The sequence below is a fragment of the Micromonospora aurantiaca ATCC 27029 genome (assembly GCF_000145235.1).
Lineage (GTDB): Bacteria > Actinomycetota > Actinomycetes > Mycobacteriales > Micromonosporaceae > Micromonospora > Micromonospora aurantiaca.
In genome coordinates, this window is sequence record NC_014391.1 from 5,821,323 (window position 1) to 5,878,993 (window position 57,671).

48 protein-coding genes and 2 pseudogenes (2 of these 50 cut by a window edge) are annotated in these 57,671 nt (G+C 72.9%); 23 read left to right on the plus strand and 27 right to left on the minus strand.

The window, feature by feature from the left end; translation table 11 throughout:
* On the plus strand, nt 1–1,158 hold the 3' portion of the coding sequence (locus MICAU_RS25825) for an MMPL family transporter (RefSeq protein WP_013288295.1). 1,023 nt of this gene lie to the left of the window's left edge; only the last 1,158 of its 2,181 coding nucleotides appear in the window; the start codon falls outside the window, past its left edge; the stop codon is at nt 1,156–1,158.
* A 34-nt stretch (nt 1,159–1,192) separates the two neighbouring features.
* Here MICAU_RS25825 and MICAU_RS25830 read toward each other — a convergent pair whose 3' ends face one another.
* A complete protein-coding gene (locus MICAU_RS25830) occupies nt 1,193–2,449 on the minus strand; it encodes an erythromycin esterase family protein (protein WP_013288296.1) in 1,257 nt (418 codons plus the stop codon).
* 122 nt (nt 2,450–2,571) lie between these two features.
* Between MICAU_RS25830 and MICAU_RS25835 the strand changes: the two genes are divergently transcribed.
* Nucleotides 2,572–2,769 (plus strand): DUF2795 domain-containing protein, encoded by a 198-nt coding sequence (locus MICAU_RS25835; RefSeq protein WP_013288297.1) that lies wholly within the window; start codon nt 2,572–2,574, stop codon nt 2,767–2,769.
* Nucleotides 2,770–2,828: 59 nt separating this feature from the next.
* Here the strand turns inward: MICAU_RS25835 and MICAU_RS25840 are convergent, their stop codons facing one another.
* Entirely contained in the window at nt 2,829–3,725 is an 897-nt protein-coding gene (locus MICAU_RS25840; RefSeq protein WP_013288298.1) for a Gfo/Idh/MocA family protein, read from the minus strand.
* Nucleotides 3,726–3,856: 131 nt separating this feature from the next.
* On the opposite strand from MICAU_RS25840, the gene MICAU_RS25845 reads away from it, so the two are divergent.
* Complete coding sequence (locus MICAU_RS25845; protein WP_013288299.1) at nt 3,857–4,273, plus strand: hypothetical protein; 417 nt, start codon at nt 3,857–3,859, stop codon at nt 4,271–4,273.
* Nucleotides 4,266–4,741, plus strand: a pseudogene (locus MICAU_RS25850) (hypothetical protein). Before MICAU_RS25845 ends, MICAU_RS25850 begins: the two are co-directional and overlap by 8 nt.
* Here MICAU_RS25850 and fabG read toward each other — a convergent pair.
* Nucleotides 4,714–5,472, minus strand: coding sequence for a 3-oxoacyl-ACP reductase FabG (gene fabG, locus MICAU_RS25855; RefSeq protein WP_013288301.1), 759 nt, complete (start codon nt 5,470–5,472; stop codon nt 4,714–4,716). The pseudogene MICAU_RS25850 and the gene fabG overlap by 28 nt on opposite strands.
* Before the next feature lie 61 nt (nt 5,473–5,533).
* Nucleotides 5,534–7,186 (minus strand): alpha-amylase family protein, encoded by a 1,653-nt coding sequence (locus MICAU_RS25860; RefSeq protein WP_013288302.1) that lies wholly within the window; start codon nt 7,184–7,186, stop codon nt 5,534–5,536.
* A gap of 53 nt (nt 7,187–7,239) precedes the next feature.
* Here MICAU_RS25860 and MICAU_RS25865 point away from each other — a divergent pair, with 53 nt between their 5' ends.
* Nucleotides 7,240–7,833, plus strand: coding sequence for a DUF1349 domain-containing protein (locus MICAU_RS25865; RefSeq protein WP_013288303.1), 594 nt, complete (start codon nt 7,240–7,242; stop codon nt 7,831–7,833).
* A gap of 70 nt (nt 7,834–7,903) precedes the next feature.
* Nucleotides 7,904–8,566 (plus strand): DedA family protein, encoded by a 663-nt coding sequence (locus tag MICAU_RS25870; RefSeq protein WP_013288304.1) that lies wholly within the window; start codon nt 7,904–7,906, stop codon nt 8,564–8,566.
* A gap of 12 nt (nt 8,567–8,578) precedes the next feature.
* On the opposite strand, the gene MICAU_RS25875 is transcribed toward MICAU_RS25870, so the two are convergent.
* The 4 genes from MICAU_RS25875 to MICAU_RS25890 form a co-directional block, all read right to left on the minus strand.
* Entirely contained in the window at nt 8,579–10,144 is a 1,566-nt protein-coding gene (locus tag MICAU_RS25875; RefSeq protein WP_013288305.1) for a cellulose binding domain-containing protein, read from the minus strand.
* Between the two features lie 142 nt (nt 10,145–10,286).
* The gene (locus MICAU_RS25880; RefSeq protein WP_013288306.1) at nt 10,287–11,711 is read right to left on the minus strand and encodes a carbohydrate-binding protein; all 1,425 of its coding nucleotides are present in this window, start codon (nt 11,709–11,711) and stop codon (nt 10,287–10,289) included.
* A gap of 78 nt (nt 11,712–11,789) precedes the next feature.
* Entirely contained in the window at nt 11,790–12,536 is a 747-nt protein-coding gene (locus tag MICAU_RS25885; RefSeq protein ID WP_013288307.1) for a YidC/Oxa1 family membrane protein insertase, read from the minus strand.
* Between the two features lie 138 nt (nt 12,537–12,674).
* Nucleotides 12,675–12,950: a DUF6412 domain-containing protein gene (locus MICAU_RS25890; protein WP_013288308.1), complete on the minus strand. Its 276-nt coding sequence runs from the start codon at nt 12,948–12,950 to the stop codon at nt 12,675–12,677.
* A 186-nt stretch (nt 12,951–13,136) separates the two neighbouring features.
* Here MICAU_RS25890 and MICAU_RS25895 point away from each other — a divergent pair, with 186 nt between their 5' ends.
* Together MICAU_RS25895 and MICAU_RS25900 are read left to right on the plus strand one after the other, a co-directional pair.
* A complete protein-coding gene (locus MICAU_RS25895; protein WP_013288309.1) occupies nt 13,137–14,285 on the plus strand; it encodes a carboxylate-amine ligase in 1,149 nt (382 codons plus the stop codon).
* A gap of 41 nt (nt 14,286–14,326) precedes the next feature.
* Nucleotides 14,327–15,700, plus strand: a complete 1,374-nt coding sequence (locus MICAU_RS25900; RefSeq protein WP_013288310.1) for an FAD-dependent oxidoreductase — start codon at nt 14,327–14,329, stop codon at nt 15,698–15,700.
* Between the two features lie 275 nt (nt 15,701–15,975).
* Here MICAU_RS25900 and MICAU_RS32555 read toward each other — a convergent pair whose 3' ends face one another.
* Entirely contained in the window at nt 15,976–16,833 is an 858-nt protein-coding gene (locus MICAU_RS32555) for a TolB family protein (RefSeq protein WP_013288311.1), read from the minus strand.
* 137 nt (nt 16,834–16,970) lie between these two features.
* Between MICAU_RS32555 and MICAU_RS25905 the strand changes: the two genes are divergently transcribed.
* Complete coding sequence (locus MICAU_RS25905; RefSeq protein WP_013285047.1) at nt 16,971–18,353, plus strand: IS1380 family transposase; 1,383 nt, start codon at nt 16,971–16,973, stop codon at nt 18,351–18,353.
* A gap of 238 nt (nt 18,354–18,591) precedes the next feature.
* Here MICAU_RS25905 and MICAU_RS32110 read toward each other — a convergent pair.
* Nucleotides 18,592–19,211 (minus strand): annotated as a pseudogene (locus tag MICAU_RS32110) (transposase).
* 157 nt (nt 19,212–19,368) lie between these two features.
* Between MICAU_RS32110 and MICAU_RS25910 the strand changes: the two are divergent.
* Together MICAU_RS25910 and MICAU_RS25915 are read left to right on the plus strand one after the other, a co-directional pair.
* Nucleotides 19,369–20,790, plus strand: a complete 1,422-nt coding sequence (locus MICAU_RS25910) for a WGR domain-containing protein (protein WP_013288312.1) — start codon at nt 19,369–19,371, stop codon at nt 20,788–20,790.
* Nucleotides 20,791–20,853: 63 nt separating this feature from the next.
* Nucleotides 20,854–21,726, plus strand: a complete 873-nt coding sequence (locus MICAU_RS25915; RefSeq protein WP_013288313.1) for an aminoglycoside phosphotransferase family protein — start codon at nt 20,854–20,856, stop codon at nt 21,724–21,726.
* Between the two features lies 1 nt (nt 21,727).
* Here the strand turns inward: MICAU_RS25915 and MICAU_RS25920 are convergent, their stop codons facing one another.
* Nucleotides 21,728–22,537, minus strand: coding sequence for an Fpg/Nei family DNA glycosylase (locus MICAU_RS25920; protein WP_013288314.1), 810 nt, complete (start codon nt 22,535–22,537; stop codon nt 21,728–21,730).
* A 277-nt stretch (nt 22,538–22,814) separates the two neighbouring features.
* On the opposite strand from MICAU_RS25920, the gene MICAU_RS25925 reads away from it, so the two are divergent.
* The 5 genes from MICAU_RS25925 to rocD all read left to right on the plus strand — a co-directional run bounded on the left by MICAU_RS25925 (nt 22,815) and on the right by rocD (nt 28,329).
* Nucleotides 22,815–23,564, plus strand: coding sequence for a cellulose binding domain-containing protein (locus MICAU_RS25925; RefSeq protein ID WP_013288315.1), 750 nt, complete (start codon nt 22,815–22,817; stop codon nt 23,562–23,564).
* A gap of 5 nt (nt 23,565–23,569) precedes the next feature.
* Nucleotides 23,570–25,027 (plus strand): RICIN domain-containing protein, encoded by a 1,458-nt coding sequence (locus tag MICAU_RS25930; protein WP_013288316.1) that lies wholly within the window; start codon nt 23,570–23,572, stop codon nt 25,025–25,027.
* A gap of 113 nt (nt 25,028–25,140) precedes the next feature.
* Nucleotides 25,141–26,013, plus strand: coding sequence for a thrombospondin (locus MICAU_RS25935; RefSeq protein WP_013288317.1), 873 nt, complete (start codon nt 25,141–25,143; stop codon nt 26,011–26,013).
* 286 nt (nt 26,014–26,299) lie between these two features.
* Nucleotides 26,300–27,115, plus strand: coding sequence for a dimethylargininase (ddaH, locus tag MICAU_RS25940; protein WP_030271835.1), 816 nt, complete (start codon nt 26,300–26,302; stop codon nt 27,113–27,115).
* Nucleotides 27,115–28,329, plus strand: a complete 1,215-nt coding sequence (gene rocD / locus MICAU_RS25945) for an ornithine--oxo-acid transaminase (protein WP_030271837.1) — start codon at nt 27,115–27,117, stop codon at nt 28,327–28,329. Before ddaH ends, rocD begins: the two co-directional genes overlap by 1 nt.
* A gap of 74 nt (nt 28,330–28,403) precedes the next feature.
* On the opposite strand, the gene MICAU_RS25950 is transcribed toward rocD, so the two are convergent.
* Nucleotides 28,404–29,552: an FHA domain-containing protein gene (locus MICAU_RS25950; RefSeq protein WP_030271839.1), complete on the minus strand. Its 1,149-nt coding sequence runs from the start codon at nt 29,550–29,552 to the stop codon at nt 28,404–28,406.
* Nucleotides 29,553–29,749: 197 nt separating this feature from the next.
* Complete coding sequence (locus tag MICAU_RS25955; protein WP_013288321.1) at nt 29,750–30,802, minus strand: fatty acid desaturase family protein; 1,053 nt, start codon at nt 30,800–30,802, stop codon at nt 29,750–29,752.
* Nucleotides 30,803–31,087: 285 nt separating this feature from the next.
* On the opposite strand from MICAU_RS25955, the gene MICAU_RS25960 reads away from it, so the two are divergent.
* Nucleotides 31,088–31,867, plus strand: coding sequence for an SDR family NAD(P)-dependent oxidoreductase (locus MICAU_RS25960; RefSeq protein ID WP_013288322.1), 780 nt, complete (start codon nt 31,088–31,090; stop codon nt 31,865–31,867).
* Between the two features lie 57 nt (nt 31,868–31,924).
* On the opposite strand, the gene MICAU_RS25965 is transcribed toward MICAU_RS25960, so the two are convergent.
* The 4 genes from MICAU_RS25965 to MICAU_RS25980 are packed head-to-tail and all read right to left on the minus strand — an operon-like array spanning nt 31,925 to nt 37,613.
* Complete coding sequence (locus tag MICAU_RS25965; protein WP_013288323.1) at nt 31,925–35,332, minus strand: SCO7613 C-terminal domain-containing membrane protein; 3,408 nt, start codon at nt 35,330–35,332, stop codon at nt 31,925–31,927.
* 47 nt (nt 35,333–35,379) lie between these two features.
* Complete coding sequence (gene cutA / locus MICAU_RS25970) at nt 35,380–35,700, minus strand: divalent-cation tolerance protein CutA (RefSeq protein WP_013288324.1); 321 nt, start codon at nt 35,698–35,700, stop codon at nt 35,380–35,382.
* Nucleotides 35,701–35,756: 56 nt separating this feature from the next.
* The gene (locus MICAU_RS25975) at nt 35,757–36,779 is read right to left on the minus strand and encodes a 1-acyl-sn-glycerol-3-phosphate acyltransferase (RefSeq protein WP_013288325.1); all 1,023 of its coding nucleotides are present in this window, start codon (nt 36,777–36,779) and stop codon (nt 35,757–35,759) included.
* Nucleotides 36,780–37,613: a patatin-like phospholipase family protein gene (locus tag MICAU_RS25980; RefSeq protein ID WP_013288326.1), complete on the minus strand. Its 834-nt coding sequence runs from the start codon at nt 37,611–37,613 to the stop codon at nt 36,780–36,782. It lies immediately after the preceding gene.
* A 179-nt stretch (nt 37,614–37,792) separates the two neighbouring features.
* Between MICAU_RS25980 and MICAU_RS25985 the strand changes: the two genes are divergently transcribed.
* Nucleotides 37,793–39,286, plus strand: coding sequence for a serine/threonine-protein kinase (locus tag MICAU_RS25985; protein WP_013288327.1), 1,494 nt, complete (start codon nt 37,793–37,795; stop codon nt 39,284–39,286).
* A 4-nt stretch (nt 39,287–39,290) separates the two neighbouring features.
* On the opposite strand, the gene MICAU_RS25990 is transcribed toward MICAU_RS25985, so the two are convergent.
* From MICAU_RS25990 to MICAU_RS26030, 9 genes are all read right to left on the minus strand, one after another.
* Nucleotides 39,291–40,403: a glycosyltransferase family 4 protein gene (locus MICAU_RS25990; RefSeq protein ID WP_369830089.1), complete on the minus strand. Its 1,113-nt coding sequence runs from the start codon at nt 40,401–40,403 to the stop codon at nt 39,291–39,293.
* Nucleotides 40,404–40,485: 82 nt separating this feature from the next.
* The gene (locus tag MICAU_RS25995; protein WP_013288329.1) at nt 40,486–41,157 is read right to left on the minus strand and encodes a BON domain-containing protein; all 672 of its coding nucleotides are present in this window, start codon (nt 41,155–41,157) and stop codon (nt 40,486–40,488) included.
* A 135-nt stretch (nt 41,158–41,292) separates the two neighbouring features.
* Entirely contained in the window at nt 41,293–42,807 is a 1,515-nt protein-coding gene (locus MICAU_RS26000) for a S1C family serine protease (protein ID WP_013288330.1), read from the minus strand.
* 62 nt (nt 42,808–42,869) lie between these two features.
* Entirely contained in the window at nt 42,870–44,426 is a 1,557-nt protein-coding gene (locus tag MICAU_RS26005; protein WP_013288331.1) for a sensor histidine kinase, read from the minus strand.
* Nucleotides 44,423–45,124: a response regulator transcription factor gene (locus MICAU_RS26010; RefSeq protein ID WP_030271847.1), complete on the minus strand. Its 702-nt coding sequence runs from the start codon at nt 45,122–45,124 to the stop codon at nt 44,423–44,425. Before MICAU_RS26010 ends, MICAU_RS26005 begins: the two co-directional genes overlap by 4 nt.
* Nucleotides 45,125–45,188: 64 nt before the next feature.
* Complete coding sequence (locus tag MICAU_RS26015) at nt 45,189–45,809, minus strand: PadR family transcriptional regulator (RefSeq protein ID WP_013288333.1); 621 nt, start codon at nt 45,807–45,809, stop codon at nt 45,189–45,191.
* Entirely contained in the window at nt 45,806–46,636 is an 831-nt protein-coding gene (locus MICAU_RS26020; protein ID WP_013288334.1) for a DUF4097 family beta strand repeat-containing protein, read from the minus strand. Before MICAU_RS26020 ends, MICAU_RS26015 begins: the two co-directional genes overlap by 4 nt.
* A 125-nt stretch (nt 46,637–46,761) precedes the next feature.
* A complete protein-coding gene (locus MICAU_RS26025) occupies nt 46,762–47,655 on the minus strand; it encodes a lysophospholipid acyltransferase family protein (RefSeq protein WP_013288335.1) in 894 nt (297 codons plus the stop codon).
* Nucleotides 47,652–48,428 (minus strand): GNAT family N-acetyltransferase, encoded by a 777-nt coding sequence (locus MICAU_RS26030; RefSeq protein WP_013288336.1) that lies wholly within the window; start codon nt 48,426–48,428, stop codon nt 47,652–47,654. The genes MICAU_RS26025 and MICAU_RS26030 overlap by 4 nt, the downstream gene beginning before the upstream one ends.
* 173 nt (nt 48,429–48,601) lie before the next feature.
* Between MICAU_RS26030 and MICAU_RS26035 the strand changes: the two genes are divergently transcribed.
* The 5 genes from MICAU_RS26035 to MICAU_RS26055 all read left to right on the plus strand — a co-directional run bounded on the left by MICAU_RS26035 (nt 48,602) and on the right by MICAU_RS26055 (nt 55,410).
* Nucleotides 48,602–49,258, plus strand: coding sequence for a hypothetical protein (locus MICAU_RS26035; protein WP_013288337.1), 657 nt, complete (start codon nt 48,602–48,604; stop codon nt 49,256–49,258).
* A 138-nt stretch (nt 49,259–49,396) separates the two neighbouring features.
* Entirely contained in the window at nt 49,397–50,338 is a 942-nt protein-coding gene (locus MICAU_RS26040; RefSeq protein ID WP_013288338.1) for an ABC transporter ATP-binding protein, read from the plus strand.
* Nucleotides 50,335–51,162, plus strand: a complete 828-nt coding sequence (locus MICAU_RS26045; protein ID WP_013288339.1) for a DUF2705 family protein — start codon at nt 50,335–50,337, stop codon at nt 51,160–51,162. The genes MICAU_RS26040 and MICAU_RS26045 overlap by 4 nt, the downstream gene beginning before the upstream one ends.
* Before the next feature lie 258 nt (nt 51,163–51,420).
* Nucleotides 51,421–55,164, plus strand: coding sequence for a multifunctional oxoglutarate decarboxylase/oxoglutarate dehydrogenase thiamine pyrophosphate-binding subunit/dihydrolipoyllysine-residue succinyltransferase subunit (locus MICAU_RS26050; RefSeq protein WP_013288340.1), 3,744 nt, complete (start codon nt 51,421–51,423; stop codon nt 55,162–55,164).
* Nucleotides 55,165–55,230: 66 nt separating this feature from the next.
* Nucleotides 55,231–55,410, plus strand: coding sequence for a DUF6104 family protein (locus MICAU_RS26055; protein WP_013288341.1), 180 nt, complete (start codon nt 55,231–55,233; stop codon nt 55,408–55,410).
* A 36-nt stretch (nt 55,411–55,446) separates the two neighbouring features.
* Here the strand turns inward: MICAU_RS26055 and MICAU_RS26060 are convergent, their stop codons facing one another.
* Nucleotides 55,447–57,671, minus strand: the 3' portion of a protein-coding gene (locus MICAU_RS26060) for a bifunctional polysaccharide deacetylase/glycosyltransferase family 2 protein (protein ID WP_013288342.1). Its footprint extends 106 nt past the window's final position; only the last 2,225 of its 2,331 coding nucleotides appear in the window; the start codon falls outside the window, past its right edge; it ends in the stop codon at nt 55,447–55,449.

A 57,671-nucleotide genomic window follows, 5' to 3' on the forward strand; every position in this document is an offset into this window, starting at 1 on the left:
GTCGAGGACCCGACCACCGGCTCGGAGGACCGCTCCGGCTTCGGATTCCGCTGGGCGCGGTGGGTGACCAGACTGCGCATCCCGGTGATCCTGGTCGGCCTGCTCGGCCTCGGCCTGCTCGCGATCCCGGCCCAGGACATGCGCCTGGCGCTGCCGGACGCCTCCGCCGCCGCCGAGGGCACCCCGGCCCGGGTCAGCAGCGATCTGATCCGCGAGGGCTTCGGCCCCGGCTTCACCGGCCGGCTCGCGGTCGTGGTGACCGCCGACTCGCCGCAGGCCACCCAGGCCGCCATCCCGCAGGTGACCGCGCTGGTCCAGAAGACCGACGGGGTGCTGGCCGTGGCCCCGCCGCAGGTCGACCCGTCGGGGCGTACCGCGCTGATCGGGGTGATCCCGAAGACCGGGCCGACCGAGGAGGCCACCGAGACGGTGGTGCACGACATCCGCAAGCAGGTGTCGGGCATCCAGAACGCCGACGTGCTGCTCACCGGCGTCACCGCTGTCGGCATCGACGTGTCGGAGAAGCTCTCCGACGCGCTGCCGGTCTACCTGCTGCTGGTGGTGGGCCTGTCGATCCTGCTGCTGATGCTGGTGTTCCGGTCGATCCTGGTGCCGGTCAAGGCGGCGCTGGGCTTCCTGCTCACCGTGGCGGCCACGTTCGGCATCACCGTGGCGGTGTTCCAGCAGGGCCACCTGGCCGACCTGGTCGGCCTGGACACCCCGGCCCCGCTGGTCAGCTTCCTGCCGATCCTGCTCATCGGCATCCTGTTCGGCCTGGCCATGGACTACGAGGTCTTCCTGGTCTCCCGGATGCGCGAGGACTTCGTGCACGGCGACACCGCCCAGCAGGCCACCATCAACGGCATGGGGCACGGCGCCCGGGTGGTCACCGCCGCCGCGCTCATCATGATCTCGGTGTTCGGCGGCTTCGTCTTCCTGGAGGACCCGATCATCAAGTCGATGGGCTTCGCGCTCGCGATCGGTGTCGCCATCGACGCGTTCGTGGTCCGGATGACGATCGTGCCGGCGGTGATGTCGCTGCTGAACAACGCCGCATGGTGGCTGCCGCGCTGGCTGAACAAGATCCTGCCCAACGTGGACGTCGAGGGTGAGGGCCTGCGCGCCCACCTCGCCGAGAAGCAGCACGCGAACGTGTGATCCGCACGGGTGGGGCCCCGCGGGGCCCCACCCGTCACACACCCGCCGGATACGTCTCCATCTCACCGGGCGTGACGCACGTCGGCAGCGGGTGCAGCGCTGTGGCCTCGTCGCACCAGATGAACGCGTCGTAGCGTTCACCCAGCCGGGTCGGCACGTAGTTGCCCCAGGACTCGAAGCTCGGGTCGTACACCACCCCGATGGCCCGGTGGTCCGCCTCGCCGGTCACCCATTCCGGCTGGTCGTCGCCGCCGAAGACCAGCACCGCCCGGTCCGGCATCAGCTCGTGCAGCCGATGCTCCACCGAGCCCTCCCGCGCCGGTGGGACCACCATCGTCTCGGCCGGTGAGCCCCAGCGCGGCGCGGCCACCACGCTGCCGCGCCAGCTGCCGAAGCCGATCAGCGCCACCGCGTCCCGGCCGTGCCGTTCCCGGCCGAGCTGCCCGATGTTGACCATGCCGTCCGCCGCCATGTCGGTGGCCCGGGCATCGCCGACGTGCGTGTTGTGCGCCCACACGATGCCCCGCGAGCCCGGCCCGTATCGGTCGAGCAGCCGGTCGAGCGTGTCGGCCATGTGGACGTCGCGGACGTTCCACGACTCGGGGCCGCCGCCGACCATGGCCCGGTAGTACCGCTCCGCGCCGGCCACCACCTCCGCGTTCTGCCAGGCCGAGAAGCGGTCCGGGCCGTCCGTGGCGGCCTGTTCCCGGGTACGCGCCAACAGCCGGACCACCTCCTCCTCGCACCGGGCGGAGACGAACCGGCTGGCCATCCCGTACTCCTCGGCCCGTTTGCCGTACGGCTCGAAGCAGCGGTACGCCTCCTGGGCCGCCTCCAGCGAGGCCGGATCCTCCTCACCGAGGTAGTCGAAGATGGCCTGCATCGACTCCCAGAGGGAATACACGTCCAGCCCGTGGAAGCCGGCCCGCTCCCCCTCGGGGCGTTCCAGGTTCCACGCCCGCAGCCAGCGGCAGAAGCGGGCCACCTCGGCGTTCGCCCACATCCAGGTGGGCCAGCGTTCGAACCGTTCCAGCGCGGCGAGCGGATCGGCCGGCCCGTCCGGCGCGCCCACCACCGACCGGTGCACCCGGTCGCAGTCCGGCCAGTCCCCCTCCACCGCCACGAAGTCGAACCCCTGTTCGGCGATGAGCCGCCGGGTCAACTGCTCCCGCAGCCGGTAGTAGTCGTAGCTGCCGTGCGTCGCCTCGCCGATCATCACCACCCGGGCGTCCCGCACGCGGTCCAGCAAGGGGTCGAAGTCGCTCGGCGCGCCGAGCCGCTGTACCAGCATGTCAGCGGCTACCCGGGGCCCGCCGGGACAAACCGCCGCCGCTGGGTCCGGCGGGCGTACGGCGGACCCGGGCCGTACCCGCCGGCGGGCATGGTGCCGGGCTCAGTGGGTAGCCGGGCGGCATGACCGTCACCGGTGCGCAGTTGCGGGAGTTCCTGGCCGGGCTCGACTACCCGGTCTCGCGGGAGGACCTGGTCCGCTGGGGCCAGGAGAACGGCGCCGACACCGAGGCGCTGCAGGCGCTGCGGTCCCTGCCGGCCGAGGAGTTCCACACCCCCACCGAGCTGGGCGAGGCGCTGGTCACGCTGGCCGACGCCTGACCGGTGGGTGTTAAGCGGGGGCCCCTCCTCTACCGGAGGCGTTAAGAAGGGGCCCTTCCTTACATCTCGACGGTGCGGCCCTGGGCGCGGGCGGTCTGCGCGGCGTCCAGCACCGCCACCACCTCGCGGCCGAACCGCACGTCGCAGCGGTGGTCGCGGGTGCCGGCGTCGACCTCCTCCAGCAACTGGTCGAGCGCGGCGCCGAACGCCTGGAGCGCGCTGCCGTCGCCGGGCGGGACGGTCTCGGTGCCGTTCTCGCCGAAGAAGACGAAATCCCGGGTGACCGCCTCGGACGGCGCGTCCAGGGTGAGCGAGAGCGAACTGGTCGCGCCGCCGTCGTGGGTGAGCAGCAGGTGCACCAGGCCGCTCGGGCCGTCCATCGCGGCGACCCGGGTGACCCGGCCGAGCACCGGCAGGATCAGCGACAACGCGTGCGGGCCGATGTCCCAGAGCGCGCCGCGCTCCCGCCGCCAGGTCGAGTCGCCGTACGGGTTCCCGGGCTGGAAGATCGACGCGAACATGGTGGCGCGGGCGTGCTGCCAGCCGCCGGCCGCCGCGGTCGAGGCGAGGAAACCGGTGACGTTCGGGTGGAAGCGCTGGGTGAAGAAGACCACCGACGCCACCCCGGACGCCTGCGCCGCGTCGACCACCCGGTCGGCGTCGGCGAGGTCGAGCGCCAGCGGCTTGTCCAGCAGCAGGTGCCGCCCGGCGGTGGCCGCCCGCACGGCGATGTCGGCCTGCACGTCCGGCGGGAGCGCCACGGCGACCGCGTCGCAGGCGTCGATGAGCGCGTCGACGTCGGTGAAGGCCGGTACGCCGTGCCGGGTGGCCAGTTCCTCCGCCTTCGCCGGGTTGCGCCCCCAGACGCCGGCGAGCCGTGCCCGCGGGTGCGCCTCGATGGCCGCGGCGTGCGTCTCCGCCGCCCAGTAACCCGTGCCGAACAACCCGAACCGCACCCCGGCCCCCTGCCGTCGACGTCCGCCACCGGCGTACGCCGGGACCGTGATCCACGCTAGTCCCCCGGCCCGTCCGGCGCGCCCCGACCCGGCGGGCGAGCCGCTACTACACCGGTTAGTAGGCTGTGCCGGTGAACGACACCGTGTCGACGACCAGCGCGGCGGCCGCCTCCGCCTCCCCGGTGGACGGGCCGCTCGCCACGGTCGCGATCGTGATCTCGCTGGCGCTCGCCGTCTGGGCCCTGGTGGCGGCGGTACGCCACCGGCCGCCGGACCGGATCCAGTTCGTCGGCCTGGCCGTGCTGGAGGTGGCGCTGCTCGCGCTCACCGTGACGGCAATCGTCGCGCTCGGCGGCGGGGAGCGGCCGGGTGAGCCGGGCGCGTTCTTCGGCTACCTGGCGACGCTCGTCTGCCTGCCGCCGCTGGCCTGGGTGCTGGCCCGGATGGAGCCGACCCGCTGGGGCTCGGGCATCGTCTGCGCGATCTGCCTGGTCACGCCCGTGGTGGCGGTACGGCTCCAGCAGACCTGGGAGGTCCTCGGTGGCTGACACCACGACCGCGCACGAGCAGCGCGCCACCAACCGCGGCCCGGGACGGCTGCTGATCGCCGTCTACATCGTCTTCGCCATCGCCGCGACCTCGCGGGCCGGCTTGCAGATCGCCACGAAGTTCGACGAGGCGCCGGTGGCGTACCTGCTCTCCGCGCTCGCCGCGCTGATCTACATCGTGGCGGCGGTCGGGCTGGCCCGCGCCGGGCACACCGGCCGCCGGGTCGCGCTCGCCTGCTGCACAGTCGAACTGGTCGGGGTGCTCGGCGTGGGCGTGCTGAGCATCGCCGACAAGGAGCTGTTCCCGGACGAGACGGTGTGGTCCGACTTCGGCAGCGGCTACGGCTACGTGCCGCTGGTGCTGCCGGTGCTCGGCCTGTTCTGGCTCTGGCGCACCCGGCGCGACCCCGCCTGAGCGGGCCCGCGCCGGGTGGGGCCGGTCAGTCCTTCGGGCCGCCGGCGACGTAGATGACCTGGCCGGAGACGAAGGACGCGCCCTCGCTGGCCAGGAACGAGATGGTGTGCGCGACGTCCTCCGGACGGCCGGGACGGCGTACCGGGATCTCGGCGGCGGCGTGCTTCTGGAGATCGTCGAAGTCGACCTTCATCCGCGCCGCGGTCGCCGCGGTCATGTCGGTGACGATGAAGCCCGGCGCGACCGCGTTGACGGTCACCCCGAACGGGCCCAGCTCGATCGCCAGCGTCTTGGTGAAGCCTTGGAGGCCGGCCTTGGCGGCCGAGTAGTTGGCCTGGCCCCGGTTGCCGAGCGCGGAGGTGCTGGACAGGTTGACGATCCGGCCCCACTTCGCCTCGACCATGTGCTTCTGCGCGGCCTGGCTGAACAGGAACGCCCCGCGCAGGTGCACGCCCATGACCGTGTCCCAGTCGCCCTCGGTCATCTTGAACAGCAGGTTGTCGCGCAGCACACCGGCGTTGTTGACGAGCACTGTCGGCGCGCCCAGTTCGGCGGCGATCCGTTCCACGGCGGCCTCGACCTGGGCCCGGTCGGACACGTCGGCGCCGACGCCGAGAGCCCGGCCGCCGGCCGAGCCGATGGCGTCCACCGTCTCCTTGGTGGCGGACTCGTCGATGTCGACCACGGCGACGGCCATGCCGTCGGCCGCCAGCCGGCGGGCGGTCGCCGCCCCGATGCCGCGCGCGGCTCCGGTGACGATGGCGACGCGGGGCTCCTCCGACATGCTTACCTCCCGGTAACTTGTGGCTCGATCGAAGGAGCTTAACCCGCCGGTACGCCGCCCCCTACCGCTCGTGGCCCCGGCAGAGCCGGATCCACCGGTAGCCGTACCCGCCGAGCTTGAGCCGGTCGAGCTTGCCCACGTCCTCGTAGTTGCGGTCGCTGAGCACGTCGATCGGCAGATCCGCCTCCGGCGCCAGCGTGCTCAGGTCGACCTCGACGTCTTCGGTGCCGAGGTTGTGCAGGAAGACCATGGTCCCGGTACGACCGTCGGCGCGGTGCGCGAGCACGCCCGGCGGCATCGGCACGTCGATGTGGGTGGTGCTGCCCGAGCCGGTCTCCGGCGCCTCGCGCAGCGTCCGGATCATCCGCTCGAACCAGCCGAGCAGCGACCGCGGATCCTTGCGCTGGGCGGTGACGTTGACCTTCTGGTAGCCGTACTCACCCTTGTCGATCACCGGGCGGACCAGCTTCTCCGGCTCGGCGGCGGAGAAGCCGGCGTTGTCCGCGTACGACCACTGCATCGGGGTACGGATCGCGTCGCGCCCGTCCAGCGACAGGTTCTCCCCCATGCCGATCTCCTCGCCGTAGCGCAGCACCGGCGTGCCGCGCAGCGAGAACTGGAGCGAGTACGCCAGCTCCATGTGCCGGCGGTCGTTGCCGAGCATGGGCGCGAGACGACGGCGGATGCCCCGGCCGTAGAGCTGCATGTTCTCGTCCGGCCCGAACTTCGCCAGCACGTCGTTGCGCTGGTCGGCGGTGAGCCGGGACAGGTCGATCTCGTCGTGGTTGCGCAGGAACGTCGCCCACTGGCCGCCGGTGGGCAGCTTCGGGGTGTCGCGCAACGCCTCGATGATCACCTCCGGGTCCTCCCGGGCCAGGGCGAGCATCAGCCGGCCGTTGAGCATGAAGTCGAAGAGCATGTGGATCCGGTTGCCCGAGCCGCTGCCGTCGCCGAAGTAGACGGGCAGCTCGTCCGGCTCGACGTTCGCCTCGGCCAGCAGGACCGCGTCGCCGCGCCGCCACTGCACGTGCTGGCGCAGGTCGGTGAGGAAGTCGAAGTCCTTCGGCGAGTTCGGGTTGCCCGGCTCGGTGCGCTCGATGATGAACGGCACCGCGTCCATACGGAAGCCGGAGACGCCGAGTTGGAGCCAGAACGAGGTGATCTTCTTGATCTCCGCGCGGACCTTCGGGTTCTCGATGTTCAGGTCCGGCTGGAACTTGTAGAAGCGGCGGTAGTACCACGCCTTGGCGGTCCGGTCGTAGGTCCACGTCTCGTGCTGCTCGCCGGGGAAGACCATGCCCTGGTGGCGGTCGTCCGGCTCGTGGTCGGCCCAGACGTACCAGTCCCGGTACGGCGAGTCGGGCGAGGACCGGGCGGACTGGAACCACGGGTGCTGGTCCGAGGTGTGGTTGACCACCAGGTCGATGATCACCCGGATGCCCCTGTTGCTCGCCTGGTGCAGCAGCTCGGCGAAGTCGCCGAGCGTCCCCAGGCGCGGGTCGACGTTGTAGAAGTCGGTGGCGTCGTACCCGTCGTCCTCGTTCGGCGAGGGGTGGATCGGGTTCAGCCACAGGCAGGTCACGCCGAGCCGGGCCAGGTAGTCCAGCCGGCCGATCAGCCCCTGGAAGTCACCCACCCCGTCGCCGTCGGAGTCCGCGTACGTGTCGACGTCGAGGCAGTAGACGACCGCCTCCTGATACCACCTGTCACCCATGCGAGGACTACTTCTCCGAACGCGCGCGACGGCAAACCCGGTACGGTGCTCCGATGAGCGAGGAGGCGTACGACTGGTCCGCCGGCACCTGGCTGAACCCGCCGGAGCGGGCCGAGCCGGTCGACGGCGGCCTGCTGGTCGAGCCGCATGGCGGCAGCGACTTCTGGCGGCGCACCAGCTACGGCTTCGTGCACGACGACGGCTCGGCACTGCTCGCGCCGTTCCCCGCGGGCAGCGCCGTGGAGGTGTCGTTCGTCCTCGACTACTCGGCCCGGTTCGACCAGGCCGGCGTGCTGGTCCGGGTGGACGAGCGGCGGTGGACCAAGGCCGGGGTCGAGGTGAGCGACGGTTCGCCGCAGGTGGGCGCCGTGGTCACCGACGAATTCTCCGACTGGTCGGTGGCGCCGGTGCCGCCGTGGTCGGGCCGGGAGGTGACGGTCCGGGTGAGCCGGGCCGGCGACGCGCTCACCGTGCGGGCCCGGTGCGAGGACGAGCCGTGGCGGCTGGTCCGCGTCGCCCCGCTCGATCCGGCGGCGCAGGCGTCGGCCGGGCCGTACTGCTGCTCGCCCAGCCGGGGCGGCCTGCTGGTCCGCTTCACCGGCTGGCGGCGGGGTCCGGCGGACGCCGCGCTGCACCCGGAGGGCTGAGTCACAGGTGTGACAGCCGCCGGTCCGGGTAACACCTTCGGATCTCCGGCTCTCGCGTGGAAGGACCCCCATGGCCCTGGCCCAGGACGTCGACCCGAACCAGTTCACCGGGCTGACCGGCTGGGTGGCGAGCGTGATCGACTCGCTCGGCGCGGTCGGCGTGGCACTGCTGGTGGCGCTGGAGAGCATCATCCCGCCGATCCCGAGCGAGATCGTGCTGGCGATGGCCGGTTACCTGTCCGCCGAGGGCCGGTTCAACGTGGTGTTCATCGTGGTCGCCGCGACGGTCGGCTCGCTGCTCGGCGCGCTGGTGCTCTACTGGCTCGGCGCGGCGCTCGGCGAGGAGCGGCTCAAGCGCTGGCTGGACCACATCCCGCTGGTCGACCTGCAGGATCTGGAGAAGGCCGACCGCTGGTTCGAGCGGCACGGCCGGTGGGCGGTGCTGATCGGCCGGGTGGTGCCGGTGGTCCGCAGCCTGGTCTCCATCCCGGCCGGCGCGAACCGGATGCCGCTCGGTGAGTTCATCCTGCTCACCACGCTCGGCAGCGGGGTGTGGAACGCCCTGATCGTCGGCGCCGGGTTCACCCTGGGCTCGCGGTGGGAGGACGTCGACAAGTACAGCCAGTGGTTCAACTACGCGATCTTCGCCGTCTTCGGTTTCATGATCGTGAGCTGGGCGGTGAAGAAGGTGCGCCGGCGGCGCGCCCGGCAGTCGGTGACCACCGGGCGCTGACCGCCGCGCGGGTCAGAAGCCCGCGGTGATGCCGGTGAACTCCCAGGTGTTCTGCGCGATGCCGGAGCAGTTGGCGACCACGCCGCCGCCGGGGCAGGGCCGGTCCCGGTTGACCGACCAGAACGTGAACCGGGCCAGGCCGCGCGCCTTCGCCCAGTCGCGGATCTGCGTCCAGGTGGCCGGCGAGGTCAGCTCCTGCTGGTCGGAGAGGCCGTTCATGCCGGACAGGCCCATGTGCGCGTACGCGGTGGCGTCCGACCAGCCGAACGCGTTGCGCAGCGCGGTCTTCAGGCCCTCGGCCGCGTTCACGGTGTTCTGGTACATGTTCGCGCCGCCGCCGAAGTCGAACGGCATGATGGTGAACACGTCGATCCCGGCGCCCTTGGCCGCGGCCTGGTTGATCAGCCGGGTGCCGTAGTACGACGGCCCGGTGGTCGAGGTGCCGAACGTGATGATCGTCTTGATGCCCGGGTTGTTCTGCTTGACGATCTTCAGGGCGTCCAGGATGCGGTCCTGCACCACCTCGTTCTCGAACTCGTCGCTGTTCTCGATGTCGATGTCGATCGCCTTCAGCCCGTACGCGTTGATGACCTGCTGGTACGCGCCGGCCAGGGCAGCGGCGGACGAGCAGTTCGGGCCGAGCTTGTTGCCGCTCCAGCCGCCGAAGGACGGGATGACGTCGCCGCCGGCCGCCTTGATCGCGGCGATGGTGGCGGCATGCGTGCCGCCGGTCAGCGGGCCGCTGCCGTCCCAGGCCGGGGTGCAGCCGCCGCCGGAGAGCACGAACGCGATGGTGAACCACTTGATGCCGGTCGCGCCCATCACGGTGGCGGGCGCGGGCGGGTCACCCCAGCCGGGGTAGAGATACGGCGCGGCGGCCATCGCGCCTCCGCCGCCACCGGTGCACCCGCTGGTGGTGGCCGCGACCGCCGCCGACTTCGCCGACTCGCCGGTGCCGTTGTACGCGGTCACGGTGTAGCTGTGCCCGCTGCACGCGGCCAGCCCGGAGACGGTGGCCGAGGTGCCGGTGACTGTGGCCTTGACCGTGCCGCCCTCGTACACCCGGTAGCCGGTGACGGTGCCGGAGACCGCGTTCCAGGCGAGCGAGACGGCGGACGCGGTGGTGCCGGTGACCCGCAGCTCGCCCGGGGTGGCCGGTGCGCCCGGGTTGCCGGGGTTGCCGCCGCCGGTGCAGGAGGCGCCGTTGACTGTGCAGTTCACCGGGTCGCCGGTGCCGCTGACGACGAAGCCGAAGCTGGTGCTGGTGCCCGGGGCGAGCGCGCCGTTCCAGGACTGGTTGACGGCTGTGACGTGCTGGCCGGAGGTGGTCAGCCGGGCGTCCCAGAACGAGCCGAGCGTGCTGCCGGACGGCAGGTCGAACTGGACGTTCCACGAGGAGATCGCGGCGGAGCTGTCGTTGGTGACTGTGAACCGGGCCTCGTACCCGCTGCTCCAGCTGGAGGTGCGGACGAACGCGGCGGTGGCGGCGGAGGCGGGTGGCGCGGCGAGCAGGGCACCGGCGACCACGGCGGTGGTCAGCGCGGCGGCGAGCGTCGCCAGGCGGGGGCGGAGTCTCACGGCGTCCTCCAGGGGACGGGCGGGGGTGGAGAGGGATTCACAACCGTCGACGTGCGCCTATTATTAAGAGTGTTAACTGTTTCTGTCCAGCACCGGTGCGGCCCGAACCCCGGAGGGGGTCCGGGCCGCGTCCCGGCCGCACTCAGCGGCGGAAGGTGAACCAGTTGACGTTGACGAAGTCGGACGGCTGGCCGCTGCTGAACGTCAGGTAGACCGTGTGCCGCCCGGTCACCGCGCCGACGTTGCCGGGCACCGAGCGCCAGGTCTGCCAGCCGCCGGTGTTGCCTACTGCGAAACTGCCGATCGGCGGCGCGGTCGGGCTGTCCACCCGGACCTCCACCAGCCCGCTCACGCCGGACGCCGCGCCGGAGGCGACCCGGGCCACGAAGTCGCGCGGCGGCGTCGAGCCGAAGTCGACGTTGTCGTAGCGGGCCCAGTCGCCGTTGGCGAGCCAGCCGATGTCCTGGCCGCCCTCGGCGCACGTCTCCACCTGCACGCCGTTCTGCGCGTTGAACGACTCGGCCTGGATCGTCGCGTACGCGTCGCGCACCCCGCCCGGCGGCGGCGTGGTCGGCGTCGGCGACGGGTTGCTCCCGCCGCCGCGGGTGTAGACGGCCACGTAGTCGACGAGCATCGACCGGCCGGGCACCGTCGCCGCGGTGGGCGTCGCGGAGCCGGCCACGCCGTCCGGGAAGCCGCCGCCCATCGCCACGTTGAGCAGCAGGAAGTAACCGGCGTGGTTGGTCATCTGACTCCAGTACGGCTCACCGATCTGGTTCTGCCCGACGGTGTGGAAGAGCTGGCCGTCGACGTACCAGCGCAGTTGCTGCGGGCTGGTCGAGGCGTCCCACTCGAACCGGTAGGTGTGGAACGCCGACTGGCAGGTGCTACCCGGGCAGGCCCGGGAGGCGCCGATGCCGTTGAACTCCCCGCACGGGCCGCCCGGCGCGACGCCGCAGTGCAGCACGCCCCAGACCGAGTTGATCCCGTTGACGTTCTCCATCACGTCGAACTCACCGATGCCCGGCCAGTTCTGGTAGTTGCCCCGGTACGGCGAGCCGAGCGCCCAGAACGCCGGCCAGTACCCGGACGCCGCCGCGCCCGTCACGTTCGGCATCTGGATCCGGCCCTCCAGGGCCAGCACACCACCCGACGGCGGCTTGAAGTTCGCCCGTACCGTCTCGATCCGGGCCGAGGTCCAGCGGCCGGCCGAGTCCCGCAACGGCGTGATGCGCAGGTTGCCCGAGCCGTCGTGGGCCAGGTTCGCGGTGCTGGACGTGTAGGTCTGGATCTCGCCGGTGCCCCAGTTGGCCGGGCCGCCCGGGTAGCCGGTGCCGGTGTCGATGATCCAGTTGGCGGACGAGGGCAGCGTGCCGGCGGAGCCGGTGAAGTCGTCGCTCCACACCAGGTTCCATCCGGACGGTGTCGGGGGCACCGCGGCCTGGGCGGTCATCGAGACGCCCGCGAGCGCTGTGGTGAGCGCGAGGACACCGGCGGCCAGGGCGAGCCGGCGGCGTGTTCGGGGCACGGTGGCGGAGGCGGCCGGAGCCGCCGGGATCGAATTCATTCGGGGTGCCTCTCTGCGGGGACGGGTCCGGGAGAGCGCTCTCTGAGAGCGATTTCTACGCGCCCGCCCCCGCACTTGTCAACGCTTGTCGATGGCCGCCGCCGGCTGCGGCCGGCGCAGCACCACCTGCTCCAGCGCCGTCCACGCCGTGGTGGTGACCAGATAGAGCACCGCTGCCAGCGGCACCACGAGCGCCACCAGCACCGTGCCGTACGGCAGCAGCGGCAGCACCCGCCCGAGCACCGCCGCGCCCGGACCCTCGGCCGGCGTCCCGGCCACGGTGCCGGTGGCGGCCGCCGCCCGGCGCATCCGCCGCGACGACCACCAGGCCAGCGCCAGCAGCGCGGCCAGCAGCACGCCGAACACCAGCGGCACCGGGCCGGCCAGGCCGTCGCCGAGATGCCACCCCAGCGGTACGCCGGCGAGCCGCTCCCCCAGCAGCTCCGGCGCGCCGTCACCGGTGGCGAACAGGCGGTACATGACCAGGAAGAACGGTGCCTGCAACAGAGCCGGCAGGCAGCCCGCCACCGGGCTGGCACCGGCGTTGCGGTAGAGCGCGAACAGCTCGCTCTGGAGGCGGGCCGGATCGTCGGCGTACCGGCGCTGGAGTTCCCGTACCTCGGGGGCGAGCGCGGTGCGACGCCGCTCCCCGCGGACCTGGGCCACTGTCAGCGGGGAGATCAGCAGCCGGACGGCGACTGTGAACAGGACGATGGCGGCCGCAGTCGCGGCGCCGCCGGTGAGCGGGGCGAGCACGTCGGCGAGCCAGGTGACGACTGTGGCCGCGGCCGAGGCCGCGGAGTGCAACGGTGCGAAGGCGAGCATGGGTGGACCCCTCGATGGCGATTCCGGGTGTCCCGGGCGGCGACGTGCCGCACGGCGGGACGGATGACGACGGAATCGGCCGCGGAAGCCGGGATGGAGGGATCTACCGGCCCGCCGACGCGGGCCGGAAGAAGGTGGCTACGCGGCCGAGGGGTGCAGGCCGGGAGCGCGGGGGCGCGGACGCCCCGGTGCGTCCGGGTCGACCTGCCGGGGCACCCCGCGGCGGCGGGCGCGGGCACGCAGCGCGGCGGCGAACCGGGTGCCGGGCGGCGTGGGCAGCGCGCGGACCCGCAGCGCGAGCAGCGTGGCGAGCAGCAGCGCGGCGACGACCGCCGCACCGGCGATCAGCCCGGCCGGCCGGTCGGCGAACAGGGCGAGCGCGTACGCCCACGCTCCCGTCAGCACCGCCAGCATCCCCGTCACACGGCCACCCTAGCCCGCCGTGTCACGCCCCGCGGGCCCGTGCACGCCCACCGGCGGCACGACCCGTTCGGGCGAACCGGCGCCGACACGCCCAGCGGCACGTTTCCCCAAACGGACACGGTGGGTAACAGGTCCTCGACCACGCGGCACGGTGCCGCGAGCGGTCCGGAGGAGACGGTGGTGACGATGAGTGGCTCAGTGGCGGAGCGGGAGCGGAGCGCCGCATCGGGCGGAACCGACCTGCTGACAGTCGGCGTCGAGGAGGAGTTCCTGCTCGCCGACCCGCACACCGGGACCGCCGTACCCGCCGTCGACCTGGTCATGGAGCAGGTGCCGGCCGAGCTGCGCGGTCAGGTGGAACGCGAGTTCCAGACCAGCCAGATCGAGATCGGCAGCCCGCCCGGGCTGGACCTGTCCTCGATCCGGCACTCGCTGTCGATGCTGCGCGCCGAGCTGGCCGACGCGGCCGAGCGGGCCGGCGTACGGCTGCTCGCGATCGGCACCGGGCCGGTCGACGGGCCGGTGCCGCCGGTGGTGGACAAGCCGCGCTTCGACCGGATGATCGAGCGGTTCCGGCTGCTGGTGCCCGGTCCCGGCAACAACGGCATGCACATCCACGTCGGCATCCCCGATCCGGACACCGGTGTGCAGGTGCTCAACCATGTCCGGCCCTGGCTGCCGATCCTGCAGGCGGTCACCGCGAACTCCCCGTTCTCCCGGGGCGAGGACACCGGGTACGCGAGCTGGCGCTCGGTGGAGTGGGAACGCTGGCCGTCGGTCGCGCCCACCCCGTACCTGGAGTCGCACGAGCACTACGAGCGGCTGATCCGGCAGCTCATCGCCAGCGGTGTGATGCTGGACGAGGGGATGCTCTACTGGTACGCCCGGCTGTCCGCGAAGTACCCCACGGTGGAGATCCGCATCGGCGACGTCTGCCCGTCGGTGGACGACGCGGTGCTGGTGGCGGCGCTGGTCCGCGCGCTCGTCGCCACCGCGCTCACCGACATCGCCGCCGGCCGCCCGGCCGTCAACACCGACCACCACCTGCTGGTGGCGGCGCACTGGCGGGCCGCCCACGACGGGCTGGAGGGCGAGGGCGTCGACCTCACCGACGGTGAGCTGCGCCCGGCCTGGGAGCTGGTGGACCGGCTCGTCGACCGGCTGCGCCCCGAACTGGAACGGCACGGCGACCTGGACCGGGTGACCGATCTGCTGGGCGGGCTGCGCCGGCACGGCAGCGGCGCGGCACGACAGCGGGCGGTGTTCGCGCGTACCGGCAGCCTCGTCGACGTGGTCGCGGACGTGGCGCGGCAGACCCGTGGCTGAGCGGCCACGCGGCCGTGGCCCGGCGTGACAGGATGGGCGACGTGGCCGAGCGCATGATCGTCATCGGCGGCGACGCCGCCGGGATGTCGGCGGCGTCGCAGGCGCGTCGCCGCCGCGACCGGTCCGAGCTGGAGATCGTCGCGTTCGAACGCGGGCACTTCACCTCCTACTCGGCCTGCGGCATCCCCTACTGGGTCAGCGGCCTGGTCGAGGAGCGGGACGAGTTGATCGCCCGCGACCCGAAGACCTTCCGCGACGACTTCGGCATCGAGGTCCGTACCCGGCACGAGGTCACCGCCATCGACCTGGACCGCCGCGAGATCCTCGCGCGTGACCTGGACGGCGGCGGCGAGGTCCGCGCCGGTTTCGACACCCTGGTGTACGCCACCGGCGCGTCCCCGGTGCAGCCGGACTGGGCACGCGACGACGTGTCAGGGGTGTTCGGCGTGCAGACGCTCGACGACGGCGCGGCGCTGATCGGCTGGCTCGAACGCGAGCCCCGGCCCCGGCGCGCGGTGGTCGTCGGCGGCGGCTACGTCGGCGTCGAGATGGCCGAGGCGCTCGTGCAGCGCGGGCTCTCCGTCCAGCTCGTGGAGCAGGCCGACCAGCCGATGTCGACAGTCGACCCGGACATGGGCGAGCTGGTGGCCGACGCGATGCGCGCGACCGGCATCGGCGTCCGCACCGGCCTCCAGGTCACCGGTCTCCAGGAGCGGGACGGCCGGATCTCCGCGGTGGTCACGAACGAGGGGCCGATCCCGGCCGACGTCGTGGTGCTGGGTCTCGGCGTACGCCCCAACACCGCGCTCGCCGAGGCCGCCGGCCTGCCGATCGGCCCCTCCGGGGCGGTCCGCACCGACCGCCGGATGCGGGTGCCGGGCGTACCCGGCGTGTGGGCGGCGGGCGACTGCGTCGAGTCGCTGCACCGGGTCAGCGGCATGCCGGTGCACATTCCGCTCGGCACGCACGCCAACAAGCAGGGCCGGATCGCGGGCATCAACATCGGCGGCGGGTACGCCACCTTCCCCGGCGTCATCGGCACCGCCGTCACCAAGGTCTGCGAGCTGGAGGTGGGCCGCACCGGGCTGCGCGAGCGGGACGCGCGGGAGGCCGGCTTCGAGTTCGTCACAGTGCTGGCCCAGTCGACGAACCGGGCCGGCTACTACCCGGGCTCGCGGCCGATGACGGTCAAGCTGATCGCCGAGCGGCCCAGCGGGCGGTTGCTCGGGGCCCAGATCGTCGGCTGGTCCGAGGCTGCCAAACGGATCGACGCGCTCGCGGTGGCACTGTGGAACGGCATGACAGTGGACGAGATGACAGCGCTCGACCTGGGGTACGCGCCGCCGTACGCCCCGGTGTGGGATCCGGTGCTGATCGCCGCCCGCAAGGCCGTCGACGCCCTGGCCGCCGTGTAAGGAAGGGCCCCCTATTAACGCCTCCGGTAGAGGAAGGGCCCCTTCTTACAAGCGGAGCCACCGGTGCTGACGCTTTCGGGCACGCCGAGGAGATCACGGCCCAAGAAGAAGGACCGCTGGTGGGGTTCAAGTCGCGGTAGGTGCAGTTGAGTGCCGATAGATGCCGTTCGGTGCACCTGTCTGCTCCCACCCTCGGCCGACGGTAAGCATCCGACGCGGGCTCAACGAGACGGCGTCGAGTGTTCCAGCATCAGATCAAGCCGGGATGGCCTGCCTCAGGAGGAGAGGTCCTGAACGACGATGCGCCCATTTCCATCCACGAACGCCACCTTTCTGCCATCCGGCGAGACACTTGGCGATCTTGCATGATCCGCCTGGCGGATCCGCCGGGATTGACCACTCTGCAGATCGACCTCGAGAACATCGGCCGGCCCGTTGAAAGACACTGTGACGATCGCTTTACTCCCTCCCGGCGCCACGGCCAAATCAGGGAATCCATGTAGTTCCGGCCCAACCTGCTTCACCTCTCCCCGCTCCCTGGAGGCGGCCATCAGCCGCCAGACGCGCCGCTCCTCTGCCCTCAACCGATCAGGTGGAGGGTCGTTGGTGGCAGCGAAAACAACCCGTCCGCCACGAACGACAACGGGCGCCTTGGCCGACTTTCCCATCCGGCAGGAATATTCCGCCCAGTCGATCAAGTCGCCGGCGACGGCATCTCCGAACGGTTGAATCTCCCAACAGTCGTCCTTGCCGCTACTGACATAACCGCTTCGACCGTCAGCGTTCAGAGCAACATCAGACGCCGAGGGTACGTCCAGGAGGTCATTGAATGAACCAGTTGCCTCCGAGTAGGAAACCAACCTCTGGAACCCATCGCACGCCATCCCGATACCCAGCGAGTCCGGTTCGACAGCGAACAGGAAATCAAGCGGGCCACAAGGGACGGGCATGTCCGACTGGGATGCCAACTTGCGCTCGCGTCCCGCGTCACGCACCCACAACTCGCTAACTTCGGAGTCGTCCTCACGGAGGTAGTAGAGCCTGTCCTGCGAGACCCATGCCACGCTGGTGACCAGCGGCCCCCCTAACGCCGACAGCGTGCAACCACTCACAGCCACGAGGATCACAGCCACTACTAGCCTGGGTGATTCACCGTGATCGCCAAGATGCGCTGTTCGTCGGCGTGTAGATGAGCGGAAGTGCCTGCCCTGCAAGGGAAACTTGTGATTGCGACATCTACAGGTTTCTCTCTGGGGGAGGCACTTCCGAGGTGCAGCTTACGGCGTGGTCGCGGGATCTGCGGGTTACCGCGGGTGGTTCGGGTGTGGTGTCGCACGTCGGTGCGGCGTTGCTGCGGTTGCTGGCGGATCGGGCCGGGTTGACCGTGGCGTTGTCGGCGGGGCTGGCCCGGGCCGGCTGGTGGCCGGTGCATGATCGGGGTCGGGTGCTGGTCGACCTCGCGGTGATGATCGCTGACGGTGGGGAAGCGATCGCGGACATCGACGTGCTGCGCCACCAGCAGGAGGTGTTCGGGTCGGTGGCCTCGGACACCACGGTGTGGCGGGCCCTGGACGAGATCGGCGTGGTGCAGCTGCGGCGCATCGCCAAGGCCCGGGCGAAGGTACGCGCCCGGATGTGGCAACTGTTCGGCGGCCCACCGGCGGCACGGGCGGCGGGCCGGGACATCGGCACCGGCGTGGTGGTCCTCGATGTGGATTCCACGATCGTGATCGCGCACAGCGACAAGGAAGGCGCCGCGGCCACCTACAAGCACACCTACGGCTTCCACCCGATCCTGGTCACCTGCGACAACACCGCCGAGCTGCTCGCCATCACGCTGCGGCCGGGCAACGCCGGCGCGAACACGGCCGCCGATCACCTCGACGTGCTCGCCCAAGCCGTCGCGCAGGTCCCCGCGAAACACCGCCGGCACCTGCTCATCCGCGGTGACTCCGCCGCAGCCACCCACGCCGTCCTTGACTGGCTCCACGAGCAGGACAGCAAACGCGGCCGGCGGGTCGAGTACTCCCTCGGCTGGTCGATCGGCGAACCCGAACGCACCGCCATCACCGCCCTACCCGCCTCGGCGTGGTCGCCGGCGATCAACGCTGATGGCGGTGTGCGTGATGGCGCCGCCGTCGCCGAACTGACCGGCCTGCTGCCCCTGCCAGGCTGGCCGGCCGGGATGCGGGTCATCGTCCGGCGGGAGCGCCCCCACCCCGGCGCCCAACTGACCCTGTTCGAGGACCGCGATGGCTGGCGCTACACCGCCTTCGCCACCAACACCCCGGTAGGTGTCTTGCAGTGGTTGGAGGCCCGTCACCGGGCCCACGCCCGCGTCGAGGACCGGATCCGCTGCGCCAAGGACACCGGCCTGGGGCGGCTACCCTCCCGCGAGTTCGCCATCAACCAGGCCTGGTGCATTGCCGCAGCGATCGCCGTCGACCTCATCGCGTGGCTGCAGCTCATCGGCCTCGACGGCGACCTGGCCAAGGCCGAACCGAAACGGCTGCGCTACCGGATCCTGCACACCGCCGCCCGCCTCGTGCACGGCCAACGCCGCCGCACGCTGCGCATCCCGTCCAGGTGGCCCTGGGCCGAACAGATCACCGCCGCGTTCAACCGGATCGCGGCCATCCCCGACCCCGGCTGACCAACACAGCCGCTGCCCCAACAACCCGGAGGACCCCAGGAGACCACGCCCACCGCCGCGACAGACGGCCCACCACCATGCCCGGAACCACACAATATCGATCAACAGCGATCAGGAGCGCCGGGCCGAAGGAGCCGGCGTCAGGCGCGAATCATCGAGGCTAGACCAGGAAAGATCTTCCTCATCAGCTCACTTCTCAGGTGGAACTAGCCGCAGGCTGCCGTCGCGTTGCCCGAGTTTAGGGCTCATGCTCTTGGAACTCCCAACATTCGAGTTGGTGCCAGCAGGTCAGAGCGCAGGCGAGGCGGAGGAGGGCTTCGTGGATGTCGTCTCGGATTTCCCAGCGGATGCGCAGGCGGCGAAACCCGCGGGCGCGGATCTGGTGGCGGCGGCTGTCGTAGTCGTAGCGCCGGTCGGCGTAGAGCCGGTCGGGGGCGGCGTCGGGGTGGTCCTGGCCGGCCGCCGGTGGCCGGGCTGGCGTCGAGTGGCGCGGTGGTCTGGGTGGAGTCGTGCCTGTTCCCGCCGGTCAGTGTGACCGCGCGGGGGATGCCGCCGCCGTCGGTGGTGACGTGGGGTTTCGAGCCAGGTTTGCGACGGTCGGGCGGCCCCGGACCGGTTTGGGCCGCCCCGAGCGCCCGGATGCGGGAGCCGTCGATCACCGCCCTGAACATGTCCGACTGCGCAAACCTGCGCCAGCAGGTCATGCCCGACCAGAACCCCGACTCCGAGGCAGGAACTCCCACGCGATCGCCGTATAGGGCACGAACAAGATCCCGCCCAAGACATTCCGGCCGTCCGACGCTTACCCCCCGGATCCCGGCTGCGGAGTGGTGGGCGGGGTGGCAGCAGCGGTGCGATCTCGACTCACGACTCGTCCGAGACGATCCACGTTGGCCGCTCACCCCCTCCTCACCAACATCATTTTGTTGGAACCCCTTAACAACGATCTTGTCGGTGCCGGGGGTTAGCGTGTGCGCGTTGCCGGTTCGGCACTTCCCCTCGGAGGTATACCCCCATGTCCCAGGAGACGACCTACCTCGAACTGTCCGAAGTGGATGGCGGAGCGCACAAGTTCTACGAGGTGGTGGTCGACGACACCGCGATGACAGTGCGCTACGGGCGGATCGGCGACCAGGGCCAGGTGAAGACGAGCACCTACCCGGACAACACCCGCGCCCGCGCCGCCGCCGCGAAGAAGATCGGCGAGAAGGTCCGCAAGGGGTACGCCCCGGCGGTGCCCGGCGTACGCCAGAAGCGGACGGTGTCGCGCCGGCAGATCGTCAGCACCCGCTCGACCGCCCGCACCGCCCCGGTCCTCTGGCGGTACGTCTCGGGCGCGCCCGCCTTCGGCATCTTCGTCGACGACCGGCACTGCATGGTCGGCAACGAGCACGGCGTGATCACCACACTCGACCACGACGCCCGGCTGGTCAACCAGGTCCGGCTGCCCGACGGGGTGAAGTGCATCGTCGCCGACGACGCCTGGGTCTACGCCGGCTGCGACGACGGCAACGTCTACGACCTGTCCGGCAAGGTGCCGCGCGCGGCGTACGCGATCGCGCCCGAGATCGACATCTACTGGCTGGACATCCACGACGGCGTGCTGGGCGTGTCCGACCGCGACGGCGGCATCTCCGCGATCGACCACGAGGACGAGTTCCTCTGGCGCCGGCCGGGGCGGGGCCGGTCGGCGTGGATGGTGCGCTGCGACGCCGACGCGCTCTACCACGGCCACTCGCAGGGGGTCACCGGTTACGACTGGCGCACCGGGCGCGAGCTGTGGCACACCGGCACCGGCGCGGTCCTTTTCGGCTGGCAGGAGCGGGACGCCGTCTTCGCCGGCACGGGCACCCGCGAGGTGGTGCGCCTGCGCAAGGACGGCCGGGCCGAGCAGGTCTACCGCTGCGACTCGGCGGTCTTCTCCTGCGCCACCGCCGAGGGCGGCCGGTACGTGTTCGCCGGTGACAGCGCCTCCTCGATCTACTGCTTCGACCAGGCCGGCAACCGGCTGTGGAAGCTCGGCACCGGCTGCGGCTCGGCGTACTCGATGCAGTACCACGACAACCGGCTCTACGTGGTCACCACGAGCGGCTACCTGGCCTGCATCGACGCGAGCGAGGCGGCGATCCGGGCGGCCGAGGCGGGCAGCGTGCCCGACGTGGTCGATGTCAAGGCGCCGGCGCGGATGCCCGAGACGGCCGCCTGGACGTCGGTCGAGGTGACCACCGACGACCGCGACGGCGTGCTGGTGCAGTGCGTCGAGCAGGGCGGCCGGCTGCGGGTGCACGTTCTCGCCGACGGTTACCGGCGGGACTGGTCGGTGCAGTTCCCCAAGGGCATCCGCGAGCCGGGCGCGCGTTACCTGGTCACCGAGGTCCGCGAGTCCGGCCGGGGCGGCTTCTACCGCGCATACGGGGACATCCGCCGGCTGCGCTGACCGCAGACCGGCGAGATCCGGCCCGGGACAGCGGATCGTCGCCGTACCGGTCAGGATGTCTGGATGCGGTGCGACATTCCTGACGGGCTGCGCTGGGTCGAGCAGACCGAGGCCGGCCGGGCGTGGCTCGCGGAGCTGCCCGGCCGGCTGGCCCACTGCGTCGCGCGGTGGGAGCTGACGGTCGGCCCGCCGTTCGCGTACGCGTTCGCCTCGCTGGCGCTGCCCGCGACACTCCCCGACGGCACCCGGGCGGTGCTGAAGCTCCAGTACCCGGACGACGACAGCGTCCACGAGGCAACGGCGCTGGCGCACTGGGACGGGCGCGGCGCGATCCGGCTGCTCGCCCACGACGCCGATCGGCGCGCACTGCTGGTCGAGCGGTGCGACCCCGGCACGCCGCTGCACTCGCTGGCCGCCGACGCGGCGCTCGACGTCGCGGTCGGCCTGCTACCGGGGCTCGCGGTGCCGGCCGGTGAACCGTTCACGCCGCTGGCCGAGGAGGCGGCCGGCTGGGCGGAGCGGATGCCTGGTAACTGGCGACGGGCCGGCTGCCCGTACGAGCGGCGCCTGCTCGACACCGCGCTCGGGCTGCTCGCCGAGCTGGCGCCGAGCCAGGGTGAGCAGGTGCTCGTCAACCAGGACCTGCATGCCGGCAACATCCTGGCCGCCGGGCGCGAACCGTGGCTGGTGATCGACCCGAAGCCGCTGGTCGGCGAGCGGGAGTTCACGGTGGTGCCACTCGTGCGCGGCGCGGAGCTGGGTCACTCCCCGGCGGCGGTCCGGCACCGGCTCGACCGGCTCAGCGCCGAGCTGGGCCTCGACCGGGAGCGGGTACGCGGCTGGGCGATCGGCCAGACGGTGGCCTGGAGCATCGGCGGCGACCAGGTCTTCCCCGGAAACGTCGAGGCGGCCCGCTGGCTGCTCGACGAGATGTGACTCAGCCCGCCTGGCAGGTGGGGCACCAGTAGAGGTTGCGTCCCGCGAGCGCGCCCCGGCTGACCGGGGTGCCGCAGACGTGGCAGGGCGCGCCGGGGCGGCGGTAGACGTACACCTCGCCGCCGTGCCTGTCGACGCGCGGCGCACGGCCGGTCACCTCCGGCAGGTCGGCGTCGCGCACGGTGTCGATGCGGCCCCGCTCGACCGCGCGGGTCATCAGCATCACCAGGTCCGCCCAGAGCTCGGCCCAGCCGGCCGGCGTCAGCTCCCGGCCGGGCAGCAGCGGCGGCAGGCCGGCCCGGAACAGCGCCTCGGTCACGAAGATCAGGCCGGTGCCGGCCACCACCGACTGGTCGAGCAGCAGCGCGGCCAGCGGGGTGGGACTGCGGCGGATCCGGGCGTACGCCCGGTCCGGGTCGGCGTCGGCGCGCAGCGGGTCCGGCCCGAGCCGGTCGCGCAGCGCCGCCACCTCGGGCGGGGTCAGCAGCTCGCAGGCGGTCGGGCCGCGCAGCTCCAGCCAGTGCCGGTCGCTGTGCAGGCGCAGCCGCAGCTGCCCGACCGGGGCCGGCGGCTCCCCCGGCCCGTCGGCGAACTTCCCGTACAGACCCAGGTGTACGTGCAGCGTCAACTCGCCCGCGTAGTGGTGCAGCAGGTGCTTGCCGTACGCCTCGGTGCCGTCCAGGACGGTGCCGCTCAGGCGGGCCGCGCCCTCGGCGAAGCGCCCCTGCGGGCTGTCGGCGTGCACCTTGTCGCCCGCGAACAGCTCGGCGTGCCGGGCGGCGAGGCGGTGGATGGTGTGTCCCTCTGGCACAACGACCAAGCGTAGCCAGCGGATCGGGCCGCCGGCGACGTCGGGTCCTGAGACGACATTGAATCGATGTTCGTCGACTGAAAGACTGGCGGCGGCAGCGCTCGGGAGCCAGTGCGAGCCGCTCGATCTCGCCGGAGGGACAAGCGCGGGGTGATGCGCCACCCCGGTGCCGGGCAGTCGTCTCCGGCGCTCCGCCGTGTCGTCACGGCGGCGACATCGCGGTCCACCACCACTCCGGCGCCGACCGCCCCCGGCGCCCCCAGCTCGGGAGAGACAGATGCTCCGTACGCTCGGCGCGGCACTGGCCGCCGCCCTCGCCCTCACCGGCCTGGCCGCCTCGGCCGGCGCCGACCGGTCGCCCGCCACCACGACGACGACGCTCGCCACGGCGGCGACGCCGACCCCGACGCCCACGTTCGCGTGCCCGCCGGCGTTGCCGGTCAGCGGCCAGGTGACCGGGGCCACCACGACCAGCATCACCATCACCTACTGGATGGTGCTCAGCCCGCCCTGCGGATACGACCCGCCGCTGGTCGTCAGCCTCTACGCCAGCCGCGAGGACGCCACCGGGTGGCGCGACCCGGTGGCCGAGGCCGTCACCGGGCCGGAACGATCCGGGACGGTGACCATCGGCGGCCTGGCCCCTGGTACCGAGTACTGGTTCCGGTTCGGCGACACCAAGGGCACGCGGGATCCGTACGTGATCGGCGGACCGGCGCGCACGCTGTCACTCTGCTCCGCGACGGCCACGATCGACAGCAGGTGGGGCGGTGGCTTCGTCGCCACTGTGACGGTGCGCAACGACGGCACCGAGCCGGTCCCGGGCTGGCTCGTCTCGTGGCGGTGGTCCGGTGACGAGCGCATCCAGTCGGTCTGGGGCGGGGTGGCCGAGGGCTCCGGCCAGGACGCCGAGGTCCGCAACGCCTCCTGGAACGGGACGCTGGCGCCGGGTGCTTCGACGACGTTCGGCCTGCTCGTGGCGACGAGCGCGACGCCCGCCGCCATCATGCCGGTCTGCGGGCGGTGACCGGCATGCGGTGGACGGCACGGCACGGCGGCACCGGCCGTTTCCTCGCGGCGGGGCTGGCGCTCGCAGTGGCCGTCGCGGCGACGGTGGTGGGACCGGCAGCGGGTGCGCTGGCGGCCCCGGTGACAGTCACCAACGGCACCCAGTTCACCGACACCACCGGCGCCGTGGTGCACGCCCACGGCGGCGGTGTCCTCAAGGTCGGCGACTACTACTACTGGTTCGGCGAGAACCGCAACCCGGACAACACGTTCCGGGCGGTCTCCGTCTACCGCTCCACGGACCTGCGCACCTGGGAGTTCCGCAACAACGTGCTCACCCAGTCGTCGGCCGCGGAGCTGCGGGTCGCCAACATCGAGCGGCCGAAGGTCGTCTACAACGCGGGCACCGGCCGGTTCGTGATGTGGATGCACAAGGAGAACGGCTCCGACTACAGCGAGGCGCGGGCCGCTGTCGCCTCCTCGGCAACCGTGGACGGGAACTACACGTACCACGGCAGCTTCCGGCCGCTCGGGCAGCACATGTCCCGTGACATCACGCTCTACAACGACAACGGCACCGCGTACATGATCTCGGCGGCCGACGACAACTACGACCTGAACATCTACCGGCTCACCTCGGACTACCTCAACGTGGCCGCCCTGGTGGGCAACTTCTGGGACGGCGCGCACCGTGAGGCGCCGGCGATGTTCAAGCGGGGCTCCACGTACTTCCTGCTGACCTCGGGGGCGACGGGATGGAGCCCGAACCAGGCCCGGTACGCCACCGCGCCGAGCATCTCGGGACCGTGGAGCGGATGGACCGACGTCGGCAACGGCACCACCTTCAACTCCCAGCCGGCCTTCGTGCTGCCGATCCAGGGCACGTCCGGCACCAGCTACCTCTATCTGGGTGACAGGTGGGCCGGCGCCTGGGGCGGGCCGGCCAACGACTCCCAGTACGTGTGGCTGCCGATCGCCTTCCCGACCGCCACCAGCATGAGCCTGACCTGGTATCCGTCAGTCACCGTCGACACGGCGGCGGGCACCGTCACCGGCAACTCGCCCACGTACTACCGCGTCACCGCCCGGCACAGCGGCCGGGTGCTCGACGTGATCAACGGCTCCACGGCGAACAACGCCGAGGTCAAGCAGTGGGGCTGGAACGGCGGCGGCAACCAGAGGTGGGAGTTCCAGGACGCCGGTGGCGGCTGGTTCCGCCTCGTCAACGCGGCGAGCGGCAAGTGCCTCGACGTCGCTAACGCGTCCACCGCCGACGGCGCCAACATCATCCAGTACACCTGCGGCAGCGGCGCCAACCAGCAGTGGCAGTGGGCCGCGCTCGGCGGCTGGTTCCAGTTGCGGGCCCGGCACAGCGGCAAGTGCCTGGACGTGGTCAACGCCGGCACCGGCGACGGCGCGGACGTCCAGCAGTACGCCTGCGGTGCGGGCACCAACCAGCAGTGGTCACGCACGGTGTCGTGACCGGACGGCACGCCTGAGCGTGCGGAGCGAACCCAGGGGTGTCGATTTCGGCACACCTGGGTACTTCCTGCTTGTCATGCGCGGCCTCCGCGCCTGGATCAGGAGGTGCCATCGTGAAGATCTTGTCCCGCCGGAACTCTCCGGCGACCAGTACCGATACCAACGGCGACGGCGTGGTCGACGAGCGCGACCGGACCGCCGAGCAGCCGGCCGACCGGCCCGTGGTCACCGACCGCGACGAGGAGCGGACCACGTACCGCAGCGCCGCCACCGCGACCGACGACGAGCGCGCCCGGGACGCGGCGACCGACCGGGACGCGCGCGACCTCGGCGCGACGACGACCGACGGCCGGACGGCGGCCACGACGACCGACGCCCGGATCGCGGCCGACGACGAGCGGGACGCGGAGGCCCGGCGACGGGCGGCGGACCGGGGCGCGGCGGCGCGCGCGGTCACCGGCCGCCGGGTCGACGCCGACACGCGGACCGCTGCGGTGACCGACGCCCGGACCGTCGGCGCGGCGCCCGCCGCCGAGCGCACCGTGGACCTGGACCGCGACGGCCGTCCGGACCGCACCGACCTCGACCGGGACGGCCGCCCCGACGGTACGGACACCGACCGCGACGGCCGGGTGGACCGGCCGGAGCCGTACACCACCAAGCGTCCCCGGGCCAGCCTGCTCGCCACGCTCGGCCTGATCGTCTCGGTCGTCGGGGCGCTGTTCGTGCTCTCCGGCACGCTCGCCGGGTACGGCATCGGCGTCGGCGCGGTCGGCGCCGTGCTGGCGGTGCTGGGCCTGATCGCCACCCGTCGCCGGCACGTGGCGGGCAAGACCGACGCGCTGATCGGCATCGCTGTCGGCCTGGCCGCCGTGGTGCTCGGCATCGTGGCGATGACCGGCCAGTTCGACTGGCCGACCACCGACGGCGACTGGGTGGGCCGCTTCCGCGAGTGGCTCGACTCACAGTTTGGCAACTGGTTCTGACGGGCACTGTCCCGATCGCCGGCAGGGCCGGCCAGCCCGATCAGTTCCGGTGGTTCACCGGCCGGGCAACACCTCTTTCGGGGGCGGCGGTTCGCCGCCCCCGAAGTGTGTCCGGGGTCGGCGCAACGATCACTCGCTGCTGACCGATTCAACGCAACGATTCGCTGCTCAACGCAACTTCCCGCGGTGGATGTCGTCTACCCGGGCCGCATAACGTTGGACCACGGCGCCAGCCCGTGGGCCGACGGTGGCCGGGCGCGCCCGACTCTGGGAGCACGACATGACGATGGACGCCATCCGCCAGCGCTTTCTGATGTGCCGGCCGACGTACTTCGCCGTCGACTACGCGATCAACCCGTGGATGGACCCCACCGCCCCGGTCGACGCCGACCTGGCGATCCGGCAGTGGGAGCAGCTTCGGCGCACGTACCTGGACCTGGGCCACGAGGTCGACCTGATCGAGCCGGTCGCCGGCCTGCCGGACATGGTCTTCGCCGCGAACGGCGGCACCGTGATCGACGGCAAGGCCATGGCGGTGCAGTTCCGCGACCCGCAGCGCGCCGACGAGGCGCCCGCGTACCGGGCCTGGTTCGAGGGCGCCGGCTTCGAGATGTACGACCCGAAGCACGTCAACGAGGGCGAGGGCGACGTCCTGCTGGCCGGTGACCACCTGCTCGCCGGCACCGGGTTCCGCACCGCGCACGCCTCGCACGCGCAGCTCCAGGAGGTCTTCGGCTATCCGGTGATCACCATGCAGCTCGTGGACCCCCGGTTCTACCACCTGGACACCGCGCTGACAGTGCTCGACGAGCGCACCGTGGCGTACCTGCCGGAGGCGTTCTCCCCCGGCAGCCGGGCGGTGCTGCGCCGGTTGTTCCCGGACGCGATCCACGCCACCATGGCCGACGCCGAGGTGCTGGGCCTGAACGCGGTCAGCGACGGCCGGCACGTGGTGCTGCCCGCGCAGGCCACCGACCTGGCCGCGAAGCTGCGCGACCGGGGCTACGAGACCATCGGGATCGACCTGTCCGAGCTGCGCAAGGCCGGCGGCGGACCGAAGTGCTGCACGTTGCGACTCCGTCAGGGAAAGGCGAGCAAGTGATCATCGACGACATGCTGCGGACTCCGTCCGCGGTCCGGGACGCGGAGCGTCACACGGCGCACAACTACCACCCGCTGCCCGTGGTGATCTCGTCGGCCGAGGGCGCCTGGCTGACCGACGTGGACGGCCGCCGCTACCTGGACTGCCTGGCGGGATACTCGGCGCTGAACTTCGGCCACCGGCACCCGAAGCTGATCGAGGCCGCGCACGCGCAGCTCGACCGGCTCACGCTGACCAGCCGCGCGTTCATCCACGACCAGTTCGCCGACTTCTGCCGCGAGCTGGCCGCGCTGTGCGGCAAGGACCTCGTGCTGCCGATGAACACCGGCGCCGAGGCGGTGGAGACCGGCATCAAGGTGGCCCGCAAGTGGGGCTACCAGGTCAAGGGCGTCACGCCGGGCCAGGCCAACATCGTGGTGGCGGAGGGCAACTTCCACGGCCGTACCACCACCATCGTCAGCTTCTCCACCGACGAGGACGCGCGCGCCGACTTCGGGCCGTACACCCCGGGTTTCACAGTGGTGCCCTACGGCGACCTGGACGCGCTGACCGCGGCGATCGACGAGAACACGGTGGCCGTGCTGCTGGAGCCGATCCAGGGTGAGCAGGGCGTCGTGGTGCCGCCGGAGGGCTACCTGCCGGGTGTGCGCCGGGTCTGCACCGAACGCAACGTGCTGTTCGTCGCCGACGAGATCCAGTCGGGTCTGGGGCGTACCGGCGCGACGTTCGCCTGCGAGCACGAGGGCGTCGAGCCGGACATGTACCTGCTGGGCAAGGCGCTCGGCGGCGGCATCGTGCCGGTGTCGGCGGTGGCGGCGAACCGCGACGTGCTGGGTGTGCTCCAGCCGGGCCAGCACGGCTCGACGTTCGGCGGCAACCCGCTGGCCTGCGCGGTCGCGACCGAGGTGGTCCGGCTGCTCGCCACCGGCGAGTTCCAGCGCCGCTCGGCCGAGCTGGGCGAGCGGCTGCACGCCGGGCTGCGCGGCCTGATCGGCAAGGGCCTGGTGGCGGTACGCGGGCGCGGGCTGTGGGCCGGGCTGGACATCGACCCGGAGCTGATGACCGGCCGGCAGGCGTGCGAGCGGCTGATGGAGCGGGGCGTGCTGGCCAAGGACACGCACGGCTCGACCATCCGGCTCGCCCCGCCGCTGGTGATCACCGCCGACGAGATCGACCACGCGGTGGCGCAGCTCGCCGCAGTCCTGGCCGGCTGAGGCCGTACGCGGCCGACTCCGTACGCGAGAAGGCGCCGGGACCGCGACGGTCCCGGCGCCTTCGCACGTGCCCGTCAGGGACGCGGCAGCCGCATCGCCATGGTCGGCGCCTCGGCCATCACCGAGTTCGGGGTGTACTTCGCGTCGCTGCTCATGTCGTCCGCGCGGCCCACCTGCACGCCCGGGTACAGCTCGATCAGGTCGCTCTCGGCGAGCACCCGGGACTGCTGCGGCGCCAGCGCGATCCGCTCGTGCTCGGCCATCGAACCACCGGGGCGTACCCCGGAGCCGTTGGTGCTGGTGTCGGTGACCACCACCTCGCCCACCCGCAGCTCCAGCCGGATGTGGCTGCGGCTGATCCAGCGCCGGGCCTCGTCGTTGAGCCACTGGCCGAGCGTCACCCCACCCGGGCCGTCCGGTGCCCGGCCGATCGCCACCGGTTCGGTCTCGGTGAGCACGAACCGCTTGCGGACCAGACCGCCGATGCGCACGGCGAGCACAGCGGTACGTGGGCGCGGGCCGGCGTCGGAGAGCCGTGCGCCGTGCCGGGGGCAGGTCGGCGCGCCGGTACGCAGCGTGGGCGGCGGCTGCTCGGCCGGCACCCGGTCCACGGCGGCCAGGTCGGCGAAGGCGCCACCGCCCCCACCGCCGCCGAACAGCGCGCAGCCCGGCTCGGGGCAGCGCCACTTCCGGGAGAGCACCTTGACGCCCGCGGGTGAGCGACTGCCGGTGGCCGGGTCCTGGCCGCCGCCGACGTGCGCGATGAACACCGGCCCGCCGGCGCCGGGCACCGGGGCGAGCACCCGGCCCGCCTGCGCGACCCACGGGTACCGCCCGACGAGCCCGTCCAGCCGCGCCCGGGTGAGCACCGGCAGGCCGAGCAGGTCGGCCACCTCCAGCATCCGGTCACCGGGCTGGTCGAGCACCTCCACCAGGCCGTCGTCGGCCCACCGGCGCACCACCATCCGCTCGTTGGAGGTCAGGTCGGCGTCGGACAGCAGCGCCCGGTGCACGATCGCGTAGACCGGGACGCTGTCCTCGCCGATCTGCCGGGACAGCGCGTCGATCACCATGCCGAGTCGCAGCAGGCTGGCCGGACGGCCGCCGTCCAGGTTCTGCCAGCGGATCACCTCGGCCAGGTCGACCACGGCCCGGGCCAGCGACGGATCGGTGCAGACCCGACCCTCGATGGCGTCGAGCACCTTGCTGATCTCGAATCTCATGCCGCAGCTCCGCACGATGTCGTCCCGTGACGCGGCCGGGGCCGGTCGGCCCGCCGCGCCGCGCGCCACCACCGCGGCGCGTCCTCCACCATGCGACGACCCTACCGGCCACCCCCGCCGGCGGCGTGGCGGCGCACTCCCGAAAGGGGCGCACGCCACCGGGCGGGCGCCGCTCGCCCCCGCCCGGCCCGCCGCGCTCAGGCCGCGCGCAGCGGCCGGCCTACGTCGTGCAGGTGCGCCAGCGCCTGCCGGTACGACTCGACCAGCCCGGTCTCCGCGTACGGGACGCCCTGCTCGGCGCAGTACGCCATCACGAGCGGCCGGGCCCGGCGCAGGTTGGCGCGCGGCATGTTCGGGAACAGGTGGTGCTCGATCTGGTAGTTGAGCCCGCCCAGCGCCAGGTCGACGAACCGGCCGCCGCGTACGTTGCGCGAGGTCAGCACCTGCTTGCGCAGGTAGTCCAGCTCGTCGTCGGCGGTGGGCATCGGCATGCCCTTGTGGTTCGGGGCGAACGAGCAGCCCATGTAGAGGCCCCACAGCCCCTGGTGCACGGCGACGAACAGCAGCGCCTTCGCCGGTGACATGACCGCGAACAGCAGCCCGAGGTAGCCGGCGGCGTGCGCGGCGAGCAGCAGCGCCTCCACGGCCCGGTGCCGCATCGGCACCCGCCACCGCCCGTCCGGTTCCCGGCCGACGAGCGCCTGCACGCTCGCCACGTGCAGCGCCAGCCCTTCCAGCAGCAGCAGCGGGAAGAACAGCCACGCCTGGCGGCGGGCCATCCACCGGCTCAGGCCGCGCGTCGCCGTCGCCTGTTCGTACGTCCAGACCAGCGCGCCCGCGCCGACGTCCGGGTCCTCGTCGGTGTGGTTCGGGTTGGCGTGGTGCCGGTTGTGCTTGTCCACCCACCAGCCGTAGCTGAGCCCGACCGCGAGGTTGCCGGCGACCAGTCCGGCCGCCTCGCTCGGCCCGCGCCGGCGGAACATCTGCCGGTGCCCGGCGTCGTGGCCGAGGAACGCCACCTGCGTGGTGACCACCGCCATCACCACCGCCAGCGGCATCTGCCACCACGAGTCACCGACGAGCGCCACCACGATCCAGCCGGCCAGGAACGCGCCGAGCGTGAGCGCGATCCGCAGCGCGTACCGGCCGGGCCGCCGTTCGAGCAGTCCCGCCTCGGCGATCCGGCGGGACAGCCGCGCGTAGTCGCTGCCCCGCCGTGCCGCGGGTTCCGTCGACGTGGAAGTGGTCATGTCGCCCCCGATGCCGCGAGCCACGCTCCGTACGCGACTCTCCGTCACCGATTCTGGCGATGACCGTCGCCGTGGGTAATCCCGCAGACCCCCGGCTCGGAGGTGGTGCTGGCCCTACCTCTCTGGGCCGGCGCGGCGCAAACGATCTTCGTCACACCGCAGCGAGCCCGTACGACGGTGGGCGCACCCCCTCTGACCAGCTAATCTGTACGTAAAGATGAGTACCACTCAGCTGAACGGCCGATAGGCAGGCTGCACGGTCGTCGACAGACGGGAGACAGCGCGGTGCGTGGATTGACGGAAAAGGTGGTGTTGGTGACGGGCGGCGGCTTCAGCCCCGACCAGGTGGGCTCCGGACTCGGCATGTCCATGTGCGTCGAGCTGGCCGCCGAGGGCGCGAAGGTGGTCGTCTCCGACCTCTCCCTGGAACGCGCCGAGGCGACAGTCACGCGCGTCAAGGAAGCCGGCGGCGACGCGGTGGCGGTGGCGGCCGACGTCACCGACGAGGACTCGGTGCGCGCCATGGTGAGCGCCGCCCTCGACGCGTACGGGCGCATCGACGTGCTGGTGAACAACGCCGGCGTGTTCGGCGCGTACGTGCCGCTGCTGGAGATCGAGAACAGCCAGTGGGACCGCGTCATGGAGGTCGACCTGAAGGGCGTCTTCCTGGCCACGAAGGCCACGCTGCCGCACATGCTGGAGCGCGGCAAGGGCGTCGTGATCAACGTGTCGTCGGCGTCCGGCGTGGTCGCCAGCGAGGTCGGCGCGGAGTACACCACCGCCAAGCACGGCGTCATCGGGCTGACCAAGCAGATCGCCTACGACTACGGCCACCAGGGCATCCGTGCGGTCGGCATCGGCCCCGGCGTGATCAAGACCGCCGCCTTCGAGGGCGCGGAGATCACCAGCGACTTCCCGTTCTACGACCTGACCATGCAGGCGCCCGCCGGCCGGTACGGCGAGCCGCACGAGATCGCCCGTGCGGTCTGCTTCCTCGCCAGCGACGACGCGTCCTTCATCCACGGCCACACCATCCCGGTCGACGGTGGTTCGCCGATCAGGTGAGGCGAACGGATCGGCCCGGGCGGGATCGTCTCCCGCCCGGGCCGCATCCCCGCCGGGTCAGCCGAGCCGGGCGACGGCGTCGCGCAGCCGGACCAGGTCGCGCCGGCGCCGCTCGTAGGTGGCGGCCAGCCCGATCAGCAGCAGCCCGCCGAGGCCCAGGAAGATCCAGCGGGGCAGCAGGTCCCAGCCCCGGGCCAGCTCGTGCAGCGCCAGCGGCACCAGCGTGGCCGCGCCCAGCACCACTGGCGCCTGCCAGCGCCGGGCCGCCCCGCCGAGCACGACGGCGAGCGCCGCCGCGCCGAGCGCCAGCCGCCGCCACGGCTGCGGCTCACCTGACACCAGCACCGACACGAGGCTCGGCAGGAACGCCGCACCGAGCCCGGGGCCGAGCGCCAGCCAGCTGGTCAGGCCGGGCCGGCGCCGCAGCGCCAGCAGCCCGGCGCCCAGGGCGAGCGCCGCCGCCGGCAGCGTGTACGCCTCCAGCACGACCACCCCGCCCGCGGCGAGCAGCAGCCACCCGCCGACCAGCTCGCTGCCGGCGGCCACCGCCGCCAGCACGCGACGCCCGGCCGGCGACTCGCCCCGGCGTGGCACCCGGACCGCGACGGCCACACCCCACAGCACGCAGACCGCCGCCGCGTACCGCAGCGAGCCGCCGGTGAGCAGCAGCGCGAGCAGCGCCACGGCCTGCGCCGCCGCCTCCAGCGCCCACGCACCGGCCCGCCCCGCGCCGACGCCGTCCGGCCCTCGGACCACGCGCAGCAGCGGCGCCGCGTGCAGCGTCACCGCCGCGACGGCCAGGGCGGCGAACGCCGCGGTACGCAGCGGCAGCCCCGCCGCCAGCGACGCGGTGACCGCGAACCCGGTGGCAGTCGCGACCGCGCCCAGCCACCCCGCGATCCGGACCACAGCCGGCCGCCCGGCCGCCCCGGTCACGGCACCGGCCACCACCAGCGCCCCGAGTGCGGCGAGCGTCCCCGCCCGGGTGGCGAGCAGGCCACCGAACCCGGGTACGGCCAGCACCGCCCCGAGCGGCACGAGCACCACCGGGCGCGCGCCGGTGAGCGCGACGACCAGCAGCGCGGCCAGCCCGACGCCGAACGCGACCGCCGGCACCACCGGCCAGGGGGCACCGGCCGCCTCCGCCAGCACCGGCAGCGCGACAGCGCCGAACGGCAGCGCGGCGAGCCACCAGGCGACGCGGCGGTCCGTGGCGGCGTACGCCCCGGCGGCGACGCCCAGGAGCAGCAGCACCAGCCCGGCGCGGGCGGTCCCGGCGGAGGCAGCCGCGGCGGCGGGCACCCCGGACCAGGGTTGCACCGGCAGGTCAACGAGCAACGTCAGCACCACCGGGGACACGGCCAGCAACGCCACGGCGGCCAGCACGCCGCCGACCGCGCGCAGCGCGACCGCCGGCCGGGAGCCGGCCCCGGCGGCGAGCGCCAGCAGCACCCCCACCGCTGCGTACGGCGCCACCGGTTCCCCGCCCGGCGCGACGAGCGGCCCGAGGCCGACCCCGGCGAGCGCGACGGCGAGCCCCGTCGAGGCGTACCCGCTCAGGTCGGTCCACAGGCGACGGACGGCGAGGACGACGACGACCGGCACCACGACGGCGGCGGTCGCGCCGCGCAGCTGCCACCAGGCCGGCGCGCCGAGGCCGAGCAGCGCGACCGCCACGCCCGCCGGTACGGCGAGCAGCGAAACGGCCAGCGCGACGCCGCCGACGACCGGCTGCGCGCCCTGTCCACGCCGGCCCAGCACGGCGAGCGCCGCGCCGAGCACCGCCGTGACGGCGAGCACGGCCACGGCCCCGCCCGGGGCGGCGCAGCCGACGAGCAGCGCGTGCCCGAGCAGTACCGCCCCGGCCGACGCGGTGACCGGCACGACGACCCGCCCTCCACGCGGCCGGGCCACCGCCGCCAGCAGCAGCGCGGCGGCCGTCGCGAGGTCCACGACCAGCACCAGCGGCCACGGCGTCGCCGTCACGGCCGGCGCGGCGAGGGCGACCAGACCGGCGGCGGCCACGCCGGCGAGCGGCCGGACGGCCCGGGGCGTCAGCAGCGCGACCGCCCCGGCGGTCAGCAGCAGGGCCACCGGAAGCTGCCAGCCCCAGGACGGGACCGGCACGTCCCGGCCGCCCTGCCAGGCCGGGAAGCCGACGCTCGCGGTGGACGCGCCGACCAGGCCGGTGAGCACGACCGCCACCTGGCCCAGCGCGGCGGCCACGGCGAGCGCGCCCACGAGCGGACCGGTCCGGACCGGCGCCGGCAACGCCCGGACCGCACCGGCGAGCGCCGCCACCACGAGGCCGGCGGCGAGCAGCAGCAGCCCGGACCGCCACTCGGCGACCGGCCGGATCAGTGCGACCGCGAGCACCGGCACCAGCAGCCCGGTGGCCGTCGCGCGCCAGAGGCGGCCACCCGCGGCGAGCCCGCCGGCGACCAGCGCCAGCGCCACCACCAGCAGCGGACCGCCGGCCAGCAGCGGCGTGCCCGCCGCGTGGCCGACCGCCAGCGGCACCAGCGCGCAGCCGGCCGCCAGGACCAGCGCCGTGCCGTGCCCGGTCCAGCCCAGCACCCGCCCGGCCACCAGCGCCGTGCGATTGCCGGAGGTACGGCGGCGCAGCACGACCACGACCGCGAGGTCACCGAGCGCCACGGCGGTCAGCACCAGCGCCCAGCCGGCAGCGGTGGGCCGGAACGCGGCAGCGGCCAGCGGCAGCACCGGCTGCGCGAGCAGCCACGCCGCGAACCAGGGTGCGGTGAGGCGGCTGACCAGCGCGTAACCGGCGGCCACCGCGGCGCTGCCCGCCGCCACCAGCGCCGCGTACCGGCTGCCGGGCAGGCCGGTCACCCCGAACAGGTCCACCGACCAGGCGGCGGATCCGTCCAGGACCACCAGGAGCAGCGCCACCGAGGCGAGCGTCTCGGCGGTGCCGCGCAGCCCGCGGGCCCGGGCGACGAGCGGCGCGACCAGGGCCAGCGCGGTGACGGCGAGCAGGATCAGCGCCCGGCCGGCCACCCCGAACGTGCTCCAGGCGACGGCGGTGAACACCACGGCGGCGGTGCCGAGCAGCAGGCCACCGAGGACGAACAGCAGGCCCTGGACCGCGCGGGTGGAGGTCTCCGCGCCGCCGGGGCGTACCGCGACGGGGGTGGGCGGAAGCTGACGCGGCGGCGCCGGCGCCGGGAGCGGCGCGGGACCGGCGGCGCGCGGTGCGGGGATCTCCTGCCGGATCCGGGCCGCCAGCACCGCCCGCCGCTGCCGGGCCGTGACCAGCCGGCCGGACAGATCCTGGTACGTCAGCCGGGCCGCCTCGACGCGCGGCACCAGCTCGGTGATCTCCCGGTCCAGCCGGACAACCTCGGCGGCGGGCGGGTAGGGCGGGCGGCCGCAGGCGCGGCATCCGGCGACGAGGTCGGCCGGGGCGCCGCAACCGGGGCAGGGGTAGCCGGTGTTCTCCACCCCGCCAGCTTCGTCAACGGCGGAGCGGACCGACAGAGTAGGAGTACCTAGGGCCGGGTCTGCTCGTGTACCCAGGCGGTGTAGCCGGGGTTGCCGCTGTCCTCCCGGCTGACCAGGATCTCCGGCACCTCGTACGGGTGGTTGGCGCGGAGCTGGTCGACCAGGGCGTCCACCCGGTCCGGCGCGGTCTTGAACCGCACCTGCCACTCGGCGGTGGTCTGGATCGCCGACTGCCACCAGTAGGTGCTGTCCACCGGGCCGCCGACCTGGGCGCAGGCCGCCAGCCGGCCGGCGACGGCCGCGGCCGCCAGCACGTCCGCGACCCCGCGGGCGTCCACCACAGTCGTCACCACGCAGATCTGATCCACCAGCGCACCCTACGTGGCGTACCGCCGCCACGCCGAGCAGGCGCAGGGGGAATCGGTCAGGTGTCGGCCGCGCCGTTGCGGTTGGCGGCGATCCACGTGTCGATGCGGGCCCACCAGTCGAACAGCCAGTCGATGCGTTCCTGCTTGCCGGCCGGGATCTCCTCCGGCGGCACCGACCAGAACCGCATCATGATCCGCTTGTCCATCGGCAGCTCGCGCCACACGTCGGCGACGGTGAGCATCTGGTCCAGGCCGGTGTGCGCCACGAAGATCACGCCGGCGTCCGGCGCGGCGTCGAGCGCGGCGAGCAGCCCGCCCGGCTGCGGGGCGAGCACGTGCCGCAGCCGCTCGGCGCGCCGCGCCATCCGTTCCAGGCCGAGCGACCGCAGCCGGTCGATCGCGCGCAGCCGCCGCGACGGGGTGAAGTTGCCGCCCTCCGGGAAGATCACGAAGGCGTCGTCGTCGTCCAGGCCGGTGGCCAGGTGCCCGATCTGCCGCACCACCGACTCCCGCCCGTCCGGCCCGGCCGCGATGAACCGGTTGGGCAACCGGTTGAGCAGCACGTCGATGGCCGGATCCCACTGGAGGGTCTCCTTGAGCACGATCCGGGGTTCCCGCCTGAACCAGTTCACCAGCGCGTGGATCAGGATGAACGAGTCGCCCGGCCCGGCGTGCCGGCAGACCACGAGTTCGGGACGGCCCGGCAGGGCGGTGTCCGGGTCGGTGCCGACCACGTCGATGCTCAGCCGCAGCGTCCACCGGGCCTGCCAGAACATGATCCGCAGGAACCACCCGGCCAGGACGTAGTGGGCCCGCTGGAAGGCCGGCGCGCGTTTGTACGCGCCGAAGCCCGAGGCGAGCCAGAGCAGGAACAGGGCGAGCAGCGCGGCGGCGTCCCAGACCAGGTAGACGGTGCCGATCCAGAGCAGCCGCAGCGGGCGCAGCCGTCCCGGCACCAGCGGGGACGCGGCGAGCGCCAGCAGCGCCCAGGCCGGCAGCGTGGTCACCACGAAGAAGGCCAGCAGCACCACACCAGGGGCGAGCACCAGCCGGCGTAGCCAGCGGGGTGGCAGCGGCATTCAGCGCTCCAGCGCGGTGTCCAGGTATCGGCGGGAGGCAGTGTACGCGCGACTGATCCGCCGTCCCACCGCCGCCGTGTCCCGGTACGCCCACGGGCTGTCGTCGCGCGGCTCCAGCCCGCCGGTGGGCAGCACGTGCACCTCGACGTCCTCGGGCAGCGCCGCCATCTCCCGCGCGAACCGGTGCCGGCGGGCGATCTCGAACGCCACCTGGGCGATCTCCCAGGGGCGGCGCGGCGGCGTCAGCTCGCGTTCGATCCGGCCCACCTGGAGCACGAAGATCTGCTTCGCGCCGAGCAGCACCGCCTCGCCGACCGGGATCGAGTTGACCACCCCGCCGTCGATGTAGTGCTGGCCGTCGAGCTGGGCCGGGGGCAGCAGCCCGGGCACCGAGGCGGAGGCGAGCACCGCCGGCACCAGCGGTCCGGTGTGGAACCAGTGCTCGGCCGCGCGCTCGATGTTCGCAGCGCAGCAGCGGAACGGCACGGCCAGGTCGGCGAACGTGGTGTCCTCGCCCAGCGCGCTCTCCAGCAGGCGGTACAGCGGCCGGGGCGAGTGCAGGTGGGTACGTGCCGCGAACCGGCGCAGCTGCCGGGCGACCGAGTCGCCGTACACCTCGCTGGCCTCGGGCGACGCCCAGAGCCGGACCAGCCGGTCGGTGACCGCCTCGGTCGGGTCGGCGGCGACCAGGGCGCCGTTGACCGCGCCGATCGACGTACCCAGCACGAGGTCGGGTCTGATCCGGGCGCGGAACAGGGCACGCAGCATGCCCACCTCGACCGCGCCGAGCACTCCCCCGCCGCCGAGCACGAACGCCACCGGACCTGCTGCCATGCCGTTCATCCTGGCACGCGGCCCACACCCGGCCGGGTGGCCGCCCCGACCGAGGTGGGAGCGTCACGCGACGCCGCCCGGGCTATGACACAGCGCGATCGTCAACGGGACGACTGTTGACAGGTCAGACACATTCCCGCAACCTGATAGCGCTCCCGAGCCCAGGCAGGTGCGAGCTGATGGCGACACTCCAGGCCGGCCGTCTGCTGGCCCGGCGGTACCGGCTCATCGACCGGATCGGTGCCGGTGGCATGTCGGTGATCTGGCGTGCCCGCGACGAGGTGCTCGACCGGGTGGTGGCGGTGAAGGTGCTCGCCCCCTCGCTCGCCGCCGACGCGCGGTTCCGCGACATGGTGCGCGAGGAGGCCCGCTCGGCCGCCCAGCTCGACCATCCGCACGTCACAGCCGTGCACGACTACGGCGAGACGGTGGCCCCGGACGGCTCCATCACCTCGTTCGTGGTGATGGAACTGCTCAGCGGCGAAGAGCTGGAACACCTGCTGACCCAGGGGCCGCTGCCCTGGCCGGCGGCGGTGGAGACGGGCGCGCAGGTGGCCGAGGCGCTGGCCGCGGCGCACCGGCTCGGCATCGTGCACCGCGACGTGACCCCGGCCAACGTGATGATGACCGGCACCGGCGCGAAGGTGCTCGACTTCGGCATCGCCACCCGGATCGGCACGCCGGACGACGACGAGGACGGCGGCACGTTCGGCACCCCGGCGTACGTGGCCCCGGAGCGGCTCGACGGCGCGCCCGCCCAGCCGGCCACCGACGTGTACTCGCTCGGCGTGCTGCTGTTCGAGACGCTGACCGGGCACCCCCCGTACCCGGCGGAGACCTGGGAACAACTGAGCGCGGCGCTCGCGGACTGTCCGGAGCCCACACTGGACGACGTACCGGGCCTGCCCGGGCCGGTCGCTGACATCTGCCTGCGCTGCCTGGCCCGCGACCCGCGTCACCGGCCCACCGCGCACCAGGTGGCCGCCGTGCTGCGCGACCAGATGCTGCCCGCCGACCCGCAGGCGGCCACCATGCTGGCGCCGACCATGACGCTGCCCGCGCTGACCTCCCCGCCGCCGGCCGGCCCGGAACCGGCGAGGCCGCCGACCCCGGGCCAGGCCCCCGCGGCGCAGCCGATCCCGGAGCCGGGGCAGGATCCCGCCGCACAGCCGGTTCCGGGCCGGCGGCGGACCCTCACGCTGGCCGCAGTCGGCGTGACTGTGGTCGCCGCGGCGGCGCTGCTGGCGTCCGCGCTGACGCCGGACCGGCCCGCCGGCCCCCGGGTGCTGCCGACCGCCGGGCCGGTGCAGCCGTCGCCCGCCGAACCGCCGGTGACCGAGGAGCCGGCCACCACGCCGCCGGCCGGGCCGACCACTCTGCCGTCGACCGGCGGCGTGCGCCCGCCGGCCGCCGGTCAGGCCGACGCCGCCGAACGGGTGGACGGACTGATCGAGGCCGGACTGACCGAGGGCCAGATCCGCGAGGACGTCGGGGTGGACCTGCGCAACCTGCTGCGCAACGCGGTCGCCGCGAACGGCGAGGGCGAGGTGACAGCCGCCGTGGACCGGCTCCGTGGCAAGATCGACGAGCGTCGCCGCGAGGGCAGCATCAGCCCCGGGTACGCGCGGCGACTCGACGCCGCCGCGGCGGAACTCGTGGCCGGGCAGACCTGACGGGTCAGCCGGCCACGACCGGCGCGACCGCCCGCTGTGCCCGTGCGGGCGCCCGCGCGGCCAGGAAGCCCCGGTAGACCGCCTCGTAGTCGGCGGCCATCCGCTCCACCGAGAAGTTCTCCGCCACGTGCGCCACGCAGTCCGCCGGGTCCAGGTCCGCCGCCGCCCGCAACGCCGCCGGCAGCTCGCCCGGGTGGTCGCAGACGAAACCGGTCACCCCGTCGCGGACCAGTTCCGGCACCGCGCCCCGGCCCAGCGCCACCACCGGCGTACCCGTCGCCATCGCCTCCACCATCACCATGCCGAACGGCTCCGCCCACTGGATCGGCATGATCAGGCAGCGGGCGTCCAGCAACAGCCGCAGCGCGGTCACCCGATCCGCGTTCACCACGGGCGTCACGTCGTCGCCGAGCAGCGGCCGGACCACCTGCTCCAGGTAGCGGCGCTCAGCGGGCTCGTTGCACTTGCCCGCGAGCGTGAGCGGCAGCCCGGCCGCCCGGCAGGCCGCGATCGCCACGTCCGGGCCCTTGTCCGGGCTGAACCGGGCCAGCCAGAGCACCGGGCCCGCGCCCGGGCTGCGCTTGCGGGGGATGTCCCGCAGCGGCATCGCGTTGTGCACGGTGCCGGCCCAGGGCAGCCCCGGGTTGGCCCGGCGCTGGGCGTGCGAGATCGCGATCAGGCCCACGCCCCGGTCGGTGTTGCCGAGCACAGTGCCGTACTCGCCGACCGGGTTGCCGTGCACGGTGGCCACTGTGGGCACGCGGCGGCGGCCGGCCACCATCGGGCCGATCGTGGTGTGGTCGTGGATCAGGTCGAAGTCGGCCGGGTCGACCAGGCGGTCCACGTGGGCCAGGTGCGCCAGTTCGGGCAGCGACTCGCCCATCCGCTCGTACTGGAGGTCGTCGCAGGTGGAGACGAAGTCGGCGGCGGTGCCGTGCTCGGTCCCGGCGCCGAACAGCGTGACGCGGTGCCCCCTGTCGACGAGCGCGTCGACGAGCCCCGCCACCACTGTCTCCAGCCCGCCGTAGCCGGGCGGCGGCACCGACAGCCACGGCGGCACCACCATGGCGATCCGCAACGGCCCGGCCCACGCGCGCTCCGAGGACTGCTGGTTCACGGCCACGAGTCCTCCCCGTCGGTCCCCGGCGTACCCCGCTGCGCGCGGGTTCCCGGCCCGGCCCGCGGTAAACGACGGGCGGTCAGCCGGACACCACGATCGCGACGTGCACCTCCCGTACGCCGGGCAGCGCCCAGGCGGCCCGTTCCGCGTCCTCCCGCTGCCACCAGGCGCTCACCACTCCGTCGAGCACCACTGTGTCGCCGTCGACCCGGGCGTCGATCCGCTCGGTCCCGGTACGCCGCAGCAGCAGGCGGCGCAGGTCGATCCGCTTCTGCTCGTCACTCGGCGGGGTCGGCGGCCGCACCTCGACCAGGTTCGTCACCCCGCGTACGCCGCGCAGCCGGCGCAGTTCCCGTTCGGCGGTACGGCGCTGGAAGCCGAACTCGACCTCGCCGCGCAGCATGATCCAGCCGTCGGCGACGGTCACGTCCAGCCGCTCGGCGGGCACGAAGCTGTCCCACTCCAGCGCCCGGCTCGCAGCGATCGCGATGTCGGCGTCGGTACGCCGGTCCGTGGCGGGCAGGTCGACCGCCAGGTCACTGGCGACCGCCCGGACGCCGCGTACCCGGTGGGCGCAGCGCTCGACGGCCCACCGCCGGGCGTAGCTGTCCACCTGGCCGGTGAGCGTCACGACGCCCCGCGCGACTGTCACGCCGACCTCGGTGGCCCGGGTCTGCGCGTCCCAGTCCAGTTCGGCGAGGACGTCGCGCTGGATCTGCTGGTCGGTGCGCACGGCGGACGTGGTGGTCATGCCCCGACCCTCCCGCCGGTACGGGTGAGGCGCGCTCACCCGTACCGGGTGAGAAACGAGGAGGGGCGGCGGGTGACGGAGCCAACCCCCTTGGCTCCGTCACCCGCCGCCCGGGAGGGAGGCAGGTCCTCGGGACTATGACGTCTCGGCGAGCGTCACGGTTGCGTTCTCGGTGGATCCGTTTCGCTTGTACTGCACCTCGACCCGGTCGCCGACCTTGCCGGCCTGCACGGCGCCGACCAGGTCGTTCGAGTCGTTGATCACCTTGTCGCCGAACTTGGTGATCACGTCGCCGCGCTGGATCCCGGCCTTCTCGGCGGGGCTGCCGGGCGTGACCGCGGCGACCAGCGCGCCGCCGTCCTCGGCGCCGTTCACGCTCACCCCGAGCGAGGGGTGGCTGATCTTCTCGCCGCGCTGGAGCTTCTCGGCCACGTTCTTGGCCTTGTTGCTCGGGATGGCGAAGCCCACGCCGATGTTTCCGGTGCTGCCCTGCCCGGCGGTGGCGATGGCGGTGTTGATGCCGATCACCTCGCCCCGGGTGTTGACGAGCGCGCCGCCGGAGTTGCCCGGGTTGATCGGGGCGTCGGTCTGGAGCAGGCCTGAGATCGAGCTGGCGCCCTGCTGCGGGTTCTGCTGGCCGCCCTCCCCCGCCTGGATGGTGCGGTCGCGGGCGCTGAGGATGCCGGCGGTGACCGAGCCCTGGAGGCCGAGCGGGCTGCCCAGGGCGAGCACCTGGTCACCGACCTGCATGGCGTCGCTGTCGCCGAACTTGGCCGCCTTCAGGTTGCTCACGCCACTGGCCTGAACCACAGCGAGGTCGGTCTTCGGGTCGGTGCCGACGATCTTCGCGGAGGCGCTCTTGCCGTCGGCGAAGACCACCCGCACGGTGTCACCACCGGCGCCGGCGACGACGTGGTTGTTGGTGAGCACGAACCCGTCGGCGCTGAGGATCACCCCGGAGCCCTCACCGCTGTTCGTCATGATCGTGACGATGCTGTCCTGGACGGAGGCCGCGATCTTGGGCAGGTCGGCGCTGTTGATCACCGGCGCGGCGGAGTAGGTGCGGGTGGGACCGTCCCCGTCGAGCGCGAGGGCGAGCGCGCCACCGGCCGCGCCGGAGCCGAGCATCAGGACCAGCGCCAGCGCGCCCGCGCCGACGAACTTCCCGGCCCGGCTGGGGCGTGCCGGCTGCTGCGGGCCCCACTGCGGCATCGGCTGCCCGGGCTGGTACGACTGGTATCCCTGCTGCGTCTGGTACGGCTGTGCCTGGTACGACGGCACCGGCCCACCGTGCTGCGTGGACGGGTAGCCCGCGGCGGTCTGCTGGTTCCAGCCGCCCTGCTGGTGCTGCTGCCCGTACCAGGGGTGCGGCTGCCCCGAGGCCGGGTACGGCGGCGCGGACGGCGTCGCCGGCTGCGGCGGGTACGGCCCGGCGGGCGCGGTGTTTCCGGCGCTCTCCGCCGGGTTCGTGTGCCCGGCGGGCGTGCTGGTTCCGGCGGCCGGGGAGTCGGCCGGAACCGACGCCGCGGCCGGGGTGCTGGAGGAGTCCGACGTCCCGCTCTCGAGGCGGGGCAGCTCGGCGGTGTGGTGCGACGGCTCGGCGTCGGCGGGGGCCGGCGACCGCTGCGGATCGGTCTCGTGGTCGGTCATGCCACCAGCTTTCCCCGTAGCACTGTCACCAGCCTGGAATCCGCCTGGAAGTTTTCTGAATGTCACTCGCCGGGCTCGGGCTCCTCGGGCAGCAGCGGCAGCTTCACCCGGAAGGTCGCCCCTCCGCCCGGTGTCTCCGCCACCTCGACGGTGCCGTGGTGCGCGGCGACGAGCGCGGCCACGATGGCCAGGCCGAGGCCGGTGCTGATCGGCCCGCCGGCCCGGCGGGTACGGGCGGCGTCCACCCGGTAGAACCGCTCGAAGACCCGTTCGGCCTGCTCCGGGGTGAGGCCGGGACCGGTGTCCGCCACCTCCACCACGGCGAGGTGGCCCGCCTCGGCCCGCAGCCGCAGCGTCACCGAGGTGTCCGGCGGCGTGTGGGTGAGCGCGTTCGTCATCAGGTTGCCGATCACCTGGCGCAGGCGCGCGTCGTCGCCGAGCACCACCAGCGGCCCGGCGCCCGGTTCCCGCTCCAGCTCGATCCGCCGGTCCGGGGCGACCACCCGGGCCGCCTCGACCGCGTCGGACGCCAGCACCGGCAGCTCGACCGGGGCCAGCGCGATCGGCCGTTCCCGGTCCATCCGCGCCAGCAGCAGCAGGTCCTCCACCAGCAGACCCATCCGGGACGCCTCGTCCTCGATGCGGCGCAGCAGGTCGGCGGTCTGCTCCGGCGCACGCGCCGCGCCCTGGCGGTACAGCTCGGCGAAGCCCCGGATGGTGGTCAGCGGCGTGCGCAGCTCGTGCGAGGCGTCGGCGATGAACTGCCGCATCCGCTCCTCGGACCGGCGGGCCCGCGCCTCCGACGCCTGCGCGTACGCGGCGGCGTCCCGCGCGCCCATCTCGGCGCTGCGCGCCGCCGCCTCGGAGGCGGCCCGCGCGGTGAACGCGGCCTCGATCTGCGCGAGCATCGCGTTCAGTGCCCGGGACAGGCGGCCCAGCTCCGAGGTGGGGCACGGCCGCCCCATCTCCGGGTCGGGCACCCGCCGGGTCAGGTCGCCGCCGGCGATGGCGGCCGCCGTACGCTCTATCTCCACCAGCGGCTTCAGGCTGGTACGGACGATCCCGGCGCCCACCGACGCCAGCGAGATCAGCACCGCTCCGCCGACCAGGAGGTCTATCCAGACCAGCCGGCCGACCGCGGAGTCCACGCCGGTGAGGTGCTGCCCGAGCGCGATGATCCGCCCGTCGGGCAGGGCGGTGTAGAGCATCCGCCACCGGCTGCGGCCGTCCTCGGAGCGCACGGTGAACGGGTCGCCCACCCGCTCCTGGTAGCCCGCGTAGTCGGCGGGGAACCGGGGCAGTTCCTCTTCGCGCAGGCCCTCGTAGCGCGTCGGCTCCTCCGGCAGCTCACCGGGCGCCATGACGGACGCCACGTAGTCCGACGGAATGGTGATCTTGATCCCGCCGCCGCCGGCCTTGTCGAGCGTGTTGGCCACCGTGTACGCGCCGCCGCGGAGCTGGTCGTCCGCCTGCCCGATCAGATAGTTCCGCAGCAGGAACGCCGTCAGGCCGCTGATCACCACCAGCGCCACAGCCACGAGCGCGAGGACCGCGGCGACGAGCTTCAGCCGGAGCGGGACGCTGCGCAGCCTGCCCTTCGCGTCGTGGACGACGTTCACGCCGCCGGCTTGCGGAGCACGTATCCCACTCCCCTGAGCGTGTGGATCAGCCGGGGCTGGGTGTTGTCGACCTTGCGCCGCAGGTACGAGATGTAGGACTCGACGATGTTGTCGTCACCGCGGAAGTCGTAGTTCCAGACGTGGTCGAGGATCTGCGCCTTGCTGAGCACCCGGTTGGCGTTGAGCATCAGGTAGCGCAGCAGCTTGAACTCGGTCGGCGACAGCTGCACCCGCTGGCCGGCCCGGTGCACCTCGTGGGTCTCCTCGTCCAGCTCCAGGTCGGCGAAGGTGAGGCGGGACGGAGCCTGCTCACCGGTCGCGGTACGCCGCAGCACGGCCCGGATACGGGCGGTCAGCTCCTCCAGGCTGAACGGCTTGGTGACGTAGTCGTCGCCGCCCAGGGTGAGCCCGCGGATCTTGTCGTCGGTGGCGTCACGCGCGGTCAGGAACACCACAGGGGTACGCGTACCGCCCTCGCGCAGCATCCGGATGACCTCGAAGCCGTCCAGGTCGGGCAGCATCACGTCGAGCACCACCAGGTCGGGCCGGTGGTCCTTGGCGGCGTTGAGTGCGGCGCTGCCGCTGGTCGCGGTGGCCACGTCGAAGCCCGCGAAGCGCAGGCTCGCGGAGAGCAGTTCGAGGATGTTGGGATCGTCCTCGACGACGAGAAGCCGGGCCTCGGTCTGGGTAGCCGCCATGGCACCCATCATCCGTGCTCCGGCTGCGGCCGCGCTGGGTGCTCCCTGGAAACAACCTGTGAGATCAGCGGAGCAGCCGCCGCAGCCCTTCCAGCGCACCGTCGAGCAGCCGGATCGCGGTACGGAGCTGGTTGTCGCTGAGCCGCCGGGCCCGGACCAGCGCCCCGACCTCGACGGTGAACGCGGCGAGCCGCTGGTCGAAGTCGGCGAGCAGCGGCGACTCGTCCGGGCGGGCCGATCCCCCGTCGCCCGCCGGCCGGGTGGTCGCGGACGCCGTCCAGCCGCCCTGCCGGGTCTGCCGGGCCACCTCGCGCAGCTCCCGCTTCAGGTCGCGCACCGATCCGCGTACCTCGGTGCGGATCTCACCGGCCAGCGCGGAGAGGTCCTCGACGGCGGCGCCGATGTCGCTCTCCAGCGTCGACAGCTCGTCGGCGCGCTGCCGCAGTTCGGCGCGGCCCGCCTCGGTGATCTCGTAGACCTTGCGCCCGCCCGCGGCGGTGTGCGTGACCAGCCCTTCCGCCTCCAGCCGTTGCAGGCGCGGGTAGATGGTGCCGGCGCTGGGCGCGTACAGGCCGAGGAAGCGCTCCTCCAGCAGACGGATCAGCTCGTAGCCGTGCTTCGGGCCGTCGTCGAGCAGCTTCAGCAGGTAGAGCCGGAGCCGGCCGTGGCTGAACACGGCGGTCACGGCACGTCCTCCACATGGTCGGCGGGCGCGACCGGGCGGGCGAGCAGCGCGATGCTGCCGGAGGTCGCGGAGGCCCAGAGCCTACCCGTACCCCCACCGAGGACACCGTGGCTGTCCTTGATCGAGCCCAGCCCGCGCCCACCGCCGTCCACCTGGGGGAAGCCGCTGGTGATCTTGCCGGAGGTGGTGTGCAGGTGCACTGTGAGGTCGCTGTCCTCGCGGACCCGCACGGTGATGCTGCCGGAGATGGCGCTGAGCCGGATCTCGCTGCCGCGCGGGTTGTCCAGGTCGCAGGTGATCGAGCCGGAGACGGCGTGCGCGCGGACCCGCTCGGGCGCACTGTCGGCGAGGATCAGCTCACCGGAGACCGTCTCCAGGTCCAGGTCGCCGCCGATGCCGAGCGCCTCGACCGGCCCGGAGATGACCTTCGCGCTGGTGCGTCCCCGCAGCCCGCGCAGCGTGACCTGCCCGGAGGTGACGTCGACGCGGGTCTCCCGGCGCAGCCCGGAGGCGACGAGCGCGCCGCTGACCACCGACAGGGTGGCGAGCACGTCCGGCGGAACGGCGACCGACACCTCGGCCCGGATCCGGTTGCCGAACCAGGAGAAGATGCCGAGCAGGCCGGGCTTGCGCTTGTGCCGGATCGTCAGCCGCCCGTCGCGTACCTCGACGAGAAGCGGCCGGCTGCTGATCCGGGTCACGTCGACCCGGGCCGGACCGTCGGCGCCGACCACGTTCAGCCGGCCGCTGATCAGCTCGGCGTCGAGCCGGGTGATCGGCTCGTCCAGCGTGATGCGCTGCGGGTTGTCGACCGTCCAACTGGCCATGACACGCTCCCCTCGTCGGCGTACCGGCCCACGGCACGCCAGGTGTTGCGAGGAGCGTAACGCGATACATCGCGACTGAACAAGACACTATCGCGACTATGTCGCGTCCCCGACGACTGCGGCGGTCAGGCCGCCAGGTCGAGCTGGGTCGCGAGCACGGGACGCGGGGCCGGGCGGACCGCGGCCTCGGCGATCCGGGCCAGCGCCCGGCGGTCCGCGCCCTCGGCCGGGTGCAGCGCGGCGCTCACCGTCACCGACACGGTCAGGTCCCGGGCGGCGAGCACCCGGCGCATCGACGCCCAGAGCGTCTCCTCGCCGAGGAAGGCGGGCAGCGTGCTCGGGTCGCCCGCGTACCGGTAGCCGAGGCTCAACGGCACCACCGGCGCGCCCGCCGCCACGGCGGCCTCGAACATCGCCGGGCGGAAGCCGCGGCTCGGGCGGCAGTCCGTCGCGGCGCCGCACCAGGTCGTACCCTCCGGGAACACCGCCACCGACCGCCCGGACCGCAGCGCGCCGGCCACCCGCGCGACGGTGGCCGGCAGGTCACGCGGCCGGGACCGGTCCACGAAGACGGTGCCCGCCGCGGCGGCCAGGGCACCCACCAGCGGCCAGCTCCGGACCTCGCGCTTCGCCAGCATCCGGGCCGGCGACACGGCGAGCACCGCCAGGACGTCCAGCCAGGACACGTGGTTGGCGACCAGCAGCGCGCGCCCGCGCGGCGCCCGGCCGCGGACCAGCAGACGCACCCCGAGGGTACGCAGCGTCCACCGCGCCCAGCCCCGCAACGCGGCCCGGCCCCGGGCGGCGGGCAGCACCGGCAGCAGCGCGACCAGGCCCGTCCCGGCCAGGAGCATTCCGAGTACGCCGAGCAGCCGCCCGGCCCGGCGCAGCCACGACACGTCCGGGGCGGCGTGCGGCGGCAGACAGTCCGGCCCGCAGCCCGAGGCGGGCCGCCACAGGCCCTCCCCGGCGGCGCCCGCGCACGGGTCCGCGCCGAGCCCGGGGACAGCGGCGGTCACGACCCGGCCTCGCCGAGGAAGTGCCGCAGGTAGCGCGGGTTCATCCGGTCCAGCGAGAACAGCACGTAGAAGTCGGCGCAGCCGAAGTCCCTGTCGTACGCGGGCTCGCCGGCCACCCAGGCGCCCAGCCGCAGGTAGCCGCGCAGCAGCGGCGGCACGAGCGCCCGGCGTCGCGCCGGGGTGAGCGCGGCGAGGTCGGCGGCGGGCGCCTCGGCGGACCAGGGCCGGCGCGGGGTGACCCGCAGCAGCGGCGGGGCGAGGTGCCGGGCGGTGACCTCGGCCCACACCTGCGCGGCGGCGGTCCCGCCGTCGGCGACCGGCACCGAGGCGCAGCCACCGAGCCAGCGGGCGCCGCGCAGGTGCAGGTAGCGGCAGATCCCGGCCCACATGAGGTTGATCACGGCGCCGGTGCGGTGGTCCGGGTGGACGCAGGAGCGGCCCGCCTCGACCAGGTCGTCGCGGAGCGGGGCGAGCGGGCCCAGGTCGAACTCGGCGTCGGCGTACCGGCGGTCGGTGCGGCCGGGCGGCAGCAGCCGGTACGTGCCGACGACCTCCCCGGTCCCCTCGTGCAGCACCACCAGGTGGTCGCAGTACGCGTCGAACCCGTCGGTGTCGAGCCCGGTGGCGGCGGTCGGCAGGGTGGCGCCGAGTTCGCCGGCGAACACCTCGTGGCGCAGGCGTTGCGCGGCCGCGACCAGTGTCGGGTCGTCGGCGATCAGCAGGGTGTAACCGCTGGTCGTGAGCGGTGCGCCAGCGGCGTGCAGAACGGCCATGACTCCTGTGTAGGTGCCCCGGGTTGCCACCGGGCGGGATGAGGGGTGTCGATCCGGTGAACGCCGGTCGGCGGCGGCGTGCGAACCGGGACGGCCGGGACGGGACCGGCGTGTGCGAGGCTGCCGGGCGGACCGCCCGCGACGGCGCAGGCGGAGGGGAACCGGAGGTGCACATGCTGGTCGAGGCCCGCTTCCAGGGGCCGGACGGCTCCGGCAACGGCGGCTGGAGCGCCGGGATCTTCGCCGCGCTGATCGACGACCGGGGCCCGGTGGAGGTCACGTTGCGCCGGCCGCCGCCGCTGGACACGCCGCTGACCGCCGCCGACGGCGAGGTACGCGATCCGGACGGACACCTGATCGCCCAGGTACGCCGGGTCGAACCGGTCGACGCGGTGGTGCCGCCGGTGGACCGGGCGACGGCGGCCGACGCCGCGCGGGCGTACCCCGGTCTGGTCGACCACCCCTTCCCCCGCTGCTACGTCTGCGGCCCGGCGAACCCGGACGGGCTGCGGATCTTCCCCGGGCGGCTGCCGGACGGGCGGACCGCCGCGCCGTTCCGCGCGCCGGCCGACGTGGTGCCCGCGACTGTGTGGGCGGCGCTGGACTGCCCGGGTGGCTGGGCGGTGCTCGCGCCCGGCCGGCCGTACGTGCTGGGGCGGATCGCCGCGCAGGTCACGGCGCTGCCACGGCCCGGCGACGAGTGCGTGGTGACGGGCCTCGCGGTCGGCGGTGAGGGACGCAAGGCCGAGGTGCACACCAGCCTGTACGGTTCGGACGGCGCGCTGCTCGGCCGCGCCCGGGCCACCTGGGTGGCGCTGCCGACCCGGTGATCTCCTCCCTGAGGAGGACGGCGCGTACGCGTCCCGCCTGATTGACCCCCTTGCGCCGGGTTGGAAGGCTGTTGCCGGGTGCCCCCGCAACGGCGCCCCCACCGGCGCGCGACGAGCCCGCCGGGGCAGGAGAGGAGAATGATGTCCGACGGGCAGCCACGCCCCAGTGCCGGGACCGGCCAGATCATCGTGTCCGGCCTGACCAAGCAATACAAGACCGTCCGCGCGGTGGACAACCTGTCGTTCACGGTCGAGCCGGGCCGGGTCACCGGCTTCCTCGGCCCCAACGGCGCCGGTAAGACGACCACGCTGCGCATGCTGCTCAACCTGGTGACGCCGAGCGCCGGCACGGCCACCATCGGCGGCAGCAGGTACGCCGACCTGCCCGATCCGCTGCGTACGGTCGGCGCGGTGCTGGAGGCGTCCAGCGCGCACAAGGGCCGCACCGGCATCAACCACCTGCGGGTGATCTGCGCTGCGGCGGGCCTGCCGAAGGAGCGCGCCGACGAGGCGCTCGCCCTGGTCGGGCTCTCGCCCGCCGCCAAGCGCAAGTTCAAGGGCTACTCGCTCGGCATGAAGCAGCGGCTCGGCATCGCCGCCGCGATGCTCGGCAACCCGCAGGTGCTGATCCTGGACGAGCCGGCCAACGGCCTGGACCCGGAGGGCATCCGCTGGATGCGCGGCTTCCTCAAGGGGCTGGCCGCCGAGGGACGGACGGTGCTGGTCTCCAGCCACCTGCTCTCCGAGATGCAGCTGCTCGCCGACGACGTGGTGATCATCGCGGCCGGCAAGCTGGTCCGGCAGGGCCCGGTCGACCAGGTGATGGCCTCGATGACGCACGACGTGCGGGTGCGGGTGCGCACCCCGCAGGCCGACGAACTGACCGCGGCCCTGCGCGAGCAGTCGGCCGTCGTCGACACCGACCCGCACGGCGCGCTGCTGGTCACCGGCGTGGACGCGCCGGCTGTGGGCCGGGTCGCGCTGGCCGCCAAGGTCGAGCTGCACGAGCTGACCACCGAGCGCCCCGACCTCGAAGGGGTCTTCCTGGAGCTGACGGCCGGAAAGGCGGAGATCCGATGACGCTTGTCCGATCCGAACTGCTCAAGATCCGTACCACCAGCACCTGGTGGATCTTCGGGCTGATCAGCCTGGCGCTGTGGGCGCTCACGCTGTTCTTCAACTGGTTGCAGACCGAGGCGCTGGCCGGCGGGGACTTCGGCGAGGTGCCGGCCGACCAGTCCGACCAGTTGCAGGCCATCTCGGCCGCCGACAACCTGGCGGCCAACCTCTACACGAACGGCCAGTTCTTCGGGCTGCTCATCGTGCTGCTGCTGGGCATCGTTGTGGTGACCAGCGAGTTCTTCCACCAGACGGTGACCACCACGTTCCTCACCGCGCCGCACCGCACCGCTGTGATGCTGGCCAAGCTGGCCGCGGCCGGCGTGCTGGCGCTGCTGTTCTGGCTCGTCACCACGGTGCTGAACCTGGTCACCGCGCCGCTGATCCTCAGCTCGGTGGACGTCGGCTCGCAACTCGGCAGCGGCGCCGTGTGGCGGGCGATCGCGCTCAACGGCCTGGCGTACCTGCTGTGGTCGGTGCTCGGCGTCGGGCTCGGCGTGCTGATCCGCAGCCAGATCGGCGCCACCGTGACCGGCATCCTGTTCTACCTGGGCGGCGCGATCGGCGCGGTCATCGTCCTCAGCCTCCTCGCGGCGCGGTACGGCGACTGGATCAACAAGCTCCAGCTGCTGGTCCCGTCGCTGGCCTCCGGGCTCATGGTCGGCGGTGACACGGACATCCCGGGCAACCCGCCGCAGTGGGCCGGCGCCCTGGTGCTGATCGGGTACGCGGTGGTGGCCGGCGCGATCGGCGTGGCCACGATCCGCAAGCGCGACATCTCCTGACCTCGCGTCGGGGACGGACCCCGGCCGGTGACGGACGTCATCGGCCGGGGTCTCGCTCGTCTAGCAGGAGTCGGCGGATCACGCAGCGTTTGCCGAACTTCTGGCATCTTCTGTGAAACGGACCACCAGCCGGAGGCGAGAATGCCTGCGCGCAGCGCACGGCGTAGCCTTGGCATCGGTTTACCCAGCGTCGGCAACCGGGGGTCACCGGGGGCCACCGTGACATTCACAACCGCGTGAAAGAGGCGATTAGCGGCCGTGTCGACCCAGCAGACTTCGCAGGAGAACCCACTGGCGGGTTTCGGCCCGAACGAGTGGATCGTCGAGGAGATGTACCAGCGTTACCTCGCCGACCCCTCGAGCGTCGATTCGGCCTGGCACGACTTCTTCGCCGACTACCGGCCGGCCCCGGGCGCCGCCACACCGCGCCCGGACGGGCAGGCCAAGCCGGCCGCGAAGCCGGAGCCGGCCGAGCAGCAGGAGGCGGTGGCGACCGTCACCGCGCAGCCCGCCAAGACCGAGCCGAAGGCCGCCCCCAAGGCCACGCCCGCTCCGGCCAAGCCCGCCGCCAAGCCGGCGGCGAAGGCGCCCGAGCCGGCCAAGAAGTCCGCCCCGGCCAAGCCGGCCGCCAAGGCGCCGACCGCGAGCGCCGCGGGCACCACGCCGCTGCGCGGCGTCGCCGCCAAGATCGTGCAGAACATGGACGCGTCGCTCGCCGTCCCGACCGCCACGAGCGTGCGCGCCGTCCCGGCCAAGCTGCTCGTCGACAACCGCATCGTGATCAACAACCACCTGACCCGCGGTCGCGGTGGCAAGGTCAGCTTCACCCACCTGATCGGGTACGCGCTCGTCCGCGCGGTCGTCGAGCACCCGGAGATGAACAACTCCTTCGCCGAGGTCGACGGCAAGCCGGCGATGGTCCGCCCGGAGCACGTCAACCTGGGCATCGCGATCGACCTGGTCAAGCCGGACGGCTCGCGCAACCTGGTGGTGCCGTCCATCAAGGGCTGCGAGCAGATGGACTTCCGGCAGTTCTGGCAGGCGTACGAGGACGTGGTCCGGCGCGCCCGCCGCAACGAGCTGACCATGGAGGACTACTCCGGCACCACGATCTCGCTCACCAACCCGGGCGGCATCGGCACGGTGCACTCGATCCCGCGCCTGATGCAGGGGCAGAGCGCCATCATCGGCGTCGGCGCGATGGAATACCCGGCCCCCTACCAGGGCATGAGCGAGGCCACCCTGGCCGAGAACGCGGTCAGCAAGGTCATCACGCTGACCAGCACGTACGACCACCGGATCATCCAGGGCGCACAGTCCGGCGAGTTCCTGAAGGTCATGCACGAGCTGCTGCTCGGCGAGCGCGGCTTCTACGACGACATCTTCACCTCGCTGCGGATCCCGTACGAGCCGGTGCGCTGGATGCGCGACGTGGCCGTCGACAGCGAAGGCCAGATCAACAAGACCGCTCGGGTGCACGAGCTGATCCACGCGTACCGGGTGCGCGGCCACCTGATGGCCGACACCGACCCGCTGGAGTTCAAGATCCGTAAGCACCCGGACCTGGACGTGCTCCAGCACGGGCTCACGCTCTGGGACCTCGACCGCGTCTTCCCGGTCAACGGCTTCGCCGGCCAGCAGCGGATGAAGCTGCGGTCGATCCTCGGCGTGCTGCGCGACTCGTACTGCCGCCGGGTCGGCATCGAGTACATGCACATCCAGGACCCGGAGGAGCGGCGCTGGATCCAGGAGCGGGTCGAGCGCAAGTACGAGAAGCCCAGCTCCGACGAGCAGAAGCACGTGCTGAACCGGCTCAACGCCGCCGAGGCGTTCGAGACGTTCCTCCAGACCAAGTACGTCGGCCAGAAGCGCTTCTCGCTGGAGGGCGGCGAGTCGCTGATCCCGCTGCTCGGCGAGGTGCTGGAGTGCTCCGCCGAGGCCGGGCTGGACGAGGTCGTCATCGGCATGGCCCACCGCGGCCGGCTCAACGTGCTGGCGAACATCGTCGGCAAGCCGTACGAGAAGATCTTCTCCGAGTTCGAGGGGCACCTCGACCCGCGGTCCACGCAGGGCTCGGGCGACGTGAAGTACCACCTCGGCCAGAACGGCAAGTTCACCACCCCGGACGGCGAGCACGCGGTCAAGGTGTCGGTGGTGGCGAACCCGTCGCACCTGGAGGCCGTGGACCCGGTGCTGGAGGGCATCGTCCGGGCCAAGCAGGACCGCATCGACCTCAAGCTGGAGGGCTACACCGTGCTGCCGCTGGCGGTGCACGGTGACGCCGCCTTCGCCGGCCAGGGCGTTGTGGCCGAGACGCTCAACCTGTCCCAGCTGCGCGGCTACCGCACCGGCGGCACCGTGCACGTGGTCGTCAACAACCAGGTCGGCTTCACCACCGCCCCGGAGTACAGCCGGTCCAGCCTCTACAGCACCGACGTGGCCCGGATGATCCAGGCGCCGATCTTCCACGTGAACGGCGACGACCCGGAGGCCGTGGTCCGGGTGGCCCGGCTCGCGTTCGAGTACCGGCAGGCGTTCAACAAGGACGTCGTGATCGACATGGTCTGCTACCGCCGGCGCGGGCACAACGAGGGCGACGACCCGTCGATGTCCAACCCGGAGATGTACAAGATCATCGACTCGAAGCGGTCCGTCCGGAAGCTCTACACCGAGGAGCTGATCGGGCGCGGCGACATCACCGTGGAGGACGCGGAGGAGCTGCTGCGCGACTACCAGGGGCAGCTTGAGCGGGTCTTCAAGGCCACCCGGGACGCCGCGACCACCCCGCGTCAGCTCAGCCGCCCGGCGCGGGAGGAGGAGCCGGAGCCGCAGGTCGACACCGCCACCGACGCCGCAGTGGTCAAGGCGATCGGCGAGGCGCACGTCAACCTGCCGGAGGGCTTCACCCCGCACAAGCGGATCCAGCAGCTGCTGGAGCGGCGCCGCAAGATGTCCGTCGAGGGCGGCATCGACTGGGGCTTCGCCGAGATCATCGCGTTCGGCACGCTGCTGCACGACGGGGTCACCGTCCGGCTCGCCGGGCAGGACTCGCGCCGCGGCACGTTCGTCCAGCGGCACGCCTCGGTGGTCGACGCCAAGACCGGCGAGGACTACCTGCCGCTGAAGTCGCTCACCGCCGACGGCGAGCGGTCGCGCTTCTTCGTCCACGACTCGCTGCTCTCCGAGTACGCGGCCATGGGCTTCGAGTACGGCTACTCGGTGGAGAACATCAACGCGCTGGTGGCCTGGGAGGCCCAGTTCGGTGACTTCGTCAACGGCGCCCAGTCGGTGATCGACGAGTTCATCTCCTCCGGCGAGGTGAAGTGGGGCCAGCGCTCCGCGGTGACCCTGCTGCTGCCGCACGGCCACGAGGGCCAGGGCCCGGACCACACCTCCGGCCGCCCGGAGCGGTTCCTCCAGCTCTGCGCCGAGGACAACATGCGGGTGGCCATCCCGACCACCCCGGCGAACTACTTCCACCTGCTGCGCCGCCAGGCCCTGTCGCCCAAGCGCAAGCCGCTGGTGGTGTTCACGCCGAAGTCGCTGCTGCGGCACAAGCTCTGCGTGTCGCCGGTGGAGGACTTCACCACCGGGACGTTCCAGCCGGTGCTGGCCGACACCGCGGCTCCGGCGCCGGAGCAGGTCAAGCGGGTGCTGCTCTGCTCGGGCAAGGTCTACTACGACCTGTTCCAGGCCCGGCAGGAGCGGGGCGTCACCGACACCGCGATCCTCCGGATGGAGCAGCTCTACCCGCTGCCCGTCGAGGAGGTCCGGGCCGCGCTGGCGCAGTACCCGAACGCCGAGGACTTCGCCTGGGTCCAGGAGGAGCCGGCCAACCAGGGCGCCTGGTCGTTCGTCGCGCTCAACCTGCTGGAGCACCTGCCCGAGGTCCGGCTGCGCCGCATCTCCCGCCCGGCCGCCGCCGCCCCGGCGGTCGGCTCGGCGAAGATGCACGAGGTCGAGCAGAACGCGCTGATCGAGGCGGCTCTCCCCCGCCCGTGACATCACCGGCAGCGGCCCGTCCCGACCCGGGGCGGGCCGCTGCCGTACGACGACGAGAGGAACACCGTGTACTTCACCGACCGTGGCATCGAGGAGCTGGTCGAGCGCCGTGGCGACGAGCAGGTCAGCATGGAGTGGCTGGGCGAGCGGCTGCGTGACTTCATCGATCTGAACCCGGAGTTCGAGACCCCGATCGAGCGGTTCGCCACCTGGCTGGCCCGCCTCGACGACCCGGACGACGACTGACCCGGGCGACGGACCGACGCGCCGCGCGGCCGGGTCTCAGCCGGTCGCGCCCCGCCCGGCGACCCGGAGGTCTCCGGTACGCCGCAGCTTCTGCCAGCCGAGCCGGCCGCCCGTCAGCGCGGTGCCGACGGCCTGGAGCAGCACCAGGTACATCACCTGCCGGTAGACGAACTGCTGCAACGGCAGCACCCAGAGCACGCCGAGCTTCTCCCGGTCCAGCCGGAAGGCGAGCACCGCGGTGAGGAACTGGAGCGCGAGCATCGCCAGCCAGGCCACCACCGTGTCGCTGCGATCCAGGAAGATCAGCCCGTAGATCGCGAGCAGGTCGATCACCGGGGCGGCCAGCGGCAGCAGCACACCGAACAGCGTCAGGAACGACAGGCACCGGCGGCCGAACCGGCCCGACCGGCCACTGTCGATCACCGAGCGCCGGTGCTTCCACATCGCCTGGAGGGTGCCGTAGCTCCACCGGTACCGCTGCTTCCACAGCTGGCCGACGGTGGTCGGGGCCTCGGTCCAGGCGCGGGCGCTCTCCTCGTACACGATGTGCCAGCCGGCCCGGCCGAGGGCGATGGTGACGTCGGTGTCCTCGGCCAGCGTGTCGTCGGTCATGCCGCCCACCTGCTCCAGCGCCTGGCGCCGGAACGCGCCGATCGCACCCGGGACGGTGGGCATGCAGCGCAGCGTCTCGTAGAGGCGGCGGTCGAGGTTGAAGCCGATGACGTACTCGATGTGCTGCCACTTGGCGATCAGGCCGCGGCGGTTGCCGACCTTGACGTTGCCGGCGACCACGCCGACCCCGGGGTCGGCGAACGGCTGGACCAGCCGGCGCACCGAGTCCGGCTCGAAGATCGTGTCGCCGTCGACCATGACGATCAGGTCGTGCCGGGCCAGCGCGACACCCGTGTTCAGCGCACTCGGCTTGCCGCCGTTGGGCTTGCGCACGACCCGGACGTTCGGCAGGCGCAGCGCCGCCACGATGTCGGCGGTTCCGTCGGTCGAGCCGTCGTCGACCACCACCACCTCGATGCCGCCGGGGTGGTCGCCCAGGGCCAGCGAGCGGACCGCCGCGGCGATGCCCTCCCGCTCGTTGTACGCGGGCACGATCACCGAGACCGGTTCGGTGACCGGCGGCCCCCAGGACCAGTCGCGGCGACGGCGGCGGGCCGCGTGCCGTGGTGCCATGACGAACAGCAGCAGGGTCCGGCCGACGGTGAGCACCCCGACGAGCACGAAGAAGACGCCGAGCATCCCGAACATGCCGTCTGCCACGCGTACCGCGCCGACCAGCACGTGTCCCCGCCACCGCTCGTCGAGCGGGGCCGCCGTCTGCCCGCCGACCGGGCCTGATACGCCTGCTGCCGCGAACGTCTGGTTGAGCCCTTCGCTGACCGTGGTGAAGCGGTAGCCGCGCTCCAGCATCATCGGGATGTACCGGTCCAGCGCGGCCACGGTGCCGGACCGGTCGCCGCCCGCGTCGTGCCAGAGCGCGATCGTGCCCGCCGTCCCGTCCGGCGTGGCGTTGGCGACCATCTCCTCGACCGACGGAAGCTCCCAGTCCCGGCTGTCGACGTCGTTGACCACTGTGAGGTAGCCCAGTTCGCCGGCCTGCCGCAGCATCGGCCAGTCCCGGTCGGTGTAGGCGTCCGCGCGGGACGAGTACGGGAACCGCAGCAGCGACGGCCGGACGCCTGTGGTGCTGGCGACGGCGAGCTGCGTCTGCGCGTACTCCAGTTCCCGCCGCCAGTCCGGCAGCGCGGCGAGGTCGGGATGGGTGAACGTGTGCACGCCCAGCTCGTGTCCCTCGGTCACCAGCCGGCGGGTCACCTCCGGGTTGCGGACGACCTGTGAGCCGATGACGAAGAAGGTGCCCTTCACCCGGTACTTGTCCAGGACGCGCAGCACCTCCGGCGTCCACCGCGGGTCGGGCCCGTCGTCGAAGGTGAGCGCGACGGTACGCGGCGGCAGCCGGTGCGACTGGGTCCGGCCCTCCGCGCCGACGTTGACGATCGGGCCGCCCCCGATGACCGAGCTGGGGACCTCCCGCTGGCTGCCGGGCGTCACCCGGTTGTCGGGCACGAACGCGGCGTTCGTGTACGCCTCGACGACCAGCAGACCGGCCAGGACGACCACGACCATGGTGACCAGGGCCCAGCTCGGCCGGGGCAGCAGACGCCGCCCACGGGACCGGCGCGCGCCGGGGATCTGCCGCGCGCCGGGGATCTGCCGGACGTCCAGCACGACTGTGGACGCGTCGTCCG

Excerpts from the sequence above, each read along its gene's own strand:
- MICAU_RS25830 (WP_013288296.1), bottom strand. The coding sequence starts at position 2,449 with ATGCTGGTACAGCGGCTCGGCGCGCCGAGCGACTTCGACCCCTTGCTG.
- MICAU_RS25835 (WP_013288297.1), top strand. The coding sequence starts at position 2,572 with ATGACCGTCACCGGTGCGCAGTTGCGGGAGTTCCTGGCCGGGCTCGAC.
- fabG (WP_013288301.1), bottom strand. The coding sequence starts at position 5,472 with ATGTCGGAGGAGCCCCGCGTCGCCATCGTCACCGGAGCCGCGCGCGGC.
- MICAU_RS25860 (WP_013288302.1), bottom strand. The coding sequence starts at position 7,186 with ATGGGTGACAGGTGGTATCAGGAGGCGGTCGTCTACTGCCTCGACGTC.
- MICAU_RS25865 (WP_013288303.1), top strand. The coding sequence starts at position 7,240 with ATGAGCGAGGAGGCGTACGACTGGTCCGCCGGCACCTGGCTGAACCCG.
- MICAU_RS25870 (WP_013288304.1), top strand. The coding sequence starts at position 7,904 with ATGGCCCTGGCCCAGGACGTCGACCCGAACCAGTTCACCGGGCTGACC.
- MICAU_RS25880 (WP_013288306.1), bottom strand. The coding sequence starts at position 11,711 with ATGAATTCGATCCCGGCGGCTCCGGCCGCCTCCGCCACCGTGCCCCGA.
- MICAU_RS25885 (WP_013288307.1), bottom strand. The coding sequence starts at position 12,536 with ATGCTCGCCTTCGCACCGTTGCACTCCGCGGCCTCGGCCGCGGCCACA.
- MICAU_RS25890 (WP_013288308.1), bottom strand. The coding sequence starts at position 12,950 with ATGCTGGCGGTGCTGACGGGAGCGTGGGCGTACGCGCTCGCCCTGTTC.
- MICAU_RS25910 (WP_013288312.1), top strand. The coding sequence starts at position 19,369 with ATGTCCCAGGAGACGACCTACCTCGAACTGTCCGAAGTGGATGGCGGA.
- MICAU_RS25915 (WP_013288313.1), top strand. The coding sequence starts at position 20,854 with ATGCGGTGCGACATTCCTGACGGGCTGCGCTGGGTCGAGCAGACCGAG.
- MICAU_RS25925 (WP_013288315.1), top strand. The coding sequence starts at position 22,815 with ATGCTCCGTACGCTCGGCGCGGCACTGGCCGCCGCCCTCGCCCTCACC.
- MICAU_RS25930 (WP_013288316.1), top strand. The coding sequence starts at position 23,570 with ATGCGGTGGACGGCACGGCACGGCGGCACCGGCCGTTTCCTCGCGGCG.
- ddaH (WP_030271835.1), top strand. The coding sequence starts at position 26,300 with ATGGACGCCATCCGCCAGCGCTTTCTGATGTGCCGGCCGACGTACTTC.
- MICAU_RS25950 (WP_030271839.1), bottom strand. The coding sequence starts at position 29,552 with ATGAGATTCGAGATCAGCAAGGTGCTCGACGCCATCGAGGGTCGGGTC.
- MICAU_RS25955 (WP_013288321.1), bottom strand. The coding sequence starts at position 30,802 with ATGACCACTTCCACGTCGACGGAACCCGCGGCACGGCGGGGCAGCGAC.
- MICAU_RS25975 (WP_013288325.1), bottom strand. The coding sequence starts at position 36,779 with ATGCCGCTGCCACCCCGCTGGCTACGCCGGCTGGTGCTCGCCCCTGGT.
- MICAU_RS25980 (WP_013288326.1), bottom strand. The coding sequence starts at position 37,613 with ATGGCAGCAGGTCCGGTGGCGTTCGTGCTCGGCGGCGGGGGAGTGCTC.
- MICAU_RS25985 (WP_013288327.1), top strand. The coding sequence starts at position 37,793 with ATGGCGACACTCCAGGCCGGCCGTCTGCTGGCCCGGCGGTACCGGCTC.
- MICAU_RS25995 (WP_013288329.1), bottom strand. The coding sequence starts at position 41,157 with ATGACCACCACGTCCGCCGTGCGCACCGACCAGCAGATCCAGCGCGAC.
- MICAU_RS26000 (WP_013288330.1), bottom strand. The coding sequence starts at position 42,807 with ATGACCGACCACGAGACCGATCCGCAGCGGTCGCCGGCCCCCGCCGAC.
- MICAU_RS26010 (WP_030271847.1), bottom strand. The coding sequence starts at position 45,124 with ATGGCGGCTACCCAGACCGAGGCCCGGCTTCTCGTCGTCGAGGACGAT.
- MICAU_RS26020 (WP_013288334.1), bottom strand. The coding sequence starts at position 46,636 with ATGGCCAGTTGGACGGTCGACAACCCGCAGCGCATCACGCTGGACGAG.
- MICAU_RS26030 (WP_013288336.1), bottom strand. The coding sequence starts at position 48,428 with ATGGCCGTTCTGCACGCCGCTGGCGCACCGCTCACGACCAGCGGTTAC.
- MICAU_RS26035 (WP_013288337.1), top strand. The coding sequence starts at position 48,602 with ATGCTGGTCGAGGCCCGCTTCCAGGGGCCGGACGGCTCCGGCAACGGC.
- MICAU_RS26040 (WP_013288338.1), top strand. The coding sequence starts at position 49,397 with ATGATGTCCGACGGGCAGCCACGCCCCAGTGCCGGGACCGGCCAGATC.
- MICAU_RS26045 (WP_013288339.1), top strand. The coding sequence starts at position 50,335 with ATGACGCTTGTCCGATCCGAACTGCTCAAGATCCGTACCACCAGCACC.